At 63.5% G+C, this 55,001-nt stretch carries 53 protein-coding genes, 1 tRNA gene, 2 pseudogenes and 1 riboswitch (2 of these 57 running past the window's edge); of the genes and pseudogenes, 30 read left to right on the top strand and 26 right to left on the bottom strand.

Features of this window, described 5'->3' with window-relative positions; genetic code table 11:
- Positions 1 to 628, bottom strand: the start of a protein-coding gene (locus AAFN84_RS14190) for an aldehyde dehydrogenase family protein (protein ID WP_347515257.1). 1,751 nt of this gene lie to the left of the window's left edge; only the first 628 of its 2,379 coding nucleotides appear in the window; it begins with the start codon at positions 626 to 628; its stop codon lies off the left edge, out of view.
- Between the two features lie 17 nt (positions 629 to 645).
- A complete protein-coding gene (gene deoC, locus AAFN84_RS14185) occupies positions 646 to 1,578 on the bottom strand; it encodes a deoxyribose-phosphate aldolase (protein WP_347515708.1) in 933 nt (310 codons plus the stop codon).
- A 253-nt stretch (positions 1,579 to 1,831) separates the two neighbouring features.
- Positions 1,832 to 2,034: riboswitch (cobalamin riboswitch) on the top strand.
- Positions 2,035 to 2,159: 125 nt separating this feature from the next.
- Here deoC and AAFN84_RS14180 point away from each other — a divergent pair.
- The 4 genes from AAFN84_RS14180 (at position 2,160) to AAFN84_RS14165 (ending at position 5,664) form a co-directional block, all read left to right on the top strand.
- Entirely contained in the window at positions 2,160 to 3,407 is a 1,248-nt protein-coding gene (locus AAFN84_RS14180) for an aromatic ring-hydroxylating dioxygenase subunit alpha (RefSeq protein WP_347515256.1), read from the top strand.
- Between the two features lie 12 nt (positions 3,408 to 3,419).
- Positions 3,420 to 4,517: a hybrid-cluster NAD(P)-dependent oxidoreductase gene (locus AAFN84_RS14175; RefSeq protein ID WP_347515255.1), complete on the top strand. Its 1,098-nt coding sequence runs from the start codon at positions 3,420 to 3,422 to the stop codon at positions 4,515 to 4,517.
- Positions 4,514 to 4,774: a hypothetical protein gene (locus tag AAFN84_RS14170; RefSeq protein ID WP_347515254.1), complete on the top strand. Its 261-nt coding sequence runs from the start codon at positions 4,514 to 4,516 to the stop codon at positions 4,772 to 4,774. The genes AAFN84_RS14175 and AAFN84_RS14170 overlap by 4 nt, the downstream gene beginning before the upstream one ends.
- A 110-nt stretch (positions 4,775 to 4,884) precedes the next feature.
- The gene (locus AAFN84_RS14165; protein WP_347515253.1) at positions 4,885 to 5,664 is read left to right on the top strand and encodes an SDR family oxidoreductase; all 780 of its coding nucleotides are present in this window, start codon (positions 4,885 to 4,887) and stop codon (positions 5,662 to 5,664) included.
- A gap of 49 nt (positions 5,665 to 5,713) precedes the next feature.
- Here AAFN84_RS14165 and AAFN84_RS14160 read toward each other — a convergent pair whose 3' ends face one another.
- Entirely contained in the window at positions 5,714 to 5,953 is a 240-nt protein-coding gene (locus AAFN84_RS14160) for a DUF982 domain-containing protein (RefSeq protein WP_347515252.1), read from the bottom strand.
- 166 nt (positions 5,954 to 6,119) lie between these two features.
- On the opposite strand from AAFN84_RS14160, the pseudogene aztD reads away from it, so the two are divergent.
- The 4 genes and pseudogenes from aztD to AAFN84_RS14140 form a co-directional block, all read left to right on the top strand.
- Positions 6,120 to 7,412, top strand: a pseudogene (aztD, locus tag AAFN84_RS14155) (zinc metallochaperone AztD); the annotation flags it as partial.
- Positions 7,413 to 7,448: 36 nt separating this feature from the next.
- Positions 7,449 to 7,985: pseudogene (locus AAFN84_RS14150) on the top strand (metal-binding protein ZinT); the annotation flags it as partial.
- A 195-nt stretch (positions 7,986 to 8,180) separates the two neighbouring features.
- On the top strand, positions 8,181 to 9,200 hold the full coding sequence (gene dusA / locus AAFN84_RS14145) for a tRNA dihydrouridine(20/20a) synthase DusA (protein ID WP_347515707.1): 1,020 nt from the start codon (positions 8,181 to 8,183) through the stop codon (positions 9,198 to 9,200).
- Between the two features lie 61 nt (positions 9,201 to 9,261).
- Positions 9,262 to 10,092 carry a sulfite exporter TauE/SafE family protein gene (locus tag AAFN84_RS14140; RefSeq protein ID WP_347515251.1) on the top strand — a complete coding sequence of 277 codons (831 nt, stop codon included), beginning with the start codon at positions 9,262 to 9,264 and terminating at the stop codon, positions 10,090 to 10,092.
- A 130-nt stretch (positions 10,093 to 10,222) separates the two neighbouring features.
- Here the strand turns inward: AAFN84_RS14140 and AAFN84_RS14135 are convergent, their stop codons facing one another.
- Together AAFN84_RS14135 and AAFN84_RS14130 are read right to left on the bottom strand one after the other, a co-directional pair.
- Complete coding sequence (locus AAFN84_RS14135) at positions 10,223 to 10,933, bottom strand: TIGR02281 family clan AA aspartic protease (RefSeq protein ID WP_347515250.1); 711 nt, start codon at positions 10,931 to 10,933, stop codon at positions 10,223 to 10,225.
- Complete coding sequence (locus AAFN84_RS14130; RefSeq protein ID WP_347515249.1) at positions 10,930 to 11,166, bottom strand: DUF1289 domain-containing protein; 237 nt, start codon at positions 11,164 to 11,166, stop codon at positions 10,930 to 10,932. The genes AAFN84_RS14135 and AAFN84_RS14130 overlap by 4 nt, the downstream gene beginning before the upstream one ends.
- A gap of 138 nt (positions 11,167 to 11,304) precedes the next feature.
- Between AAFN84_RS14130 and AAFN84_RS14125 the strand changes: the two genes are divergently transcribed.
- Positions 11,305 to 12,249, top strand: coding sequence for a nicotinate-nucleotide--dimethylbenzimidazole phosphoribosyltransferase (locus AAFN84_RS14125; RefSeq protein WP_347515248.1), 945 nt, complete (start codon positions 11,305 to 11,307; stop codon positions 12,247 to 12,249).
- Positions 12,250 to 12,254: 5 nt separating this feature from the next.
- On the opposite strand, the gene AAFN84_RS14120 is transcribed toward AAFN84_RS14125, so the two are convergent.
- The gene (locus AAFN84_RS14120; RefSeq protein WP_347515247.1) at positions 12,255 to 13,793 is read right to left on the bottom strand and encodes a HAMP domain-containing sensor histidine kinase; all 1,539 of its coding nucleotides are present in this window, start codon (positions 13,791 to 13,793) and stop codon (positions 12,255 to 12,257) included.
- Positions 13,794 to 13,938: 145 nt separating this feature from the next.
- Between AAFN84_RS14120 and AAFN84_RS14115 the strand changes: the two genes are divergently transcribed.
- The 4 genes from AAFN84_RS14115 (at position 13,939) to AAFN84_RS14100 (ending at position 16,317) form a co-directional block, all read left to right on the top strand.
- Positions 13,939 to 14,478, top strand: a complete 540-nt coding sequence (locus AAFN84_RS14115; protein ID WP_347515246.1) for a thermonuclease family protein — start codon at positions 13,939 to 13,941, stop codon at positions 14,476 to 14,478.
- Between the two features lie 12 nt (positions 14,479 to 14,490).
- Positions 14,491 to 15,102, top strand: coding sequence for a glutathione S-transferase (locus AAFN84_RS14110; protein ID WP_347515245.1), 612 nt, complete (start codon positions 14,491 to 14,493; stop codon positions 15,100 to 15,102).
- A complete protein-coding gene (locus AAFN84_RS14105; RefSeq protein WP_347515244.1) occupies positions 15,102 to 15,728 on the top strand; it encodes a uracil-DNA glycosylase family protein in 627 nt (208 codons plus the stop codon). Before AAFN84_RS14110 ends, AAFN84_RS14105 begins: the two co-directional genes overlap by 1 nt.
- 97 nt (positions 15,729 to 15,825) lie before the next feature.
- Positions 15,826 to 16,317, top strand: coding sequence for an Lrp/AsnC family transcriptional regulator (locus tag AAFN84_RS14100; protein ID WP_347515243.1), 492 nt, complete (start codon positions 15,826 to 15,828; stop codon positions 16,315 to 16,317).
- 12 nt (positions 16,318 to 16,329) lie between these two features.
- On the opposite strand, the gene AAFN84_RS14095 is transcribed toward AAFN84_RS14100, so the two are convergent.
- The 8 genes from AAFN84_RS14095 to moaA form a co-directional block, all read right to left on the bottom strand.
- Positions 16,330 to 17,043, bottom strand: coding sequence for a DNA alkylation repair protein (locus AAFN84_RS14095; RefSeq protein ID WP_347515242.1), 714 nt, complete (start codon positions 17,041 to 17,043; stop codon positions 16,330 to 16,332).
- 1 nt (position 17,044) lies between these two features.
- On the bottom strand, positions 17,045 to 17,914 hold the full coding sequence (locus tag AAFN84_RS14090; protein WP_347515241.1) for an NAD(P)-dependent oxidoreductase: 870 nt from the start codon (positions 17,912 to 17,914) through the stop codon (positions 17,045 to 17,047).
- Positions 17,915 to 17,957: 43 nt separating this feature from the next.
- Complete coding sequence (locus tag AAFN84_RS14085) at positions 17,958 to 18,791, bottom strand: ABC transporter permease (RefSeq protein ID WP_347515240.1); 834 nt, start codon at positions 18,789 to 18,791, stop codon at positions 17,958 to 17,960.
- Positions 18,788 to 19,501 carry an ABC transporter permease gene (locus tag AAFN84_RS14080; protein WP_347515239.1) on the bottom strand — a complete coding sequence of 238 codons (714 nt, stop codon included), beginning with the start codon at positions 19,499 to 19,501 and terminating at the stop codon, positions 18,788 to 18,790. Before AAFN84_RS14080 ends, AAFN84_RS14085 begins: the two co-directional genes overlap by 4 nt.
- Positions 19,502 to 19,592: 91 nt before the next feature.
- A complete protein-coding gene (locus tag AAFN84_RS14075) occupies positions 19,593 to 20,372 on the bottom strand; it encodes an ABC transporter substrate-binding protein (RefSeq protein ID WP_347515238.1) in 780 nt (259 codons plus the stop codon).
- Between the two features lie 161 nt (positions 20,373 to 20,533).
- Entirely contained in the window at positions 20,534 to 21,742 is a 1,209-nt protein-coding gene (locus tag AAFN84_RS14070; RefSeq protein ID WP_347515237.1) for a multidrug effflux MFS transporter, read from the bottom strand.
- A gap of 85 nt (positions 21,743 to 21,827) precedes the next feature.
- Complete coding sequence (locus AAFN84_RS14065) at positions 21,828 to 22,748, bottom strand: DMT family transporter (protein WP_347515236.1); 921 nt, start codon at positions 22,746 to 22,748, stop codon at positions 21,828 to 21,830.
- 110 nt (positions 22,749 to 22,858) lie between these two features.
- On the bottom strand, positions 22,859 to 23,869 hold the full coding sequence (gene moaA / locus AAFN84_RS14060; RefSeq protein ID WP_347515235.1) for a GTP 3',8-cyclase MoaA: 1,011 nt from the start codon (positions 23,867 to 23,869) through the stop codon (positions 22,859 to 22,861).
- Between the two features lie 177 nt (positions 23,870 to 24,046).
- Between moaA and AAFN84_RS14055 the strand changes: the two genes are divergently transcribed.
- Together AAFN84_RS14055 and AAFN84_RS14050 are read left to right on the top strand one after the other, a co-directional pair.
- Entirely contained in the window at positions 24,047 to 24,400 is a 354-nt protein-coding gene (locus AAFN84_RS14055) for a DUF971 domain-containing protein (protein ID WP_347515234.1), read from the top strand.
- Between the two features lies 1 nt (position 24,401).
- On the top strand, positions 24,402 to 25,013 hold the full coding sequence (locus AAFN84_RS14050) for a pyridoxamine 5'-phosphate oxidase family protein (protein WP_347515233.1): 612 nt from the start codon (positions 24,402 to 24,404) through the stop codon (positions 25,011 to 25,013).
- A gap of 9 nt (positions 25,014 to 25,022) precedes the next feature.
- Here the strand turns inward: AAFN84_RS14050 and AAFN84_RS14045 are convergent, their stop codons facing one another.
- A complete protein-coding gene (locus tag AAFN84_RS14045) occupies positions 25,023 to 25,478 on the bottom strand; it encodes a MarR family transcriptional regulator (RefSeq protein WP_347515232.1) in 456 nt (151 codons plus the stop codon).
- 268 nt (positions 25,479 to 25,746) lie between these two features.
- Here AAFN84_RS14045 and AAFN84_RS14040 point away from each other — a divergent pair, with 268 nt between their 5' ends.
- A complete protein-coding gene (locus AAFN84_RS14040; RefSeq protein ID WP_347515231.1) occupies positions 25,747 to 26,442 on the top strand; it encodes an alpha/beta fold hydrolase in 696 nt (231 codons plus the stop codon).
- 1 nt (position 26,443) lies between these two features.
- Here the strand turns inward: AAFN84_RS14040 and AAFN84_RS14035 are convergent, their stop codons facing one another.
- A complete protein-coding gene (locus tag AAFN84_RS14035; RefSeq protein ID WP_347515230.1) occupies positions 26,444 to 26,845 on the bottom strand; it encodes a rhodanese-like domain-containing protein in 402 nt (133 codons plus the stop codon).
- Between the two features lie 13 nt (positions 26,846 to 26,858).
- Positions 26,859 to 28,478 (bottom strand): fumarate hydratase, encoded by a 1,620-nt coding sequence (locus AAFN84_RS14030; RefSeq protein WP_347515229.1) that lies wholly within the window; start codon positions 28,476 to 28,478, stop codon positions 26,859 to 26,861.
- A gap of 253 nt (positions 28,479 to 28,731) precedes the next feature.
- Between AAFN84_RS14030 and AAFN84_RS14025 the strand changes: the two genes are divergently transcribed.
- The gene (locus AAFN84_RS14025) at positions 28,732 to 30,792 is read left to right on the top strand and encodes a L,D-transpeptidase family protein (protein WP_347515228.1); all 2,061 of its coding nucleotides are present in this window, start codon (positions 28,732 to 28,734) and stop codon (positions 30,790 to 30,792) included.
- An 18-nt stretch (positions 30,793 to 30,810) separates the two neighbouring features.
- On the opposite strand, the gene AAFN84_RS14020 is transcribed toward AAFN84_RS14025, so the two are convergent.
- The 3 genes from AAFN84_RS14020 to AAFN84_RS14010 all read right to left on the bottom strand — a co-directional run bounded on the left by AAFN84_RS14020 (position 30,811) and on the right by AAFN84_RS14010 (position 32,113).
- On the bottom strand, positions 30,811 to 31,215 hold the full coding sequence (locus tag AAFN84_RS14020; RefSeq protein ID WP_347515227.1) for a DUF982 domain-containing protein: 405 nt from the start codon (positions 31,213 to 31,215) through the stop codon (positions 30,811 to 30,813).
- A 66-nt stretch (positions 31,216 to 31,281) separates the two neighbouring features.
- Positions 31,282 to 31,356: transfer RNA gene (locus tag AAFN84_RS14015), tRNA-Val, on the bottom strand.
- Positions 31,357 to 31,429: 73 nt separating this feature from the next.
- Positions 31,430 to 32,113 carry a phosphoglycolate phosphatase gene (locus AAFN84_RS14010; RefSeq protein WP_347515226.1) on the bottom strand — a complete coding sequence of 228 codons (684 nt, stop codon included), beginning with the start codon at positions 32,111 to 32,113 and terminating at the stop codon, positions 31,430 to 31,432.
- 144 nt (positions 32,114 to 32,257) lie between these two features.
- Between AAFN84_RS14010 and rpiA the strand changes: the two genes are divergently transcribed.
- From rpiA to AAFN84_RS13980, 6 genes are all read left to right on the top strand, one after another.
- Positions 32,258 to 32,953 carry a ribose-5-phosphate isomerase RpiA gene (gene rpiA / locus AAFN84_RS14005; RefSeq protein WP_347515225.1) on the top strand — a complete coding sequence of 232 codons (696 nt, stop codon included), beginning with the start codon at positions 32,258 to 32,260 and terminating at the stop codon, positions 32,951 to 32,953.
- Between the two features lie 27 nt (positions 32,954 to 32,980).
- The gene (locus AAFN84_RS14000) at positions 32,981 to 33,520 is read left to right on the top strand and encodes a DUF2059 domain-containing protein (RefSeq protein WP_347515224.1); all 540 of its coding nucleotides are present in this window, start codon (positions 32,981 to 32,983) and stop codon (positions 33,518 to 33,520) included.
- 103 nt (positions 33,521 to 33,623) lie between these two features.
- Positions 33,624 to 35,015: a glutathione-disulfide reductase gene (gene gor / locus AAFN84_RS13995; protein ID WP_347515223.1), complete on the top strand. Its 1,392-nt coding sequence runs from the start codon at positions 33,624 to 33,626 to the stop codon at positions 35,013 to 35,015.
- 156 nt (positions 35,016 to 35,171) lie between these two features.
- A complete protein-coding gene (locus AAFN84_RS13990; RefSeq protein ID WP_347515222.1) occupies positions 35,172 to 36,773 on the top strand; it encodes a Na/Pi symporter in 1,602 nt (533 codons plus the stop codon).
- A 116-nt stretch (positions 36,774 to 36,889) separates the two neighbouring features.
- Positions 36,890 to 38,269, top strand: coding sequence for a 3-deoxy-7-phosphoheptulonate synthase class II (locus tag AAFN84_RS13985; protein WP_347515221.1), 1,380 nt, complete (start codon positions 36,890 to 36,892; stop codon positions 38,267 to 38,269).
- A 167-nt stretch (positions 38,270 to 38,436) separates the two neighbouring features.
- The gene (locus AAFN84_RS13980) at positions 38,437 to 38,835 is read left to right on the top strand and encodes a GFA family protein (RefSeq protein ID WP_347515706.1); all 399 of its coding nucleotides are present in this window, start codon (positions 38,437 to 38,439) and stop codon (positions 38,833 to 38,835) included.
- Between the two features lie 6 nt (positions 38,836 to 38,841).
- Here AAFN84_RS13980 and AAFN84_RS13975 read toward each other — a convergent pair whose 3' ends face one another.
- Positions 38,842 to 39,714 (bottom strand): lipid kinase, encoded by an 873-nt coding sequence (locus AAFN84_RS13975; protein ID WP_347515220.1) that lies wholly within the window; start codon positions 39,712 to 39,714, stop codon positions 38,842 to 38,844.
- 255 nt (positions 39,715 to 39,969) lie between these two features.
- On the opposite strand from AAFN84_RS13975, the gene AAFN84_RS13970 reads away from it, so the two are divergent.
- The 5 genes from AAFN84_RS13970 (at position 39,970) to gltX (ending at position 45,952) form a co-directional block, all read left to right on the top strand.
- Entirely contained in the window at positions 39,970 to 40,767 is a 798-nt protein-coding gene (locus AAFN84_RS13970) for a class III extradiol ring-cleavage dioxygenase (RefSeq protein ID WP_347515219.1), read from the top strand.
- Between the two features lie 70 nt (positions 40,768 to 40,837).
- Positions 40,838 to 41,551 carry a DNA-3-methyladenine glycosylase I gene (locus AAFN84_RS13965; RefSeq protein WP_347515218.1) on the top strand — a complete coding sequence of 238 codons (714 nt, stop codon included), beginning with the start codon at positions 40,838 to 40,840 and terminating at the stop codon, positions 41,549 to 41,551.
- A 54-nt stretch (positions 41,552 to 41,605) separates the two neighbouring features.
- Entirely contained in the window at positions 41,606 to 43,285 is a 1,680-nt protein-coding gene (locus tag AAFN84_RS13960; protein ID WP_347515217.1) for an NAD+ synthase, read from the top strand.
- Between the two features lie 34 nt (positions 43,286 to 43,319).
- The gene (locus tag AAFN84_RS13955) at positions 43,320 to 44,582 is read left to right on the top strand and encodes an MFS transporter (protein WP_347515216.1); all 1,263 of its coding nucleotides are present in this window, start codon (positions 43,320 to 43,322) and stop codon (positions 44,580 to 44,582) included.
- A complete protein-coding gene (gene gltX, locus AAFN84_RS13950; protein ID WP_347515215.1) occupies positions 44,579 to 45,952 on the top strand; it encodes a glutamate--tRNA ligase in 1,374 nt (457 codons plus the stop codon). The genes AAFN84_RS13955 and gltX overlap by 4 nt, the downstream gene beginning before the upstream one ends.
- Here the strand turns inward: gltX and AAFN84_RS13945 are convergent.
- Positions 45,870 to 47,018: a DUF2865 domain-containing protein gene (locus AAFN84_RS13945; RefSeq protein WP_347515214.1), complete on the bottom strand. Its 1,149-nt coding sequence runs from the start codon at positions 47,016 to 47,018 to the stop codon at positions 45,870 to 45,872. The genes gltX and AAFN84_RS13945 overlap by 83 nt on opposite strands.
- 137 nt (positions 47,019 to 47,155) lie before the next feature.
- On the opposite strand from AAFN84_RS13945, the gene prfB reads away from it, so the two are divergent.
- Positions 47,156 to 48,287, top strand: a protein-coding gene (gene prfB / locus AAFN84_RS13940; protein WP_347515213.1) for a peptide chain release factor 2 whose coding sequence is annotated in 2 segments (ribosomal slippage) — positions 47,156 to 47,221 and positions 47,223 to 48,287 — 1,131 coding nt in all. Because the reading frame shifts where the segments join, the coding sequence is not laid out codon by codon here.
- Positions 48,288 to 48,322: 35 nt separating this feature from the next.
- Here the strand turns inward: prfB and AAFN84_RS13935 are convergent.
- A complete protein-coding gene (locus AAFN84_RS13935; protein WP_347515212.1) occupies positions 48,323 to 49,618 on the bottom strand; it encodes a peptidoglycan DD-metalloendopeptidase family protein in 1,296 nt (431 codons plus the stop codon).
- 232 nt (positions 49,619 to 49,850) lie between these two features.
- Positions 49,851 to 50,321, bottom strand: a complete 471-nt coding sequence (locus AAFN84_RS13930; protein ID WP_347515211.1) for a peroxiredoxin — start codon at positions 50,319 to 50,321, stop codon at positions 49,851 to 49,853.
- Positions 50,322 to 50,414: 93 nt separating this feature from the next.
- Between AAFN84_RS13930 and AAFN84_RS13925 the strand changes: the two genes are divergently transcribed.
- Positions 50,415 to 53,777, top strand: a complete 3,363-nt coding sequence (locus AAFN84_RS13925; RefSeq protein WP_347515210.1) for a DUF3971 domain-containing protein — start codon at positions 50,415 to 50,417, stop codon at positions 53,775 to 53,777.
- A gap of 5 nt (positions 53,778 to 53,782) precedes the next feature.
- Here AAFN84_RS13925 and AAFN84_RS13920 read toward each other — a convergent pair whose 3' ends face one another.
- Positions 53,783 to 54,217 carry a BLUF domain-containing protein gene (locus AAFN84_RS13920; RefSeq protein ID WP_347515209.1) on the bottom strand — a complete coding sequence of 145 codons (435 nt, stop codon included), beginning with the start codon at positions 54,215 to 54,217 and terminating at the stop codon, positions 53,783 to 53,785.
- Positions 54,218 to 54,312: 95 nt separating this feature from the next.
- On the bottom strand, positions 54,313 to 55,001 hold the 3' portion of the coding sequence (gene tyrS / locus AAFN84_RS13915) for a tyrosine--tRNA ligase (protein WP_347515208.1). 565 nt of this gene lie beyond the right edge of the window; the window shows 689 of its 1,254 coding nt (coding positions 566–1,254); the start codon falls outside the window, past its right edge; its stop codon occupies positions 54,313 to 54,315.

Below are 55,001 nucleotides of genomic sequence, written 5' to 3'. Positions count from 1 at the left end.
GCTCGCAGATTTCGGCGAAAAGAATGGCGGAGAGCGGCGTGAATTCAGCCGGCTTCAGCACCACCGTGCAGCCGGCAGCAAGCGCCGGCGCGATCTTCCAGGCGAGCATCAGCAGCGGAAAATTCCAAGGAATGATCTGGCCGGCGACACCGACGCCGGAATGGCCTGGAAACTCCTTCGCGAGCGATTGTGCCCAACCGGCATGGTGGATGAAGTGCCGCACGGCCAGCGGCACGTCGATGTCGCGGCTCTCGCGGATCGGCTTGCCGTTGTCGATTGATTCCAGCACGGCGAACAGGCGCGCATGGCGCTGCATCGCCCGCCCGATGGCATAGAGCACGCGCGCGCGCTCGTATCCGGTCGCTGCCTGCCATTTCGGCAGCGCCTTGCAGGCCGCTGCCACCGCAGCGTCGATGTCCGCTTCGCCGGCATCCGAGACGCGTGCAAGGGTCTTGCCTGTCGAAGGCTCTGTCACGACGAAGGTCTTGCCGCCTGCCGCCTTCCTCCATTCGCCGCCGATATACAGCGACGCCGAGAAGTCGCGGGCCTTGAGCCACGCATCGGCTTCGCTGCGGGATTCGGGGGCGGGTCCGTATTCCATGGCGTGATAGCGGTCGATAATGTTCACGAGAGGCTCCCCGACATTCACGCCATTGCGTGGCGGTGGGCGGCCGAATAGCGGCCTGTGAGGTGATGCTCGAGCTGGCGCTCGATGTCGGTGAGCAGGCTCGACGCGCCGAAGCGGAAGAGGTCGGGCTCGAGCCATCGCCGGCCGAGTTCCTCTTTCATCATCACCAGCCAGTCGAGCGATGCCTTTGCGGCAGATATGCCTCCGGCGGGCTTGAAGCCGATCTTGAATCCCGTCCGCTCCTCGTAGGCACGGATGGCGCGCGTCATGACCAGCCCGACAGGCAGCGTCGCATTGACGCTTTCCTTGCCGGTCGAGGTCTTGATGAAGTCGGCACCCGCCATCATCGATACCATCGAGGCCAGCATGACATTGCGCAGCGTCGAAAGCTCGCCGGTGCCCAGAATGACCTTGAGATGCGCCTCGCCACATGCCTCGCGGAACTTCCGCACCTCGTCGTAGAGCTCGGCCCATCTTGCGCCAAGAACCAGTCCGCGCGGGATCACGACGTCGATCTCGTCAGCGCCGTCGCCGACGGATGCCTTGATTTCCGCGATGCGGGTTTCGAGTGGTGTCAGGCCATGCGGGAACGCTGTCGAGACGGCCGCAACGTGAATGCCGGTGCCGCTCAATGCCTTCACGGCGGTCGCCACGAAAGGGTGATAGACGCAGACGGCGGCCGGCCGGATGATGGTGTCGCCGAGACCCAGTCCATCGACTAGGTCGGAGCGCAGCGGATTGCGCGCCTTGGCGCAAAGCCGGCGTACACGCTCGTCGGTGTCGTTGCTGTTGAGCGTCGTCAGGTCCATCAGCGAGATGGAACGCAGCAGCCAAGCCGCCTGGTTGTCAGCCTTGATCGAGCGCCGCTTTGTCAGTGTCGTGGCTCGGCGCTCCAGCGCGCTGCGGTTGACGGCGCGCATCTCCTCCAGCCAGCCAAGGTCGAGCTTCATGCCCGGATTGCGTGGCAGATCGCCATGGACCGGCGCGATTGCCGTCGGCAGCGCATGGACGTTTGCCGCGGTGGCAGGCTGTCTCGTCTGGGTGCTCGTCATGGCACGCTTCTTTTGTCCCATTGGTCAAAGTTTGAGCACCTATCGCATGAATCCGGCCGAAACGGAACGGTGGAAGACGGCCGTGGGAGCCTTGTCGTCTTTGCGTCTGTGCAATGTCGCTTTCGCGTGTTTCCACGCGGCCGCTGCGTGGTTAGATGAGCCAGCCTGAGGTGCCGTTCTTTCAAGGAGCGGAGAATTGGGAAGCCGGTCTAAATCCGGCGCTGCCCCCGCAACGGTAGCGAAGCTGAAAGCCCGACGGGAGACCACTGGACGACAACGTCCGGGAAGGTGTCGGGACGGTCCCGCAAGGACGGCTTCGGAGCCCGGAAACCAGCCACAGGCCTGACAAAACCGACTGATCGCGGTGGGCGGTCAAGAGGCGGAAGCGCTCCGGAGGACCCTTGCGGGTTTGCTTGCCGGCGCCATTCCTCCCTCCATCACCACCAGTTCAGTCCTTGTGAACGGATGCGAGGACGGACATGGATGCGCGCAACGAGATGCTGAGGCTGATACGCAGCCGCAAGGAGGGCTATTCCCTCGAGCAGCCCTTTTACACCGATCCCGATTTCTTCAAGCTCGACATGGAGCTGATCTGGTATCGCGACTGGCTGTTCGTCGGCCATGACTGCGAACTGCCGAAGCCGGGCAGCTTCATGACGGTGCAGGTGGGCAGCTACCCGGTCGTGCTGGTGCGCGATCGCGTCGGAAACATCCGCGCCTTCCACAATTCCTGCCGGCATCGCGGCAGCCGCGTGTGCAACTCACACAAGGGCACCTCGGCGCGGCTCGTCTGCCCCTATCACCAGTGGACCTATGATCTCGACGGCAAGCTGCTCTTCGCACGCCAGATGGCAGACGACTTCGACCCGTCGCAGTTCTCGCTCAAGCCCGTCGCCTGCGAGAGCGTGGCGGGCTACGTCTTCATCTGCCTCGCCGACGAACCGATGGACTTCGCGCCGTTCCGGACGCTGATGGAGCCCTATTTCGCGCCGCACAGGCTGACCGAGGCGAAAGTGGCCTTCGAATCGACGATCATCGAGAAAGGCAACTGGAAGCTGGTCTGGGAAAACAACCGCGAGTGCTACCACTGCGCCGGCAATCATCCCGAGCTGTGCAAGACCTTTCCGGAGGCACCCAACGTCACCGGCGTCAATGGCGCCGAAAGCGACCCCGAAATGCTGGAGCACTGGGCGAAATGCGAGGCGGCGGGCCTGCCGTCCAGGTTCCGCATCGACGAGGGCGGCCAGTATCGTTCGACCCGCGCGCCGCTGCTGCGCGATGCCGTGAGCTACACCATGACGGGCAAGCGCGCGGTCAAGCGCGATCTCTCCGACACGGTTTCAACGGACCGGATCGGGGCGTTGCTGCTTTATCATTATCCCACCACCTGGAACCATGTGCTGGGCGACCATGCCGTCACCTTCCGGGTATTGCCGATCAGCGCGACGGAAACGGCGGTCACCACCAAGTGGTTGGTCCACAAGAATGCGGTCGGAGGTGTCGACTACGACCTTTCGGAACTCACCCATGTCTGGACCGAGACCAACGACCAGGACCGCAGAATTGTCGAGGAAAATGCCTTCGGCATCCAGTCGCCCGCCTACGAGCCGGGACCGTACTCCGAACTGCACGAAGGCGGCGTGATCCAGTTCGTCGAATGGTATGCCAATTTCATCGAGCCGCGTCTGGCGCAGGGCGAGCGCCCTTCGCTGCGCAGCGTCGCGTAAGAGGCGGCCGCGATGAATGCCGTGACCGACCTGGGCCTCTATCGCCATCTTGACGAGATGGTGCCATGGGACGACCGCCTGCAGGTGCTGGAGGTGATCGGCGTGACCGAGGAAGCGCCGGAGGTGAAGACCTTCACCTTCCGCTCCGACGCCCAGACATGGTTCCGCTACAAGCCTGGCCAGTTCGTGACGCTGGAACTGCCTATTGGCAACGAGCCGCTGATGCGCACCTATACGCTGTCGTCATCGCCGTCGCGCCCGTTCTCGATCGCGGTGACGGTCAAGGCCCAGGCAGGCAGCATCGGCACGCGCTGGATGTTCGACCACCTGAAGACCGGGATGCGTATCAAGGCGTACGGTCCAGCGGGCGACTTCTCGGTCCACGAGCATCCGGCCGGCAAGTATCTGTTCATTTCGGCAGGCTCCGGCGTCACGCCAATGATGTCGATGCTGCGCTGGCTGAACGATTGCGCGCCATGGACCGACGTCTCCTTCGTCAACTGCGCACGTCGGCCCGAAGAGATCATCTTCCGCAAGGAACTCGAACTCCTCGGTAGCCGCATGCCGGGCCTATCGCTCGGCTTCCTGATCGAGGAGCGGTCGAGCCGCGAGAGCTGGTCCGGACACATCGGCCGCATAGACGCCGTGCGCCTGCCATTGATGGCGCCCGATTTCCGCGAGCGGGAGGTGTTTTGTTGCGGTCCCGAGCCGTTCATGCGCGCCGTGCGGGAGATGCTGGCGGCTTCCGGTTTCGACATGGCGCAATATCACCAGGAGAGTTTCGGGGCGCCGCCGGCCGAGGCGGTGCCCGCACCGCTGGGCGAACTCGACATCGAGATACCCGCCGATGCGCTGCCGGTGTGCTTTTCCCTTTCCGACGTCGCGGGTGACTGTCTGCCCGGCCAAACAGTGCTGCAAACGGCGCGTGCCAGCGGCGTTCGCATTCCGGCGGCGTGCGAATTCGGCCTGTGCGGGACGTGCAAGGTTAAGAAGCTCTCCGGCAAGGTCGAGATGAGCCACAATGGCGGCATCCTCGACGACGAGATCGACGAAGGGTTTATCCTCGCCTGCTGCTCGAAGCCGCTGAGCCCGCTCGAGATCGAAGCATGAGCACGCAGACGGCGAGCACGGGCCAAAGCGCGGGACTGCGCGAACGGCGTTCGATCGCGGCGCTGAAGCCTGAAGACGTGTTCATGGCGTGGCTGATCAGCCTGCCGCGGGGAACGGATGTGGCGTGCGCCGCAAAAGCGGAGATCGCGAGGATCGATCGGGCGGCGTCCACGCATGCGGGCCTGTCGCGCCTTCGGGACCTGCTGGCGCAGGCTGCGGCATTGCAGCCCGGCCGCGCGGTGCTGGCCGCGCAGTAGAGATCGTCCGAGAGATTTCCGGCAACTGGAGCTTGACCCCGGCGCGACCTGCCTGCATGGCGGTGCGGCACATCATTGGCCGCACGGCACGGACACGGAGGTATTGCGACATGGATCTTGGTATCAGGGGCAGGACGGCGATCGTCTGCGGCGGCTCGAAGGGGCTGGGACGCGGTTCAGCGGAAAAGCTCGCGGAGGCGGGTGTCAACATCATCCTGAATGCGCGATCGGCAGAGCCGCTCCAGGTGGCTGCCGACGAGATCGCCCAGCGTTACGGTGTGAGCGTGACGCCAGTTGCCGGCGACGTGACCACGCCGGAAGGACGCGCCAAGCTGCTGGAAGCCGCGCCGGCGCCCGACATCCTGGTCAACAATGCCGGTGGCCCGCCGCCCGGCATGTGGCACGAATGGGGTGAGGAGGAATGGCAGGGCGCAATCCGTGCCAATATGCTGTCGCCGATCCATCTCATCACCGCTGTGCTGCCGGGTATGATCGAACGCCGCTGGGGCCGCATCGTCAACATCACGTCGGGCTCTGTGAAGTCGCCGATCCCCGCCCTTGGCCTGTCGGGAGCTGCGCGCAGCGGCCTGACCGGCTTCGTCGCGGGGACGTCACGCCAGGTGGCGCACCATGGCGTCACCATCAACAATCTGCTGCCCGGCCAACATGAAACCGCGCGCATCCAGTCCTTGCTGGAAAATGCCGCACGGAGCAAAAACATATCGGTAGAGGAGGCGAGGGCGGAGGCTTACAAGTCCAACCCGACCGGTCGGTTCGGAACCACCGAGGAGTTCGGTGCCACCTGCGCATTCCTGTGCAGCGCGCTCGCCGGCTACATTGTCGGGCAGAACATCATGCTCGATGGCGGCACGTTCAACTCGACGCTCTAGAAACGGCTCAGCGAGAGCCACTTCCATCCCAGAAATGAAGAGCAGGCGTCTAGCGTACGTCGATGCGTGCCTCGCTTGCCGCGTGAAGAAACATGCGGCGGGCGATGTGCGGCGATGATTCGCCGTTCGAGGCGCTGCGGCAGGCGCGCGCCGCCGCATGGTACCATTTGCCCCGCGACGGCGGCCATTTCTCGGTCAGAACCGCATAAGCCTCGCCTGCAGTGCTGATCTGGAGATCTCCCGCGTCGCCGACGACGTGTATGGGCTGGTGGAATTCCGTGCCGTTCATTGTTGTGTTCCCCGCATCTGGAATGCGGGAGAATGCACGACAGAGCGTTTTGTTCCGATTAACACCGCGTGATCGGCAGACGTTCGACGTTTTCCACATTCATCGCAGCTTCCCCAAAAATCACCGTCGACGCGGCACGTTCTCTTATGTAATAACATAACAATCGATGCGCCCAGCATCGCCCTGTGTAGGGTGCCGATGCGCGATCGGGGGAGCTGATACCAAAGAGGCGGCAGCCGTCTGTTCGGGCGTGTTATGTAATATCATATGGAGAGCGAAAATGAGACGAGTCTTGCATTACGGGTCGGCGCTGGCGATCGCGGCCATGCTGGGAGCGGGGCCGGCATATGCGCAGGAAGGGACGGCAACGGCATGGCGGCTGTTCGTTTCGGATCACGCGGAACCTGTGGTCAGTGTGGTCGATGCGGAACGTGGCGCGCTCATCGACGCGTTGACGATCGACGGCCCGGCAACCCTGCATCGCACATCGAGCGGGAAGACGGTTTTTGCGGTACAGGGCAGCGCGGGAACGGTGAGCGCCATCGCGACGGGTGTTGCTTTCCACGACCATGGCGACCACGGCGATATCGAGATTACCGAGCCGAGGCTCCTCGATACGCAGTTTCGCGCCGAGAAGCCCGCGCATTTCGTTGAAGTGCAAGGCAACGTCGCGCAGTGGTTCGACGGCGAGAGGGACGTCCGTGTCTTCACCGAGGTCTCGGTGTTGAGCGAGAGGCCGGAGGTGCGCACGGCGGATGTCGTGGCGCCACATCACGGCGTCGCGGTGCCTTACGAGAACCACGTCGTCGTCACTGTCCCCAACCCGCAAGATCCATCGCAGCGGCCGATCGGTGCACGCGTGGTCGACTTCGAGGGCAACACGGTGGGAGAAGACATAGCCTGCCCTGGGCTGCACGGTTCCGCAGGGTCGGGAGACCTCTACGCACTGGCGTGCGACACCGGCCTGCTCCTGATCTCGCAGCGAGGGACGGTTCCCGAAGTCACGCATCTTCCCTATGCCAGTTCACTGCCCGAAGGCAGTTCTTCCACGCTCATCGGTGGCAAGGGCATGCAGTATTTCATCGGCAATTACGGCGCGGACCGGGTCGTCATCATCGACCCGGCTGACGGTGAGAACGGCTTCCAACTCGTCCAGTTACCGACGCGCCGGGTCCACTTCGCCGCCGATCCGATACGTCCGCGATTCTCGTATGTCATCACGGAGGATGGCCAGCTTCACAAGCTCGACGTGGTGAGCGCGACGATTGCCGCGTCATTGAAGCTGACCCAACCCTACTCGATGGATGGCCATTGGAGCGATCCGCGCCCGCGCATCGCGGTCGCCGGCGACAACATCGTCGTCACCGATCCGTTGAATGCGAAGCTGCATCTGGTGAACGCGGCGACCTTTGCCAAGGCCGGCGAGATCGAGGTCCAGGGCAAGCCCTTCAACATCGTGGCTGTCGGCGGAAGCGGAGCGGTCCATGACCATGGAGACGACCAGGTCTACAACGGCTACTTCGAAGACGACCAGGTCGAGGGTCGCAGCCTCTCGGACTGGGAAGGAGATTGGCAGTCGGTCTATTCTCATCTCCAGGAGGGAACGCTCGATCCGGTCATGGCGCATAAGGCGCAGAATGGCGACAAGACCGCCGAAGAATACAAGGCCTATTACGAAGTCGGCTACCGCACGAATGTCGAGCGGATCGTCATTGATGGCGATGCCGTAACATTCTTCGAAGACGGCAAGCAGCTTGCAGCGCGTTATTCCGGCGACGGCCACGAAATCCTGACCTATGAGAAGGGCAATCGCGGCGTTCGCTTCATCTTCGAGAAAATCGAGGGCGACGAAGCCGCTCCGAAATATATCCAGTTCAGCGATCACAAGATCGCGCCGCAGGCGGCCGACCACTATCACCTGTACTGGGGCAATGATCGCGCCGCCTTGCTCGAGGAGGTGACCAACTGGCCGACCTACTATCCATCGTCCCTGAGTGCCTCAGAGATCGTTGACGAGATGATCGCCCACTGAGCGGGGCAAGCAGGGCATAACAACCGTGCCCGGCCGCAAAGGCCGGGCGCTTCGTCGCACCGACAAGCGCGGCCCGCCCTTGGACCTTCCGGCGTTACATAGTATAGGGTCGACCGCGCTCGAAGCTTGTCCGCCACCGAAAACGTTGCCGGCGCTCCTGTAGCTGCTGCGGTCGGGCGAGATCGAACCGTGCGTATGTTTTCAAGGCTCACAACTACGTTGACGTATCCACCTCACAAAATAGCCGTTGCACCGATGATGGACTGGACCGACCGGCATTGTCGGTTCTTCCATCGCCAACTGACGCGCAGTGCTCTGCTTTATACCGAGATGGTGGTGGCCGACGCGGTGATCCATGGGGACCGTGAGCGGCTGCTCGGTTTCGATCAGGTCGAGCACCCAGTCGCTCTGCAACTGGGCGGATCGGACCCTGAAAAGCTTGCCGAGGCCGCGCGGATCGGCGCTGACTATGGCTATGACGAGATCAACCTGAATGTCGGATGTCCGTCGGACCGTGTCCAGTCGGGCACTTTCGGCGCCTGCCTCATGCGCACGCCGGAGCTTGTGGCGCGTTGCGTGGCGGCGATGAAGGCGGTGGTCGACGTGCCGGTTACCGTGAAGTGCCGCATCGGCGTCGATGAACAGGATGTCGAGCAGGCGCTTGACGCGCTCTCCGACCAGGTGATCGCAGCCGGCGCCGACGCGCTGTGGGTACACGCGCGCAAGGCCTGGCTGGAGGGGCTGTCTCCGAAGGAGAACCGCGACATACCACCGCTCGACTATCCCCGCGTCTATCGGCTCAAGCAGCGGCTCGGGACGGATTTCGTCGGCATCAATGGCGGCGTGAAATCGCTCGATGAAGCCAAGGCGCACCTGGACGCCGGCGTCGATGGCGTCATGCTGGGACGGCTGGCCTATCAGGAGCCAGGTCATCTCGCGCAGGTCGACCAGCGAATCTATGGCGAAAAGCGCTCTTCGGTCCAATGGAACGACGTGATCGAAGCGATGGCCGTGCATGCGACGCGGCATATCGAGGCGGGGGGCAGGCTGGCGCATGTCACGCGTCACATGACCGGTCTCTTCCACGGCCTGCCAGGCGCCCGCCGCTGGCGCCAGATACTGTCAACGGACGCTACCAAGCCGGGCGCCGACGCGCGCGTCCTGTTCGAGGCCTTCTCACAGGTGCGGCTGGACGAACCGTCTGTCGCCGCCTGACCCGATTTACATTCGCCGGCCCTGAGTATAGCCAGCATCCTGACGTCAAAAGGGGAATTTCATGGCCGGACTCGATCTGCCTGTCGGCGAACTCATCACGTTCGCCATCGCCATCGCCGCTGCCGGTGTCGTGTCGGGCCTGCTGGCCGGCATCTTTGGCATAGGCGGTGGGGCCGTGCTGGTTCCTGTCTTCTATCAGGTGTTCCAGTTGCTGGGCGTCGACGAGAGCGTGATCATGCACCTGGCCGTCGGCTCGTCGCTGGGCATCATCATCCCTACTTCGATCCGCTCGTTCACCGGCCACAAGGCCAAGGGCGCGGTCGACATGGACGTGCTGAAGAAATTCCTGATTCCCGTGCCGATCGGGGTGATCCTCGCCTCCGTCACCGCGGCCTATATTTCGAGCGAGGGTCTACGGACCGTCTTTGCAGTGATCATGATCTTGGTCGCGATCCGTATGCTGTTCAACCGCGACTCGTGGCGTTTGGGTACGGAACTGCCGGGCAACCCCGCGCTTTCCATCGTCGGCATCGTGATCGGCTACCTGTCGACGCTCATGGGCATCGGCGGCGGGGTGCTCAACAACACCTTCATGACCCTGTTTGGCCGGCCGATCCACCAGGCCGTGGCGACGTCGTCCGGCGTTGGCGTGCTGATCGCGATTCCCGGCACCATCGGCTACATCTGGGCTGGTTGGGGCAACCCCTTGCTGCCGATCGCGTCGACCGGTTTCATCAACTGGATCGCCGTGGCGCTGATCATCCCGATCGCGATGATCGTCACGCCATACGGCGTCGGCATCGCGCACGCGCTATCCAAGCGGAAGCTGGAAGTGGGCTTCGGGCTCTTCTGCCTGTTTGTCGCCGTGCGCTTCTTCCTGAGCCTGCTGTAAGGCGACCGCCCGCGTCCTAGATAGCGATGAATTCAGATCGAATCGACCTGAATTCATGAACGCGATCGATTCCAAGGAGATAGAGAGGGATGCGGGCGGAAAACCGCTTCACACTTTTCCTCATCCCGCTCTAGTCGCGCAGGATCAGCCGTTGGCCACGCATGTCGAAGCCCGACAGCGTGCCGATGAAATTCATCCCGAGCAGGCTTCGGTCGAGAAGGCCCTGTTCGACGACGAGGACGGGGACGTTGCTGCGCACAATCTCGCCGACGCGGATCTCGTCGGCCACGACGCGCGCGGCGCGGGCCTGCCCGTTGGCCGTGGTGATGGCGATCGAATAGGATAGCGAGGCAGGGTCGAAGCCGGCACGGGCCGCATCGTTGGCCGAAAGCACCGTCGAGGTCGCTCCGGTATCGATCATCACGGCAACCGGCGTGCCGTTGACCTCGGCATTGACCTCGAAATGCCCGCTCGCCATCCGCTCCAGCATGACGGAGACGCGTCCGTCGTCGTCGGTCTGCGACAGCGGGCTGCCAGGCACGAGCCCAGCCGTAAGCCGGCTCGCGACGTCCTGCAGCTCGTAACGGTATTGGTAGCCCACCATGAGGGCGAGGATGATCAGAAGCCAGATCGCCGCGCTGCGCAGGGCGAATCCGAAGCGAAGGCCGGAGCCGACGATGCCCGCCGCGACGACGGCGCCCAGCACACCGAGATACAAGGTGCGCGCAAAGGTCTCGTCCTCGATGCCGAAGACGGTGCCGGTGTCGCCACTGGCGAGAAGAAGGACCAGCCCCAGCGCGATAGCGCCGAGCACGAGCCAGAGCAGGCCGCTGCCTCTCATGACGATGTTCCGTCGCGTTCGCGCGCCATGCGGGTGCGGCGGGTCTCGCGGCGCGGCCGCCGCTCGACGGTCGCAAGACGCGCCGGCAGTTCCGCCATCACGGCACGACGACCCTCGGGCGTCATCGTCAGCCATGAGCCGATTTCCGCGCGCGTGCGGCCACAACCGAAGCAGTAGCCGGTCTTGTCGTCCATCGCACAGACGAGGATGCAGGGAGATTCGATCGCGCTCATGCTTGCCGCCAGGCCGCCCAATGGGTTCAGCCTACCCACATGGGACAGCGGGATGCCCAATGCAACCCCGCCGCCATTGTGCTTGGCCGCTCGACCCGTTATGCCGGCCGGCAACACCACCAGACACCCGGACCACCCATGACGACCGGCCTGCCTTTCGACGACATCCGACAGCTTCTTCACACGCTTCCGGGCCCCGATGAAGGGGCGCGGGCGCGCGCAGCAGAGCGTAGCGAGAAACTGTCATCACAGGGACCTTCGCTCGGCCGCATTGGCGCCATCGCCGCGTGGCTTGCCGCCTGGACGGGCAGGGACCCGCAGGTGCTTCGCCCGATGGTGGCGTTGTTTGCCGGCACGCACGGCCTTGCGCCATATGGCGGCGCTGAGACGCAGGCGATGATCCAACATGCAGCTGCGGGAGGGGCGATGGTCAACCAGATCTGCGCCGCCAACGAGCTCGGCCTGAAGGTCTTCGATCTCGCGCTGCATCTTCCCGTTGGCGACATCGCGTCCGAGCCTGCGCTCGACGAGCGCGGCTGTGCCGCGACGATGGCGTTCGGCATGGAGGCGGTGGCGGGCGGCATCGACCTGATATGTGTCGGCGCCGTCGGTGTCGGAGGCACGACGTCCGCTGCCGCCATCATGGCGGCACTGTTCGGTGGCCAGGGTGGCGACTGGGTTGGTCCCGGCGCCAACGCCGCGACGGCCGACGCCGCACTCGCGCTCCATGGGGGGCATCTGAAGGACCCGCTCGAAGCCTTGCGCCGTCTGGGCGGCCGCGAGTGCGCCGCCATGGTCGGAGCGATCCTGGCGGCAAGGGTCGAAAAGATACCCGTGATACTCGACGGCTATGTCAGCCTTGCCGCCGCCGCGCTGCTGCAGGCCACCGAGCCGTCAGCCATCGATCACTGCCTTCTCGGGCATGTCTCGACCGAGCCCGGCATGGCAAAGGCTGCCGCGCACATGGGGCTGGAGCCGCTGCTGGACCTGTCGCTCGGGGATGGCGAAGGGGCGGGGGCCGCACTCGCGGCGTGCCTCGTCAAGAACGCCGCGCTGGTCCATTCAGGCATGGCATTGCGGTAGCCGATCTATCGGCGCCTGCCGCCGGCCACCGCTGCCTTGTCGTGGTGCGGGACGGCCGGCAATTCTTCCATGACGCGGTGGGCCGGGAAGATTGCGATGGCTTCCGTGCCTTCGCGCAGCTTGGAGTGGAGCTGGAATTCGCCGCCATGCAGGGCGACAAGCCCCTGGACGATGGGCAGGCCCAGCCCCGTTCCCTGCTCGGCGCTCTTGATCGCGATCGACCCCTGGCCGAACGCCGACAGGACAACGGGAATCTCGTCATCCGGAATCCCCGGTCCGTTATCCTTGACCGAGACATATTGTCCGCCGCCCGCCGTCCATCCGACGCGCACCCGAACTTCGCTGCCGCTTGGCGCGAACTTGATCGCGTTCGAAAGCAGGTTGAGGGCGACCTGCCGCAACGACCGTTCGTCGGCAAACAGCCGCGGCAGATGCGGCTCGAACTGCTGAATGATGCGGATGTCCTTGTTGCGGGCCTTGAGCTCCATGAGATGGCAGCATTCCTCGGCCACGCTTTCGAGCGTCACCGGCTCCTCGCTCAACTGGTAGCGGCCCGCCTCAATGCGGGACAGGTCAAGGATCTCGTTGATCAGATGCAGAAGGTGCCTGCCAGAGCCGTTGATGTCGTTGGCATAGTCGCGATAGGTCTGGTTTTCGAGCGGCCCGAGCACTTCGTTGGCCATCACCTCCGAAAAGCCCAGGATCGCGTTGAGCGGCGTGCGCAGCTCGTGGCTCATCGTCGCAAGAAAGCGCGATTTTGCGAGGTTTGCTTCCTCCGCCCGGCGGCGCGCCTCATCCGACATCGCCTTGGCGGTCTCCAGTTCGCCGATCAGGCCATCCTTTTCGGCGCGGAAGGACAGCAGCATCACCGTCGAGGCATGCAGGTTCCTGGCGACATAGGTGAAGAAGGGTAGCGAGATGATCAGCAGCGCGGCCATGATGGTCTCGACCGGCAGCCATTCGGGCGACATCGCGATCGACAGTGCGAAGACGCCGACCGGAAGTGCGAAGGTCACCGCCAGCGCGCCGCTGAGCGCCGACGAAATGATGGCTGTCGCCGCGATGACGAGCAGCAGCAGCACGGCCTTGAGCACCGGGAACTGCTCGACCTGGCATTCGGCACAGCCGAGCCACGCGAAATAGGCCCAGCCGAGCCCACTGACGAAATGCCCGAGCAGGAACCCGCGCCGAACCTTGTCGCTTTCCAGATCGGATTGCTCAGTGCGGTCGACCTTTCGCGCGATCAGCGCCAGCCCGCCATAGCAGGTGATGGTGACGAGCGCCCACACCGCCATGTTCATGCCGACGCCGACCAGCAGCCCGGCGACGGACACGACCATGACCAGTAGCGGGATGGCGAGCGCGGTATTGACCATCGCGCGCGCGTGAAGCTTGAGGAGTTCGCGGTCGAAAACCGGGTTTCCAGCCTGCTGCGAGAGCCGGTCGCGCGTGCGGCGCACGGCGCGCGCGACATCGGGGTTGCGATGCGCCCGGGTGCGATCCACAATATTCTTGTCGGTCATCGTCGAGCGTGGCAACGCCATGAAGACTACAGTTCGCGCGTACTGGTTACTATCGAGGGGCAAACTATCGTCGAATGATTAAGAGACCCTTCCGGCCGTGAGGAGGTGGTCGCGCAGGCCGCGTCCGCGAAAGGCGTTTGGCCGACTGCTCGACCTGGCTCTGGCGATGGCGATCATCGCGGCAATGGCACTGCTCGCCGCACGCGCGCCGTGGGAACGCGAGGAGACAGTGCAGGGCGCCGCAAGCGTGGTGGACGGCGACACGATCCTGCTGCTTGGCACGCGGGTGCGTCTCTCGGAGATCGACGCGCCGGAGATTGCCCAGACCTGCATGGACCCATCCGGCCTGGCCTATGCCTGTGGCGAACGCGCGCGCTCAGCACTGATCGAGTTGATCGGCGGCCGCCAAGTGACCTGCGCGGGAAGGGGGCTCGATCGCTACGGCCGCCTGCTCGGCCGTTGCAGCGCCGGGGCCACCGATCTCAACCGGGCCATGGTGGAGGCGGGCTGGGCGGTCGCCTATGGGGACTTCAACGATGCCCAGGCGGTCGCGCGGCAGGAGAGCCGGGGCCTTTGGGCCGGCATTTTCGACCAACCGCAGGAGTGGCGGCGCCTTCACGGCGCAATCGACGACGGGGATGATCGCGGATTCTTCGCGCGGCTCTTCAATTTCTGGCATATGTCGCGTTATCCGAGCGATGATTGACAGGAGGAAACGATGAAGCTGTTTGATGGAGGCAAGGCGCCAAATCCGCGCCGCGTGCGGGTATTTCTGGCCGAGAAGGGTATCGAGGTGCCTTTGGTGCCGGTCGACATGGGCGCGATGGGCCACCGGGACGCCCAGATCGCGGAGCGGAACCCGCTGCGCCGTCTTCCGGTGCTGGAACTCGACGATGGCACGGTGCTGACCGAATCCGTCGCGATCTGCCGCTATTTCGAGGAGCTTCATCCGCAACCGGCGCTGTTTGGAACGGGTGCCCTGGGGCGTGCGCGCGTTGAGGAGTGGCAGCGGCGCATGGAGCTGTATTTCCTCTCGTCGGTCGCCAGCGCATTCCGGCATCTGCATCCGGCGATGAAGGAATGGGAGGTGCCGCAGGTGCCAGAATGGGGCGAGGCGAACAAGCCGAAGGCGCTCGACTTCCTGAAGATCCTCGACGCCGAACTGCAGAACCATGAATTCATTGCCGGCGATGACTACTCGATTGCCGACATCACCGGCATGATCGCGGTCGATTTCATGAAGCCGGCGCGGATTGCGGTACCGGATGAACTGACCAACGTAAGGCGCTGGCACGATTCCGTTTCGGCGCGCCCGAGCGCGAAGGCCTGATGCCGGATGGCCTCGACGCGCTGGTCGCGCATATCCGCGCCTGCCGGATATGTCGCGATCGACCGTCGGGGTCACCGCTGCCGCACGAACCGCGCCCGGTGGTCGTCGCGTCCTCGTGCGCCCCGATCCTGATCGCAGGGCAGGCGCCCGGCACGAAGGTCCATGCCACCGGGTTGCCCTTCAACGATCGCTCCGGCGATCGGCTGCGGGACTGGATGGGGGTGACGCGGGAGGCGTTCTACGACGCGGGCAAATTCGCGATCGCACCGATGGGCTTCTGCTTTCCCGGCCAGGACGCGCGCGGCGGGGACCTGCCGCCGCGCCGTGAGTGCGCGCCTGCGTGGCGTGCGGCCCTCGTCGCAGCCATGCCGCAGGTGGAACTGGTGCTGGCGATCGGCGCTCATGCACAGGCTTGGCATCTCGGCAACGCTAGGGCGCGCAACCTGACCGAGACCGTCGCCAACTGGCGGTCGATCCTGATGCGAAACACGGCGCCGCGCGTGCTGCCGCTGCCGCACCCGTCCTGGCGCAACACCGGATGGCTCAGGAAAAACCCGTGGTTCGAGGACGATCTGCTGCCGGTCCTGCGCCGCGAAATATCCATGCGCATCGGCGACAAAAGATAGGCGAAAGCTGCGTCTTCTCGGCAGGTTGAGAGAAGGATTTTCTTGTCGAGAGATAAATCTGCCGACATTATGGCATGGAATTCTACTGGAGCCTGCCATGGACCGTCTCGACAAGAAAATTCTCCGCCTCTTGCAGGAGGATTCGACGCTTGCCGTGGCCGATGTCGCCAAGAAGGTCGGCCTGTCGACGACCCCTTGCTGGCGCCGCATCCAGAAGCTGGAGGAGGAGGGCGTTATCCGCCGCCGCGTCGCGATCCTCGATCCGGGGAAGGTGAACACGCGCGTCAACGTCTTCGTCTCCATCCGTACCAACACCCACAGCATGGAATGGCTGAAGCGGTTTGCGGAGGTCGTGCAGGAATTTCCCGAAGTCGTCGAGTTCTATCGGATGAGCGGCGACGTCGACTACCTGCTTCGCGTCGTGGTGCCGGACATTGCCGCCTACGATGCCTTCTACAAGCGGCTGATCGCCAAGATAGAGATACGCGACGTGTCTTCGTCCTTCGCGATGGAGCAGATTAAGTACACCACGCAACTGCCACTCGACTATCTCGTTCTCGACAAGGAAAGCGGCGAGCGGGCGGCGTAACCCGGTCGCGAGCTATCCGGCGGCCTTCTTTTCCAGACGTCTTGTCGTCTTCTCCGAGGTCAGATCGCGGACGGCTTCCCTGCCGATCCAGCGCTCGTTCCTGTCCGGCGACGCGGCAAGTTCGCGGGCAAGGTCAAGCGCGGCGGCATTGAGCCGTGGCGACCGCTTGCCGACCGAGCGAAGCCCCCAGCTCACCGCCTTCCTGACGAAGTTGCGGTCGTCGTGCGCATGGCGCCGGATCGTCGGCAGGAAGCCGAGAAATGTCTCCTCCGGCTCCTTCTTGCGGTGCACGACCGACCACGCCATCATCGCGAAGGCTGCACGGCGGATGAACTCGCGCTCGTCTTCGGCGAATTCGTAGATCAGCTCCCGCCAATCATCGATATCGACAAAGAGGTTGGTGACGCCGTCGACCAAATCCCATGAGTCGAAATCCGCCGCCCAATGATGCGCGTCCGCCTTGGTGAAGCGCTTCGGGTCGGCGGTGATCGAGGCAATGAACTGGGCTTCGGTGATGCCGGTCCGCCATAGCGCGAAGGCGCGTTCGTGATCGCGACCGATCGCCTTGCCGATAGCGCGCTGCTCGCCATGCGAGATGCCGAGCGCGCGGTCTATTCGGATGCCGTAGCGCAGCATGCCCTGCCGGTTTTCCTCCGAGCCGATCGAACGCAGCCAAGCGACGACCTCGTCGGCGCTCGCGTTTTTCGACAGCGGCAGGGCGGGCATGTCAACGTTCGAGGCGCGCCAGCAGTGACGACGTATCCCAGCGCCGACCACCCATCGCCTGGACGTCCTTGTAGAACTGGTCGACGAGGGCGGTGACGGGGAGTTTTGCGCCGTTTCGATCCGCTTCCGCCAGGCAGATGCCGAGATCCTTGCGCATCCAGTCGACGGCGAAGCCGAATTCGTACTGGCCGGAATCCATGGTCTTGTGGCGGTTTTCCATCTGCCAAGAACCGGCCGCCCCCTTCGAGATCACCTCGATGACCTTTTCGATATCGAGGCCTGCCTTCTTGCCGAAATGAATGCCTTCCGAAAGGCCCTGCACGAGCCCGGCGATGCAGATCTGGTTGATCATCTTGGTCAGTTGCCCGGCGCCCGCCGGACCCATCAGCCCGACCATGCGCGCAAAGGCGTCGATCACCGGCCGCGCCTTGTCGAAGGTTGCCTGATCGCCGCCGCACATGACGGTCAGGACGCCGTTTTCCGCGCCGGCCTGGCCGCCGGAGACCGGGGCATCGATGAAGCCGAAGCCGCGTTTGCCTGCCTCTTCGTCCAGTTCGCGCGCGATGTCGGCTGAAGCGGTGGTGTGGTCGATGAAGATCGCGCCGGCCTTCATCGCCTCGAAAGCTCCATCGGGGCCGAGCGTGACGGCGCGAAGGTCGTCGTCATTTCCGACGCAGGCGAAGACGAAATCCTGGTCACGTGCTGCCTGCGCAGGGGTGGAGGCGTAGGTGCCGCCAAACTGCTTGACCCATTTTTCGGCCTTCGCGGTGGTGCGGTTATAGACCGTGACGTCGTGGCCGCCCTTGTCCTTCAGGTGACCTGCCATCGGGTAGCCCATGACCCCTAATCCGAGAAATGCAACCTTGGCCATGACGGCGCTCTCCTTGTCTGAAATGTGATGCTGGGATGCCGCGTCAGCGCTTGAGATGCTTGGTGATGCGGCGTTCGATCCAGTCGATAATGTTGCGCAGCGTTTCCACGATCGCAAGATAGATGATCGCCGCCCAGATGTAGGTCTGGAAGTCGAAGCTGCGTGAATAGGCCCGCCGCGTTTCACCCATCAGGTCGTAGACGGTGATGATGGCGACGATGGCTGAACCCTTGATCATCAGGATGATTTCGTTGCCATAGGGGCGCAGGGCGACGATCAGCGCCTGCGGCAAGATGATCTTGCGGAAGATGACGAGGCGATGGAGGCCGAGCGATTCTGCGCCTTCCCATTGCCCTTTCGGCACCGACTGCACCGCGCCGCGAAGAATTTCCGCCTGATAGGCGGCGGTGTTGAGCGTGAAGGCGAGAATGCCGCAATACCACGCCTCGCGGAAGAAGGTCCAAAGGCCGATTGCCTCCAGTTGCGGCCGGAAGGAGCCCAGTCCGTAGTAGATCAGAAAGGTCTGGGCCAGCAGTGGTGTGCCGCGGAAGAAATAGACATAGGCATAGGCCGGCCAGCCAAGCCATTTGCTGCGCGAGGCGCGCGCATAGGCAACGGGCAGCGACAGGAGCGCGCCCAGCACAAGCGAGATGCCGACAAGCTGGATCGTTATCAGAAGGCCGGATGCATAGTTGCCGGCATACCGGTCGAAAAGGTCCGGGTTCCACGCTCGCACGAGGAACACGACGAGCCCCAGGCCGGCGGCCGCCCAGAATGCCATCAGCACATGCCCGGCAATCCGCTGACCGGTCCACACCCGCGCAGGCGGCGGTGGTCGCTCGATCGCTTGGATGATGGTGGCGGCCGTCTCGCTCATCGTGACGCCACCGTCCGGCCGGTCCAGCGCTCGATATAGCCGAACACGATCGAGGACAGGATCGCAAGCACGAGGTAGAGGAGGCATGCGACGGAGAAGAACAGGAAAGCCTCCTTCGTCACCCTGGCGGCGATGCCGGCCTGGCGGATGATGTCGGAAAGGCCGATGACGGAGACCAGCGCCGTGTCCTTCAGGAGAATCAGCCAGAGATTGGACAGTCCGGGCAGGGCGATCCGGATGAGCTGGGGCAGCACGATAAGGCGCATCGTCTGCCATTTTGAAAGTCCGATCGCCCAACCGCCTTCATACTGACCGCGCGGAATAGCGCGGAATGCCGACAGGAAGACCTCGCTGGCATAGGACGAGAAGACCACGCCCAGCGCCACCATGCCGGCAGCGAAGGCGTTGATCTCGACATAGGCGTCCGGATTGAACAGCGCGGCGATGCGCTGCACGCCAAGCTGAACGCCATAGAAAACCAGAAACAGCGTCAGCAGTTCCGGCAGGCCGCGAAAGATCGTTGTGTAGATGTTGGCCGCAAGCCGCAGCGAGCGTTCTTCCGACTGCTTGGCCAGCGCGATGAGAAAGCCCGTGGCAAGACCCAGCGGCAGAGTGGCCAAAGCCAGCGACACGGTAACGAGCACGCCCGCGGCGATTTCGTCGCCCCAGCCTTCACCTCCGAAGCTGAGCAGTGTCAGCATTCCATCCATGGGCGCCGATTATTCCGTCTTGCGGGTCGATCGGGTCGAGACGAAGGGCGGCGGTCTGAACCGCCGCCCGGAGGCATCGCCGCCTCAGGCCTTATCCGCCATAGGCGTCGAAGGAGAAGTACTTGTCGTTGATTTCCTTGTACTTGCCATTCTCGCGGATCGCATCGATGGCGGCGTTGAACTTCTCGGCCAGCTCGGTTTCGCCCTTGCGAATGGCGATGCCCGCACCCTTGCCGTGGATCTCGTCGACAGGGGTGATCGTGCCGACGATCTTGCAGCAGGCGCCTTCTTCGGTCGCCAGCCACTCTTCAAGCACCGTGATGTCGTCATTGACGGCGTCGATGCGGCCATTGATGATGTCGAGCTTGTATTCATCCGCAGTCGGGTAGGAACGGACGTCGCTGTCGGTATAGGTGGCTTCCGAGTAATTCGAGTGTGTGGTCGAACCCTGGACGCCGATGGCCTTGCCGGCGAGATCTTCCTTGGTCACGCCCGCGATGTCGGTGTCCTTCGGCGCAGCGATGGCCGGCGGGGTGTTGTAGTATTTGTTGGTGAAGTCGACCTGCTCCATGCGCTCATCGGTGATCGACATCGACGCGATGATGGCGTCGAAGCGGTTGGCCTGCAGCGCGGGAATGATGCCGTCCCAGTCCTGGGTGACGAATTCGCACTCGACCTTCATTTCCTCGCAAAGCGCGTTGGCGATGTCGATGTCGAAGCCGACGAGCTGCCCGTCGGCGGTGAGGTTGTTGAAGGGAGGATAGGCGCCCTCCGTTCCGATGCGGAGCTTCTCCTGAGCCTGGGCCGCGCCCATCGTCAGCGCAATGGCGGCAGCCGATACGGCCAGCGAAACTCTTGAAATGATACGCATTGTGTTCCTCTCGATTAACCCGATAAAGCCGCGCTTATGTCGCAGCGGCAACTCAAGCGCCATTCTGTCTTTGCGCTTTGGGCGGATATTCCCACTGTTTTCCGCAAGATTGCAACGCTGAAATGCAGCCGCGCAACGATCGAAGGATGCCCGGCCGGAGCTTAGATGTCGCCTGCCTGACGCGCCACGCGGATGACGTAGAGGCCGGCGAGGACGGCGAGGGCGGACGAGACCACCATCACCTCAAGCAGGGGCCACGGCCCCGTATCCTGGCCCAGCATCGCGCCAGCGATCATCGACATGGTGGCGCCGCAGCCCACCTGCAAAGCGCCCCCGAGCCCCGCGGCACTGCCTGCCAGCTTCGGTCGCACGCTGACAATGCCGGCATTGGCGTTGGGCAAAGTCAGCCCGTTGCCAAGCCCGATGAGGAACATCGGGCTGAAGAAGCCTGGCGGCGACATGTGTCCGCTCGAAAGCACCACGTAGCAAATGCAGACCGCGGAAAGGGACACAAAGGCGCCCGCCGACATCATGCGATTGATGCCCAGACGGCCGGTAAAGCGCGCTGTCAGGAAGTTGCCGAGGATATAGCCGAGCGTGATCAGGCCGAAATACAAGCCGTATTCGGACGGTCTCATGCCAAGCATCTCGCTGGCGATGAACGGAGCCCCTCCCAAGAAAGCGAAAAAGGTTCCCGAGGTGAATCCTGCGGTCAGTGTGTAGCCCCAGAAGCGCCGGGAGCGAAAAAGCTCCGGATAGCGGTTGAACTGCTCGGTGAGGCTGGAGGAGCGGGCGTTGTTGGTTTCACCCAGGTCCAGAAATACGAAGGTGATGGCGATGCAGCCGAAGCCGAGCGTCAACAGGAAGGCGGCCTGCCAGCCATAGAGTTCGTCGAGAATGCCGCCGATGGCAGGCCCGATCATCGGCACCACGGCCATGCCCATGGTGATGTAGCCCATGCGGCTGGCGGCGTTGGCGGCACTGACCGTATCGCGAACGATCGCGCGCGAGAGCACCACGCCGGCCGCCGAGAAGGCCTGCATGACGCGGGCGACGAGCATCATTTCGATCGTCGGCGCATAAAGCGTGGCGACGGATCCGACCAGGAAAAACGAGAAGCATGTCAGCATCACCGGCCGGCGCCCGAAGCGGTCGGAGGCAGGCCCGATGAACAATTGCAGCACGGCGGTTGCGCCGAGATAGAGCGACACCGCCAACTGCACCACCGAGTAATCGGCCTGGAAGTGGCGCGCGATCGCCGGCAGCGATGGCAGGAAGACGTTCATCGCCAGCGCATTTGTGGCGGTAGCCAGAACGAGCGTCAGGATGTGAGGCGGCGTCGTGCGGTCGAGGAAGGTCGATGACATCACTCACCATTAGTTTGTTTAACGCGCGAAGCAATCCGTCTTCGGATCGACTTCGCCGAACGCCGTGCCTGGGCGCGGAACGTAGCTCTCAGACTCCGTCAGGAGCCATGCCGGGACCAGTGCTTTCGGCTGCCGGCCTGTGAGCGCCGACCTTTCGCTCGCGGTAGAGCGTATAGAGGCCTGAACCGACCACGGTGATCGCACCGACGATCATGGCGGTGTCAGGGATGTCGCCGAAGAGCACGAAGCCGAGTACGATCGCCCACAGGAGAGCGGTGTAGCGAAACGGTGCGATGAAAGAGATGTCGCCCACGCGCATCGACATGATGATGAACTGGTAGCCGACGATAAGCAGGACCGACGCGAGGGCCAGAAGACCGATATTGCCGTTGGTCATCGGGGTCCAGCCGCCCTGGAATGGTATCAGCACACCACCCGCGATGGTAATTGAGGCGGCGGTGACCAGCGATACGAGGAAGGAAGGGACCTCGGCCGGAACACGCTTCGTAGCGAGGTCTCGAACGGCGCAGAAACAGACGCTCAATAGCGCGAGAAGCGAATAGGCATTGAAGCCCTCGAAGCCGGGGCGAACGATGATCACGACGCCAAGAAAACCCACGCCGATCGCGATCCAGCGCCGCCAGCCGACCATTTCGCCAAGGAAGAGCGCGGCACCCATCGTCACCGCGAGTGGCAGCGCCTGCAATACGGCGGAGATATTCGCCAGCGGCATGTGTGCCAGCGCGGTGAGGAAACTGATCGTGGCGCCGAGTTCGCACACCGTACGAAGAGCAACCATTGGATGCATGGAGTGTGCCGGCACGCGCAGTGCGCCTTGTTGCCATGCAAGAAAGCCGATCATCGTCGTGGCGAAGACGCCGCGGACGAGCATGACCTGGCCCTGACTGATCGTCTCTACGACGCTCTTGGTGATCGCGTCGTTCACGATGAAGCCGGCCATGGACACGACCATGAACAGCGCACCGCGCAGGTTGGGGGATAGGACCAAGGACGTTTCCAGACGGGTTGTCGATTTTTCCCGACCTGTAGGCGCGCGCGTCAACGAGCGCAACGGTCAGCGCCCGGATTCCATGGGTCCATGAAGGCCTTCGAGGCCCGTCAGCCGCCGGTTACGCTCATGTGACGGGAGACGGCTGGACGCCGCGTGCGGCGGTCGATGACGAAGTCGTGCCCTTTCGGCTTGCGTCCGATCGCCTCGTCGATCGCCTGTGAGAGCAACTCGTTGCCTTCCGAAGCACGCAACGGCGCGCGCAGGTCGGCGGCGTCCTCCTGGCCGAGGCACATGTAGAGCGTGCCAGTGCAGGTGAGGCGCACCCGGTTGCAGCTCTCGCAGAAATTGTGGGTCAGCGGCGTGATGAAGCCAAGCCGGCCGCCGGTCTCGGCGACGTCGACATAGCGTGCGGGTCCGCCTGTCTTGTAGGGGATGTCCGTCAAGGTGAAGCGGCGCTCCAGATCGGCCCGCAATTTGGACAGCGGCAGGTACTGGTCGGTCCTGTCGGCGTCGATCTCGCCCATCGGCATGGTCTCTATCACCGTCAGGTCCATGCCGCGCCCGTTCGCCCATTCGAGCATCGCGGGCAGTTCCTGATCGTTGAAGCCCTTGAGCGCGACGGCGTTGATCTTGATCCTGAGCCCTGCCTTCTGGGCTGCGTCGATGCCGGCCATGACCTTCGACAACTCGCCCCACCGCGTGATCGCGCGGAATTTTTCGGGATCGAGCGTGTCGAGGGAGACGTTGATCCGCGTGACCCCGCACTCCGCCAGTTCGTCCGCAAAACGGACGAGCTGCGAGCCGTTGGTCGTCAACGTCAATTCTTCGAGAGCGCCGCTGTCCAGATGCCGTGAGAGCGCCCGCACGAGCGACATGATGTTCTTGCGGACCAGCGGTTCACCACCGGTCAGTCTGAGCTTGCGCACGCCTTTCTCGATGAAGACGCTGCACATGCGGTCGAGTTCCTCAAGGCTGAGAAGGTCGCGCTTGGGGAGAAACGTCATGTCTTCCGCCATGCAGTAGGTGCAGCGGAAGTCGCAGCGATCGGTCACCGAGACGCGCAGATAGGAGATGCTGCGCCCGAACGGGTCGATCATGTCGGCTTGGGAAAATGCCATGTTTCCGCTTATCCTCCGGCGCATGCGCCTTTCTGCGTCGGGTACGCATGCGCGCCCTTCGTAGCCTCAATGTCGGCCAAGCGCACGCTCAATTCAAGGGCGCAGCGTCTTCGCTTCATATGGCCACCGACAAACGGTCTCTGTAATGTCGCTGCAATCATCAATTTGGGGAATCACATGACCGCACCGACGGAGCTGCGCGTTTCCAAGGACAGGAAGCAGTTGAGCGTGACCTTTCCGGGGCATGCGCCGTTCACGTTTTCGGCAGAGATGCTGCGTGTGCTGTCGCCCTCGGCCGAGGTGCAGGGCCATTCGCCCGAGCAGCGGGTCACTGTTCCGGGCAAGATGCATGTCGCGATCTCGAAACTGGAGCCGGTCGGCAACTACGCGGTGCGCATCACCTTCGACGATTTCCACGACACGGGCATTTTCACCTGGGACTATTTCCACACGCTGGGTCACGAAAAGGAAACACGCTGGCAGTCCTATCTCGACGAATTGGCTGAAAAAGGCCTGTCGAGGGAAAAATGACATGGCAAAGATAAGCACGATTGCCGAACTCGAGGCGCTGTACGGCCAGCCTGGCGAAACGTCGCTGGTCAAGGAGCTTGACCGCCTCATTCCCGAATATGCGGCGTTCATTGAGGCGTCTCCATTCGTTGCGCTGGCGACCGCCGGGCCGGAGGGGCTCGATTGTTCGCCGCGCGGAGACCTGGCCGGCTTCGTTCGCGTCCAGGACGAAAAGACGCTGCTGATGCCGGACCGTCGCGGCAATAATCGCGCCGATTCGCTGAAGAACATCGTTCGCGATGGGCGGGTTGGGCTGCTGTTCCTCGTGCCGGGCTCGGGCACGACTCTGCGCGTCAATGGCAGTGCGGTGGTGACGGGCGATGAGGCGCTCTGCCAATCCTTCGCCGTCGACGGCCATGCGCCGCGTACGGTTACGGTCATCACGATCGATGCGGTCTATTTCCAGTGTGCCCGCGCCATCGTGCGTTCCGGTCTGTGGGACCCGGAGAGGCATGTCGATCCCAAGCGGCTCCCGACGCCGGGCCAGATACTTGCGTCGACCAGCCAAGCCCGTATCGACGGCGAGGCCTATGACGCCGAATGGCCGGGGCGCGCGGCCAAGACGATGTGGTGAGCCGGCAAATCAGTCGTCGCTTTTGAGCGCTTCCTCGATACGTCGCATCTGCTCGCCCATGGCGTCGCATTGCTCCGGGGTCGACTGCGCCATCACTTTGTCGACGATGCCGGTATAGACCTTTAGTGCGTCCCTGAGGCGTGCCTCGCCGGCTTCTGTCAGGAAAAGCCGGATCACCCGCTTGTCCTTCGTGTCGCCCTCGCGCCGGATCAATCCCTGCTTTTCGAGCTGGGGTACCAGCATGGTGATGTTGGATCGTCCCACCAGGAGCCTGTTGGCCACATCCTGTTGTGACATGCCCGGATGGCGGTAGACATTCATCATCACGTCGAGTTGGCCAAGCTTTAGGTCGAGCGGCGCCAGCGCGCGCGTCAACTCGCGCGCCACCGCCTTCTCGGCCCGCAGCAGCGCGATCCAGTTGCGAAAGCGCGGATTGTCCCAGGGCAGGGATTGCTTATTGTTCATCGTTGAACTAATCTGTTCATGATTGAACTATCTCGAAAGGTCATAGCCGTGGCCACTGTTGGTTACCTGCTGTTTCGTAGCGCATTCACCCTCGCCGAACAAATCGCGCCGCGCACGACGGGGCGTCTCGCCTTCGAACTTTTCTGCCGTACGCCGAACCCCGGGCGCGTGTCGAGACGCGAAGCGGAGCGGCTTCGCGATGCCGCGCCATTCATGGCCCGAGCAAGGCACGTCCATCTGAGCACGCCGCACGGGTGCGTGGTGGCACATGATTTTCGCAGCGAGGCGGGGGCGCGAAGCTCCGACGGTACTTGTTCTCCACGGCTGGCGCTCGCGCACCGAGCACATGCGCGCAATCATCGAGAGGCTTGTCGCGGAGGGGTTCAGGGTGGTGGCGCTCGATCTTCCCGGACATGGCGCGTCCGCCGGCCGGCGCCTGAACCTGGCGCTGGCCGTTGCCGCGGTGCGCACGACGGCCGACTGGTTCGGGCCGTTTGCCGCCATCGTCGGTCATTCGTTCGGAGGCGCGGTGGCGGTGAACGCGGTCGCGGGGTCTATCGGCGATATCGCGCCGGTGGAAGCCAAGCGCCTCATTCTCGTTGCATCACCCAGCTCCATGCCGGCGATCTTCGAGGATTTCGGCAGCTTCCTTGGACTGGGAGCGCACACGCAACTGGCCTTGGCCGGCGAGGTCCAGCGTGTCGCCGGGCACCCGCTGGAAACATATGTGGCGGCCGATCAGCTTCGTGGCCTTGCGGTACCGACGCTCGCCATTCACGCGCCCGACGACAAGGAAGTCGCGTTCGAGGAGGCGCGCCGCTTCGAGGCGGCCGGCCCGCATGTCCGCCTCCTGCGAGCCCCGGGCATGGGGCACCGCCGCATCCTGGCCAACCAGAGCGTCACCGATGCCATTGCCGACTTCACGCTGGCGGTGCCCGGGTGGCGCGGCATCGAGGCGGGCTAGATCAGTCCGGCTTGTCGCGTTTTTCGATCGGCAGCCCGGCCTCCCGCCACGCACCGAAGCCGCCTTCAATGTGCTTGACGGGCGACAACCCCATGTCCTGGGCCGTCTTAGTGGCCAGCGCGGAGCGCAGGCCGCCGGCGCAGAAAAAGACGAAGGTCTTGCCGCTGGCGAAGAGCGGCTTGTGATAGGGGCTTTCCGGGTCGATCCAGAATTCGAGCATGCCGCGTGTGGCGTGGAACGCACCGGGAATGCGGCCGTCGCGGTCGAGTTCGCGCGGATCGCGGATGTCTACGAGCACGACGTCGTCCGACTTCGCCATCTCGTGCGCTTCCGTCGGTGACACAGCCTCGATCTCGGCATTGGCTTCGTCGAGGAGGGCCTTGTAGCCCTTCTTCATTGGCATGATGATTTCTCCGCTAGCCGAGATTGAGTTCCTTGAAGAAGTCGTTGCCCTTGTCGTCGATGACGATGAAGGCCGGGAAATTCTCGACCTCGATCCGCCAGATCGCTTCCATTCCGAGCTCCGGATATTCGACCACTTCGACTCGTCTGATGCAATCCTGCGCAAGCCGCGCCGCCGGACCGCCGATAGAGCCGAGGTAGAAGCCGCCATGGCGACCACACGCTTCGCGGACTTGCCGCGATCGGTTGCCCTTGGCCAGCATCACCATCGAACCGCCGAAGGACTGGAACTGGTCGACATAGGAATCCATGCGGCCGGCCGTGGTCGGCCCGAACGAGCCGGACGCATAGCCCACAGGCGTCTTGGCCGGGCCGGCATAGTAGATCGGGTGGTTCTTGAAATAGTCCGGCATAGGCTCGCCGTTCTCGAGTCGATCTCGGATCTTCGCATGGGCGATATCGCGCGCAACGATGATGGAACCGGAAAGAGAAAGGCGCGTCTTTACAGGGTGTTGTGACAGTTCCTTGAGAATGTCCGGCATCGGCTGGTTGAGGTTGATGCGGACCACATGCGAAGTCAGCTTGTCTTCGTCGATGTCGGGCATGTAGCGGGCGGGATTGGTCTCAAGTTCCTCGATGAAGACGCCGTCCTTCGTGATCTTGCCCTTGGCCTGGCGGTCGGCGGAACATGAGACGCCGAGCCCGATCGGCAGCGATGCGCCGTGGCGTGGCAGGCGGATCACGCGCACGTCGTGACAGAAATACTTGCCGCCGAATTGCGCGCCGACGCCCATCTGCTGCGTAAGCTTGTGAACTTCAGCCTCCATCTCGATGTCGCGGAAGGCGTGGCCGTCCTCGCCGCCGGACGTAGGCAGCCCGTCGAGATAGCGCGTGGAAGCGAGCTTGACGGTCTTCAGGTTCATCTCCGCAGACGTGCCGCCGATCACGATGGCCAGATGATAGGGCGGGCAGGCAGCCGTACCGAGCGTCAGGATCTTCTCCTTGAGAAAGTCGATCATCCGGTCATGGCTGAGAAGCGACGGGGTGCCCTGATAAAGAAACGTCTTGTTGGCCGAGCCACCGCCCTTGGCGACGAACAGGAACTTGTAGGCGTCCTCGCCTTCCTCGTAGATGTCGATCTGTGCCGGGAGATTGTTCTTTGTGTTCTTCTCCTCGAACATGGAGATCGGCGCGAGCTGCGAATAGCGCAGGTTCTTGCGGTTGTAGGCGTCGAGAACGCCTTGTCCCAAGAGCGCGTCGTCGCCGCCTTCGGTCCATACGCGGCGGCCCTTCTTGCCCATGATGATCGCGGTGCCGGTGTCCTGGCACATCGGCAGGATGCCGCCGGCGGCGATATTGGCATTCTTCAGCAGGTCATAGGCGACGAAGCGGTCATTGTCGGTCGCTTCGGGGTCATCGAGGATCGAGGCGAGCTGCTTGAGGTGACCGGGCCGCAGAAGATGGTTGATGTCGGAGAAAGCGGTCTCGGAGAGCAGGCGCAGCGCCTCCGGCTCGATCGCGAGGATTTCCTGGCCCCTGAACATGTCGGTCGACACGTGGCCGGAGGTCAGCTTGCGGTAAGGGGTGTCGTCTCCGGTGACGGGAAAGAGGCTGGCTGTTGCCTGATCGGCCATGGCGTGCATCCCATTGATATGGCGTGAAGCTGGTGTCTCTTTAGCGGCGTCGACATGGGAATCCAATTGCTCTATCGATGTTGTGCGGCCTGCGTCGGTGGCCGCGAGCGAGCCGGTGCGCCTGTGGCATGGGAGCCGCAGTCAGCGAACTTCGCGCAGCCGAGACGCGCGTTGCGCTTAACGGCACGGAACGAAATCACTATAGTCGCGCCATTCGATTTGGCCGGTGACTGGCCCATGAGAGGGGAACAGCATGACGTTGAAGCGCAGGAATGTCCTGGCAATTTCGGCAACCACCGCCATCGCGATATTGGCTGCAAACGTTCCCCAGGCTTCGGCACAGACGCTCATGGACCTGCTTCGTGGCAATACGCGGCGTCCGGAACCCGTGCAGGTCGCGCCGCCGCCGCCGCCCCAACCCGTCGCGCCGCCCCGCGTCAAGGGCCCGAGCTATTACACATACAAGACCGACTCGCTGGTTCGCGTCGACTTTTCCGCGATCCAGCCCGTGCGCGACCCCGCCCACGCCGCGCTGGAACAGGAGAACGTCGATCTCCAGCCTGTCGGCTCCACGCAGGCCGTGGCGCGCGAGGATGAGGAACTGATCGAGGCGGTCGAAGCGGTTCTCGAAGAAGACGACGAAGCGCCCAATGAGGCGACCACGGCTTCGCCCGATGCTGCCACCCAGGATACGGCGGCTGATGACGAGGAGGCGCCGACGGCGACCGCGACGGGAGACGTGCCGGCCGACCCGGCGGCACCGGTCGAGGAAGTGCAATCGGCCGAGCCTCTCACCGACGCGCAGATCGCCGCGCTGCAGGATTTCGAGCTGGTGGCCGAGAAGGAGGCCGCGGAAGCGATCGTCGCGTATTACTCGCAGCACCCCGATTTCGTCTGGGTCGACAACGGTGCCCCGAATGACGCCGCGCGCGCGGCGATCCGGACCCTCGCGGACGCGGCAACGCATGGGCTGAACCCGGCCGACTATTCCGTCGCGCTGCCTTCCGAGGACGATGACCGCGCGCTGGCGGCGTTCGAGATGGAGCTGTCGGCGCGGATATTGCGCTATGCCCGCGATGCACGGTCCGGCCGTGTCGATCCCAACCGGATCTCGGGCTATCACGACTTCGAGCCCAAGGCACTCGACCGTGTCGCACTGCTTGGCGAGGCGGCCGCCAGCGAAGACATCGCGTCGCTCCTGGAAGGCCAGCATCCCGGCAACCCCCGCTACAAGGCGCTGCGCGCCGAACTGGCGGAACTGCGCCGTTCGGCCGAAAACGACATCGTCGTCGAGCCGAACACCGTTATTCGCCCCGGCGAGACGAATGCCGAGCTGCCCAAGCTGCTGACCCTGATCGAACGGCAGGCGGGCGATGCTTTCCGCGCCGAGCATGGCGAATTGCTGACGCGCTCCCTCGGCACGGAGCTCTATTCGCAGGAACTCGTTCCGTTGATCAAGGCGGCACAATCGGCGGCGGGTGTCGGTGACGACGGCATCGTCGGCCCGCGCACGATCCAGGCGATCGCAGGCGATTCGAAGGCCGCGCGCATCGAAAAGGTCGAGATCGCAATGGAGCGGCTTCGCTGGTTGCCGTCCGACCTGACGGATCGCTACGTCTTCATCAACACGCCGGCGTTCGAGGCCACCTACATCGAAGACGGCGCGGAGAAGCTGTCGATGCGCACGGTGGTCGGCGGGCAGGGCACGCAGACCTACTTTTTCCAGGATGAGATCGAATATGTCGAGTTCCATCCCTATTGGGGTGTTCCACGCTCGATCCTGGTCAACAAATATCTGCCGAAACTCTACTCTGACCCGTCCTATCTCGACCGCAACGGCTTCGAGGTCGTGAATTCACGCGGACAGACGGTGTCCTCGTCTTCGGTGAACTGGGGGCAGTATGGCGCCAACATCCCGTTTGACGTCCGCCAGAAGCCTGGCGGTGGCAACGCGCTTGGTGAAATGAAGATCATGTTCCCCAACCGGCATGCGATCTACATGCATGACACACCCGACAAGCATCTCTTCGATCGCGAGAATCGGGCGCTATCCAACGGTTGCGTGCGGCTGGCAGATCCGCGTGCCATGGCGGCCGCCGTGCTTGGCTGGGACAGAAGCGACATCGTGGCGCGTCTCGAGCAGCCGCATTCGCGCGAAAACCTTTCAAAGAAGATGCCGGTCTACGTGTCCTATTTCACCGCCTGGCCAACACAGGCCGGCGAAGTGGAATATTACAACGACACTTATGGCCGCGACGCGAAGATGCGAGCGGCAATCGACAAGGTGGACGCGGTGCGGGTGTCGGGCGTCTAGCGGCGCGGCGTAATCACGTTACGCCAGCCGGGTGCTCGTCTGCGATGCTTCGATGTCGTATCCCGGAACGGCGTCGAAGGTCGGCTCGAGCACGTTCATGATCCGGGCGAAGGCGACGAAAGCGGCGCGCGCGTCTTCAACGGTCGCTTCTCCGGCGTAGACCGCCAGACACAGGCGCCGAACCTCCTCACGAATCGGCCCGCGCCGTGCCGCGGGCCACTCATCAAGGAACATCAGCAGATCTTCGACCGTCGAAAGATCGCGAAAACCGCTCAGACCGACAGTGACGGTGACCGGCAAATGCAGCTTGTACATGGGTGTCCCTTTCCGCGCCGCCCGATGACGTAGCAGCACCGAGGAAAACGCCCATAAGGGTTCTTGGTTGCGCCGAAAAGCGCCATGCGGTCGGATTTTCTTCGTCAAGCCGCACAGAAAATGTACGGTTTCCGTGCAGGATGTCAGTCCATGATCCGCAAGCTCTTGAAATCATGGTGGGCGCGACAGGGATTGAACCTGTGACCCCACCCGTGTGAAGGGTGTGCTCTCCCGCTGAGCTACGCGCCCGTCGCTGGCCCGGCGTGCCGAACCGCGAAAGTGCGGCGATATAAGGGGGAGCACCCCGGCAAGTCAAGGCGGATCAGCGTGCCGATGCGCGGATGAGCGTGTCGGCCAGTTCGACGGTCAATTCGTCGAAATGAGAGATGATGTGCGAAGGCTCGAACTCGCGAACATGGCGGTCGGTGTAGCCGAAATCGACAGCGACGACCGGGATGCCGGCCGCCTTGGCCGTGTGGATGTCGGTCTGTGAATCGCCGACCATTATGGCGTGGTCGCGATTGCCGCCCGCCTTCAGGATTGTCTCGGTAAGGTGGCGCGGGTCGGGCTTGCGGAAGGCAAACGTGTCCTGCCCGCAGATGGCGGCAAAGCGTGGCGCGAGGCCGAGGCCCTGGATCAGGGCCGTCGACAGGTTCTCGTACTTGTTCGTGCAGACTGCGGCGGTGTAGCCGGCCGCCTCGAAGCGGTCCAGCGCCTCGATCACGCCGGGGTAGGGCTTCGATTCGCCGGGTATCGCGCCGCCGTAATGATCGAGGAAGGTGAGCAGCAGCTCGTCGAGCTTTGCCTGGTCGAGCGGCCGGTTCTGGGCGGCGAAGGCACGCTCGATCATGATGCGCCCGCCCATGCCGACGAAGCGGCGCAACTCGGCCGGCTCCGCCTTTTGAAGCCCGGCGACGCCAAGGCAGTGATTGAGGCTCGACAACAGGTCGGGCGCAGTGTCGACCAGGGTGCCGTCGAGATCGAAGACGATGATCGGCCGTGTCATTTCCCGCTCCATGCGTTTTGCGAAGCACTGCCGATAGCGCGCCGCGACCCCGGCGACAAGCGCGGGCAGGGTTTAGCGACCGCTGAAAATTCTTGCCCGGCGGCGCAAAGCTGGTAGGACCGGCCAAAAAGCAGGAGACGGTCGATGGACGCAAGGCAGCAGAAGATCGAGGCGGCACGCGAGGCGCTGACGCACGTGCGCGACGGCATGAAGCTCGGCATCGGCACCGGCTCGACCGCCGAGGAATTCGTCAGGCTGCTTGCCGTGCGCGTGGGCGAGGGGCTTTCGGTCATCGGCGTGCCGACCTCCGAGCGAACCGAAACACTGTGCCGAGATCTTGGCGTGCCACTGTCCACGCTCGACGACACGCCGCGCCTGGACCTGACTGTAGATGGCGCCGACGAAATCGACCCCGCGCTTTCGCTCATCAAGGGCGGCGGCGGCGCGCTCCTGCGCGAGAAGATCGTTGCCGCCGCCTCGCAACGGATGATCGTCATCGCCGATTCTTCGAAGCTGGTGGAGACCCTTGGCCGGTTTCCGCTGCCGATCGAGGTCAACCCCTTTGGTCTCAAGGCGACGCGGCTCGCGATCAGCGATGCTGCGAGCGCTATCGGCGTGGAGGGACCGATCGAATTGAGGATGACGAACGAGGCGCCGTTTGTTACAGACGGCGGGCACTTCATCCTCGACGCATCTTTTGGCCGCATTCCGGATACAAGAGCGCTTTCGGATGCCCTTCACGCCATACCGGGCGTCGTGGAGCATGGACTTTTTCTCGGATTGGCGGACGCGGCGATCATCGCGGACGCCGGCGGCGCCCGAACCGTTCGCGCCGCCTGAAGCCAACAAGACAGGGAGTTTCCCACGATGAATCTGGTCAACCGTTCCCGCAGCCTCGCGCTGGCCGCCGCGGCGACGCTTCTGGTCGCAGCGGCCTCGCCATCCATGGCGCAGGATATCTCGGACACCCATCTGGCTGCCGCGCGCACCGCCGTCAGCGCGATGGGCGCGACGACCGACTTCGACAACATCCTTCCGCGCGTGGCGCAGGCGCTCAAGACCGAACTGATCCAGAAGAACCCCGACATGCAGGGCATGATCGTCGAGGTTGTCGATTCAACGGCGATTTCGCTGGCGGCCAGGCGCGGGGATCTGGAGCGCGAGGCCGCGATTGCGCATGCGCGCGTCTTCACCGAGCCGCAGTTGACGCAGATCGCGGAGTTCTACAACTCCGAGACAGGCAAGAAGCTTCTGGCCGACGGCCCGATCGTCGCGCGCGAAGTCATACAGGCAGCCGAAATCTGGCAGCGCGGCATCGCCCGTGACCTTGCGCAGCAGGTTGCCCAGGAACTCACCGCACGCACGGACGGCGCCGCCGACACCGAAGGCACGGCGCCCGAAAACTGATCGCTGCTTCAGGCCATGAAAACGAAGCCCGGCCCGAGCCGGGCTTTTCTTTTGGCGGCGACGCGCTTACGTGAGGCCAGTCTCATGCCAACGGAGTGCCTCCATGCCGCAATTCGATTATGATCTCTTTGTCATCGGCGGCGGTTCCGGCGGCGTGCGCGCGGGGCGCGTCGCAGCCTCGATGGGCAAGCGAGTTGCGATCGCGGAAGAATTCCGCTTCGGCGGCACCTGCGTCATCCGTGGCTGCGTTCCCAAGAAGCTTCTGGTCTATGCGTCCCAGTTTCCCGAGCATTTCGAGGATGCGGCCGGATACGGCTGGAGCCTTGGCGATGCCGGCTTCGACTGGAAGACGCTGATCGCCAACAAGGACAGGGAGATCGCCCGCCTGGAAGGCATCTACCGTGGCGGATTGGAGCGCGCCGGTGCGCAGATGATCGATGACCGGGCGGTGCTGGTGGACCAGAACACGGTGCGCATCGTCGGGCAGGACCGGACCGTGACGGCCCGACACATCCTGGTCGCCACCGGTGGCAGGCCGAGCAATCACCCCGCGCTGCCCGGCAGCGAGCACGCCATCACCTCCAACGAGGCGTTTCATCTGGAGGAACTGCCGAAGTCGATCGCCATTGCCGGCGGCGGCTACATCGCGGTGGAGTTCGCCAACATCTTCCATGGACTTGGCGTGGAGACGACGTTGATCTATCGCGGCAAGGAAATCCTTGGCCGGTTCGACATGGACATGCGCCGCGGGCTGCACAAGGCGATGGAGGACAAGGGCATCAAGATACTGCTTCACACGATCGCGCATTCGGTGGACAAGCGTCAGGACGGGCGCCTCGACATCGCACTTTCGGACGACAGGACGCTGACCGTCGACAAGCTGATGCTGGCGGTGGGACGCACGCCGAACACCGAGGGACTGGGCCTAGAGGCTGCCGGCGTGGAGACCGGGCCTGTAGGAGAGATCATCGTCGACGAATATTCGCGCACCAGCGTCGACAATATCTACGCGATTGGCGACGTTACCAATCGTGTCCAGCTCACGCCGGTGGCGATCCACGAGGCGATGTGTTTCATCGATACGGTCTATCGCGACAAGCCGACGACGCCGGACTTCGATGCGATCGCGACTGCCGTGTTCTCTCAGCCGGAGATCGGCACTGTCGGACTGTCGGAGGATGATGCATCCGACCGGTTCGAGGAACTGGAAATCTACCGCGCCGAGTTCCGCCCGATGCGCCACACCCTGTCGGGGCGGCAGGAAAAGATGATCATGAAGCTGGTCGTCGATGCAGCCAGTCGCAGGGTTCTCGGCGCGCACATCCTCGGTGTCGATGCCGGCGAGATGGCGCAGCTCCTGGGAATTGCCGTCAAGGCGCGGCTGACAAAGGACGATTTCGACAAGACGATGGCGGTGCATCCGACGGCGTCGGAAGAACTCGTGACGATGTACCAGCCGAGCTACCGGGTGAAGAACGGCGAGCGCGTCGGCTAGCAGCCATCCAGACAAGGCCGATGATCGTCAGGCAAATCGGAGCGACGATCGTGTCGTTGACGTAAACGTCAAAGTCGACATGATTGATGGGCAGCAGCCGCTGGTTTTGCACCGCCTGGTCATAAAACTGTAACGTGTGCCCGGTTAGCGACGCCGATGGATATTTTCGCGGCAATTTTTGCCGGGCTCGGCCTCTTCTTCGTTGGCGTCAAGCTCATCGGTAGCAACATCAAACAGCTCGGCGGCCGCCGGTTTCGCAAGGTGCTGGCCCGTGCGACGGCCAATCCGTTTTCGGCCGCTTCGCTCGGAATGGCGGCAGGGGCGCTGACGCAGAGCACGAACGCGGTCACGTTCATCTCCATCAACGCGGTGGCGGCAGGGCTGGTGCCGCTGCGGCGCATCCTGCCGGTCATCGTGTGGGCCAATGTCGGCACCAGCCTGCTGGTGCTGCTTGCCGCGCTGAACATCCACCTGCTGGTGCTGATGCTGCTCGGCTTCATCGGTCTTCTCTACTATTTCGAGGTTGACCGGTCGGACCGCTTTCGTCATGTCGTTGCCGCCCTTCTCGGTGTCGGGCTCCTGTTCCTCGGTCTCGATCTGATCCGCACCGGCGCGGGCTCGATGAGGGAAGTGGAGGAAATCCGCGCCGCGATCGGTTATGCGAGCGGCTCCTTCGTGCTCGCCTTTCTCGCTGGCCTTGTCGTCACGCTCGCCGCGCAATCCTCTGCCACGGTAACCATGGTGGCCGTTGCCATGGCGGAAGCCGGCCTGTTCGAGTTCGACATGACGATGATGATCGTCTACGGCGCGGGCGTAGGGTCGGGCCTCTCGGTTTGGCTGATGGCAATGAACCTGGCGGGCGCATCGAAGCAGATCGCCGTGCTGCAGACGATCACCAAATGTACTGGCGCGCTCGTGCTCGTGCCGTTGTTCGCAGTCGGTCAGGCGACGGACTGGCCAGCGATCCGGATGCTGCTGGATATGATCACGCCGGTCGCGCACGAGAAGATCGCCTGGCTCTACCTGATCTATCAGCTCGTCTCCGCGCTCATCATGTCTCTGGCGCTGGGGCCGGTCTTCAGGATCGTGGAGCGGCTCTATCCCGAGACGCTCGAGGAGAGCTTGGCCAAGCCGCGATTCATTCATTCCGGCGGCGAGGTCGAGGTCGAGACGGGCCTGTTGCTGGTCGAAAGGGAACAGCAGCGCCTTGCCGGCTATCTGTGCGACGCCGTCGACTGGCTGCGGGAGGACACCGCGGCGCAGCGCGCGGGCATGAACCCGCCGCGACTGCTGCTGCAGGCGGTGCCGGCGATCGGCGAGGAAATCTCGCGCTTCCTGAGCGACCTGATCGACACCGCGCCGCCGCGAGAAGCCATGGAGCGTCTGACGGCAATGAGGACCGGTCAGGACACGCTGAACGAGATGGCGGTAGAGATCGCAAAGCTGGTCGATGCGTTCGATGGCACCGCCTCGGCCGACGCGCTTGAGCCCGCTTACGCAAGCATGGTGGAGAGCCTGCATCTGGTGCTGATGATCATGCGCGAGGAACTCGAGACGCGCGACGCGTTCCAGCGGGAGAGTCTGCTCCTGATGACCGCCGATCGGTCGGACATGATGGACAGCATGCGCCGTCAACTTATGCGCGGGGACCAGAGTCTTTCGAAGGGGGAGCAGGAACGGCTTTTTGCTGTTACGATCGCATTCGAACATTCGATCTGGCTGATACGGCGCTACGTGACGCTCGTGGGGGCCGGGTAGGCCGCTCAACGCCGTTGAAGCTGGCGTGATGACCTGTCTTGGTGTAAGGAGCCGCGGTCCCGAAAGTCCGGGTCTTTGCGGGTCTTGAAACCCGCCTTTGACGTATGGGTGCGAATATGACGACGAAATGGTCCCCGAACTCCTGGAGAAGCAAGCCGATCCAGCAGGTTCCGGCCTATCCGGACGCTGCTGCACTGGCAGAGGCCGAAAAGCAGCTCGCAACCTATCCTCCACTGGTTTTTGCAGGTGAAGCACGCAAGCTGAAGCGTCAGCTCGCCGGCGTCGCCAACGGCGAGTCCTTCCTGCTCCAGGGTGGGGATTGTGCCGAGAGTTTTGCGGAACATGGCGCGGACAACATCCGCGACTTTTTCCGCGTCTTCCTGCAGATGGCCGTCGTGCTGACCTATGCCGGGGCGCAGCCCGTGGTAAAGGTGGGACGCATTGCAGGCCAGTTCGCCAAGCCGCGTTCTTCCGACAACGAGACCAAGGGTGACGTGACGCTGCCGAGCTACCGCGGCGACATCATCAATGGCATCGATTTCGACGAGAAGTCGCGCATTCCGGACCCGGCTCGCCAGGAGATGGCGTATCGCCAGTCGGCCGCCACGCTGAACCTGCTGCGCGCCTTCGCGCAGGGCGGCTACGCCAATCTCGAGAACGTGCACAAGTGGATGCTCGGCTTCGTTGCCGACAGCCCGCAAGCCGAGCGCTACGAGGCCCTTGCAGCGCGCATCTCCGAGACGATCGACTTCATGCGCGCCGTCGGCATCACCCCCGACAGCCATCCGGCGCTGCGCGAAACCGATTTCTATACCAGCCACGAGGCGCTGCTGCTCGGGTACGAGGAGGCGCTGACCCGCGTCGACTCGACCTCGGGTGACTGGTACGCGACGTCGGGCCACATGATCTGGATCGGTGACCGCACCCGCCAGCCCGACCATGCGCATATCGAGTATTGCCGTGGCATCAAGAACCCGCTTGGATTGAAATGCGGTCCGTCGCTGACGCCGGACGGCCTGCTGCAGCTGATCGACCTGTTGAACCCGGAGAACGAGCCCGGCCGCCTGACGCTCATCGCCCGATTCGGTGCGGAGAAGGTCGGCGACCACCTGCCGAAGCTGGTGCGCGCCGTGCAGAAGGAAGGCCGCAAGGTCGTCTGGTCCTGCGATCCGATGCACGGCAACACGATCACGGCGGCGGGCTACAAGACGCGTCCGTTCGACTACATCCTCAAGGAAGTGCAGTCCTTCTTCGAGGTGCATCGTGCAGAAGGTTCGCACCCCGGCGGCATCCATGTCGAGATGACCGGCAAGAACGTCACGGAGTGCACCGGCGGCGCGCGCGCGATCCGCGACGAGGAACTGCAGGATCGCTACCACACCCATTGCGATCCGCGCCTCAATGCCGACCAGGCCGTGGAACTCGCTTTCCTGGTGTCCGACCTGCTGAAGAAGGTCAAGGTCGCGGAAGCGCCGAAGAAGGTCGCCAACGGCTGACACCGTTCGGTTCGGGATTGTTCAGGGGCGCGATTCCGGTCGCGCCCCTTTCTGCATTCGCCTTCCGGGAGTGCGATGAAGCGTGTTGAACCATCGGTTCAGCGTTTGGCGATGGCTCGCGCGGCATTTGGCTGCGACAAGGTGACGATGTCGGGAGGCGAGGAATGATGAAAGAGCGCCACACCGGAGGCTGTCTTTGCGGAGGCGTCCGATTCTCCGCCCATGGGGCGCTGCGCGGGGTATTGTATTGCCATTGCTCGCAATGCCGGCGCCAGACCGGGCATTTTTATGCCGCGACCAATCTCGCCAAGGACGACCTGCAGATCGAAGGCGCCGACAACGTCACCTGGTTTGCGGCGTCGCCTGAAGCGCTTCGCGGCTTTTGCGCCACCTGCGGATCGGCATTGTTCTGGAAGGGAAACGGCGCCGAACATGTCTCGATCATGGCAGGGGCTTTCGATCAACCTTCCGCGCTGAGGGGCGAGGCGCATATCTTCGTTGCCGACAAGGGCGGCTATTACGAGATCACGGATGGCCTGCCACAGTTCTCCGCGTCGAACGGCTAACTGCGGCTAGGCCGGAGCAAACACCGAAATCGCCTTTGGATGGACGCGGAAATGGGCCGGCGTCATGGTGACGATCTCGCCATCCGTGTTGATCGGCATCGGCCGCTTGGTCTCGATGTCGAACTCGACCGCCTTGGCCGTACGGACCTCCTTCCAGGCGCCGTGGCGGCCGGACCGGAAGGAGCCCAGCATCAGCGCCAGCTTCCAGATGGTATCCATCTCGAGGCTGTAGAGATCGAGGTGACCGTCGTCGATCTGGGCGTCGGCCTCCACGACATTGCCGCCGCCATAGTGCCGGCCGTTGCCGACGGCGATCTGGTAGCTGAGGACCTCGGTGGACTGGCCATCGTCGATGATGGTGGCGGTGAAGCGCCGTGCCGCCGTCAGCACCTTCATTGCAGCCATCGCGTATCCGAGGCGGCCGTAGCGGCGCTTCAGGTCGGGATCGAGCCCTTTGGCAAGATCGGTGCTGAGCCCGATGCTGGCAACGTTGAAGAACGCATGACCATTGACGGTCCCGACGTCGATCGGGCGCGCGTCGCCTTTGACGATGACATCTGCCGCGCGCAGCAGATCCATCGGGATTTCCAGCGTGCGGGCGAGGTCGTTCGCCGTCCCCATCGGCATGATGCCGAGCGGCAGGCCGCTTTCCATCACCGCCATCGCCGATGACGACACTGATCCGTCACCGCCGCAGACGATCACCAGATCGGCGAGATGACGCAGCCTCACGATGTCGCGCGCGATCTCCGGTAGCGCCTCGAACGGTTCGACGGTGACGTCGATTCCGCCTGCCCGCAGGCGAGCGAGTACCGGGTCTATCGCTTCGCGACCACGTCTGGCCTTACTATTAAGGAGAAGGAGGGCGCGGCGTTGCATCGGCGGGCTCGACTTTGAGGTCAGGGCAGGGAGGCCCCTCCAAATAGGGATTGCAGAGGGCAAATGCGATGGCGCTGCGCATCAATCCCCGCTCAGGTCGATTAATTCTTGGTAATGTTCCACTGAGGTGCAGTGGCCCAATGAAGTGAACGTGATTCGCGTGGACGTTCACTTATTGTGGACGAAGCGTCGCCGCACCGCCATCTGCCTTCCCGGCTGCTCAGTCGCTATCTTTCCCGGCGAAGGAGACTCTCGATGGCCCCCATGCCCACAATCTTCATTTCCCACGGCGGACCGAACATCGTCACCGATGAAAGCGACGCCAGAACCTTTCTCGAAACGCTGCCCGGTCGAATGCCGAAGCCGAAGGCGATAGTGATCATGTCGGCTCATTTCGAGACCGACGGCGTGGCGGTGGTGACCGACGACAATCCGGAAATGATCCACGATTTCGGCGGGTTTGCCCGCGAGCTCTATGAAATGGTCTATCCTGCTCCGGGCGAGCCGAAACTGGCCGAAAGGGTTGCAGGCTTGCTTGAAGCGGCGGGCCTCGAACCGTCGAGGGTAGAGCAGCGCGGCTACGATCACGGCACATGGACGCCGCTGAAGCTCGCGTTTCCTGAGGCAGACATACCGGTGGTGCAGGTGTCCATCGATCCCAGGCGCGATGCGCAATGGCACCATCAAGTTGGCAAGGCGCTGGCCCCGTTGCGCGACGAGGGTGTTCTTCTGGTAGGTTCCGGCCACATCACGCACAATCTGAAGGTGATTTTCCCGCTGATGCGCGGCGGAGCAACGGTCGACCCTGTGACGGCAGAGAAAGTCGACGCGTTTACGCAATGGTTCGCCGAGACGCTGGAGGGTACGGAGCGCGAGGCGGTTCTCGATTGGAAGCGGCTTGCGCCGTACTCAGAAGAGAACCATCCGACCGACGAGCACCTGATGCCACTGTTCTTTGCCTTCGGAGCGGCCGGTGAGGGTGCATCGGCGGAACGTGTCCACGCTTCGAAGCAGTTTGGCTGCTTCGCATTCGATTCCTACATGTTTGGATAAGGTGGGTTCGCGGGCGTATTGGCGGGAGCGCGGACCCGGGCTAGGTTGCCCCGCTGAGGTGAGGGCTTCGATGAAATCGTTCAACAAGATCCGCGCACGTGCCGCCGAACGCAAGGGTGGCGACGAGATCCTCGAATCGTTGCTCGGCCCCGTGCCCGACAACGCCGCGCTGGCGGCGGTTCCCGATGATCGCATTCTCTCAACCATGGCCAACCGTGTGTTCTCGGCAGGCTTCGTGTGGAGCGTGATCGAGCAGAAATGGCCAGGCTTCGAGGAGGCGTTCCTGGGTTTCGAGCCCAAGCGGCTGCTCTTCCAGCCGGATGATTTCTGGCATGATCTCACCTCTGACAAGCGAATCGTGCGCAATCCGCAGAAGATCAGGTCGGTTCGTGACAACGCCGCATTCGTCGAGCGGGTCTCGGACGAGCATGGCGGTTTCGGCAGGTTTCTGGCGCAATGGCCAGCCGACGATCAGCTTGGGCTGACGAGCCATCTTGCCAAGCACGGCAGCCGGCTGGGTGGCAACACCGGGCAGTATCTTTTGCGCTGGCTTGGCTGGGACACCTATATCGTCTCGCCCGACATGGCCGCCGCGCTGCGCGACGCCGGGCTGGAGATCGCCGAAAACCCATCGTCGAAGAAGGACCACGCGGCGATCCAGGCGCAGATAAACGCGTGGGCCAGCAAGACCGGCCTGCCGCGTGTCCACATCTCGCGCATCCTTTCGATGTCGATCGGCCCCAACCGTTCGGCCGAGGAACTGCGCGAATATATGGGCGACTGATACGCCGTCCGAACGCCATTGCCGCATTCGCGGCGTCGCGCTACACGCTTTGTCATGACAGTTTCCGCACCCGACATCCTCCGCATTGCGGTCGCGCAATTGAACCCGGTCGTCGGCGACATCGCCGGCAATCTCGCCAAGGCCCGTGAAGCGCGCGCCGAGGCCGCCAGGCATGGCGCGGACCTCGTCCTGTTCACGGAACTGTTCATCGCGGGCTATCCGCCGGAGGATCTGGTTCTGAAGCCGGCCTTCGTGGCCGCCTGCGAACGCGCAATCGAGGAATTCGCCGCCGATACGGCCGATGGCGGGCCGGGTGTCGTCGTGGGAACACCGCTGAGGCGCAAGAGCGGATTGCACAACTCCATCATGGTCCTGGACGGCGGCAAGGTTGTCGCCGAACGCTACAAGCTCGACCTGCCGAACTACGGCGAATTCGACGAAAAGCGCGTCTTCCAAGCCGGTCCTGACATGCCAGGGCCGGTGAGTTTTCGAGGTGTTCGGCTCGGGATTCCGATCTGCGAGGACATCTGGGGCGACCTCGGCATTTGCGAAACGCTCGGCGAAAGCGGCGCCGAGATGCTGCTGGTGCCGAACGGTTCGCCCTACTATCGCGGCAAGGTCGACGTGCGCCAGCAGGTCGTCATCCGGCAGGTGATCGAGAGCGGACTGCCGATGCTCTACGCCAACCAGCTCGGTGGCCAGGACGAACTGATCTTCGACGGTGCGTCCTTCGCCATCAATGCCGACAGGTCGCTCGCCTTCCAGATGAGCCAGTTCGAGGCCGCGTGCGTGGTCACGACCTGGAAGCGGGAAGACGATGGCTGGCGCTGCACCGATGGTCCGATGTCGAAGATCCCGGATGCGGAGGAAGCGGATTACCGCGCCTGCATGCTCGGCCTGCGCGACTATGTCGACAAGAACGGCTTCAAGAACGTGGTGCTCGGCCTTTCGGGCGGCATCGATTCGGCGATCTGTGCGGCACTCGCCGTCGACGCGCTCGGCGAAGAACGGGTGCGGTGCGTGATGATGCCCTATCGCTACACCTCGAAGGATTCGCTCAAGGACGCCGAGGATTGTGCCCGGGCGCTGGGCACGCGCTACGACATCGTGCCGATCTTCGAGCCGGTCGAGGGCTTTTCCAACGCGCTTGCGCAGATGTTCGAGGGGACGAAGGAAGGCATCACCGAGGAGAACCTGCAAAGCCGTGCGCGCGGGACCATCCTGATGGCGATCTCCAACAAATTCGGCTCGATGGTGGTGACCACCGGCAACAAGTCCGAGATGTCAGTCGGCTACGCGACGCTCTACGGCGACATGAATGGTGGCTTCAATCCGATCAAGGACCTCTACAAGATGCAGGTCTACGGGCTGTCGCGCTGGCGCAACGACAACGTTCCGCCGGGAGCGCTGGGCCCGTCCGGTGAAGTGATCCCGAAGAACATCATCGACAAGGCGCCGTCAGCCGAACTGCGGCCCGACCAGACCGATCAGGATTCGCTGCCCCCCTATCCGGTGCTCGACGATATACTGGAGTGCCTGGTGGAAGGTGAGATGGCGGTCGATGCGATCGTCGCGCGCGGCCACGACCGCGATACGGTGCATCGCATCGAGCACCTGCTCTACATCGCCGAATACAAGCGCCGGCAGGCCGCACCCGGGGTGAAGATCACCAAAAAGAACTTCGGCCGCGACCGCCGCTATCCGATCACCAACAGGTTCCGCGACCGGAGCTGACCGGTCGCCGCGTGCCGCATCCGCAGGCAGTGCGATGTCCTTCCTGGCATTCATCCGAGACAATCTTCGCTGGCTCGCCGGCGGCTTTCTGCTGACCTACTTTTCTTCCTTCGGCCAGACCTTCTTCATCTCGCTGTCGGCAGGCGACATTCGCGCCGAATACGGCCTGTCGCATGGCCAGTTCGGCACGCTCTACATGGTCGCGACGCTGGCCAGTGCGGCATCCCTGCCATTCGTGGGCAGGATCGTGGACTGGAAGACGCCGCGCCAGGTGACGTTCATCATCGTGCCGATCCTGGCGGTCGCCTGCATCTCGATGGCGTTTGCAAACCATGTCGCGCTGCTTCTGCTGGCGATCTACCTGCTGCGCCTGTTCGGGCAAGGCATGATGAGCCAGAATGCGTTCACGGCCGTCGGCCGCTGGTTTGTCGGACAGCGCGGCAAGGCGACGTCGCTGACGGCGATCGGGGTCAACGCCGGCGAGGCGACGTTTCCCATTCTGTTCGTCCTCATCGCCGGCGCGCTGGGATGGCGCAACGCCTGGCTGGTGGCAGCGGTCATGCTGGTGCTGGTGGCGATGCCTGCGATTTCGGCGCTCGTGGCCGCGGATCGAAAGCCGCAGGCTTCTGACACCACCGGTCCCAGCCGCGCGGCACGCGACTGGACCCGCGGCGAGGTGATGCGCGATCCGTTGTTCTATCTCGCGATGAGCGGCGTGCTGGCGCCGGGCTTCATCGGCACCACCATCTTCTTCCACCAGATCTATCTCGTCGAGCTGCGCGGCTGGTCGCTGGAACTCTTCGCCGCGTCTTTCACCGTGATGGCGGCGACGGTGGTGACATTTTCCATCATCGCCGGCTTCCTCGTCGATCGGTTCTCGGCGAAGGCGGTGCTGCCGACATTCCTGATCCCGCTCGGGCTGGCCTGCATCGTGCTGGCGCTGGTGGAGGCACAATGGGCGTCGTTCGCCTTCATGATCCTGCTTGGGGTGAGCTACGGTTTTACCAACACTGTCTTTGGCGCCCTGTGGCCGGAAATCTACGGGGTGAAGCATCTGGGCGCGATACGCGCCATGACGGTCGCCTTCGGCGTTCTGGCGACCGCGATCGGGCCCGGCCTGACCGGCTACCTGATCGATATCGGCGTCAGCTATCCGGCGCAAATCCTGACGATGGGAATCTATTGTCTGGCGATATGTCTGGTGCTGGTTGGCGTATCGCAGCGTCTGATCGCGCGCGAAGCAGCAGAGGCCGGGCCGTTGCCAATGGCCGGGGCATGGGGTACGCGGAAGCCATGACCGTCACCGTTCGTTTCGCGCCGTCTCCAACCGGCCATATCCACATAGGCAATGCGCGCACCGCGCTGTTCAACTGGCTGTATGCAAAGATCCATGACGGCCGTTTCATCCTGCGCTTCGATGATACCGACACGGCGCGCTCGAAGCAGGAATATGCTGACCAGATCCAGAAGGACCTGCACTGGCTGGGTGTGATGCCGGACGTCACCGTGCACCAATCGGCGCGGTTCGACACCTATGACGCCGCCGTTGCCAGGCTGAAGGACGCCGGGCTGCTCTATCCGTGCTGGGAGACGCCGGAAGAACTGGATCGCCGCCGCAAGATCCGGCTTTCGCGGAAGCTGCCGCCGGTCTACGGGCGCGAGGCGCTCAAGCTCTCGGAAGCCGACAGGCAGGCATTGGAGGCGGAAGGCCGCACGCCGCACTGGCGCTTCCTGCTGCCGAATTTCGCCAGCGATCCATTCGACACGCAACGCACAGAAATCCAGTGGGACGATGTCGTGCGCGGCCCACAGACCGTCGATCTGGCCTCGATGTCCGATCCGGTGCTGGTGCGGGAGGATGGCAGCTACCTCTATACGCTGCCATCGGTGGTCGACGACATCGAGCTGGGCGTGACGCATGTGATCCGTGGCGACGACCATGTCACCAATACGGGAGCCCAGATTGCGCTGTTTCGTGCCCTGGCCGCAGAGCCGCCGGCATTCGGCCATCACAACCTGCTGACGACGGCCTCGGGGGAGGGGTTGTCGAAACGCAGCGGTGCGCTTTCGATCAAGAGCCTCGCCGACGACGGGATCGAACCGATGGCGGTGGCCTCGCTCGCAGTCCTCATCGGCACGGCGGAAAGCGTCGCGGCGGTGCGGTCGATGGACGAGCTTGCGGCGCGCTTCGATCCGGCTGCGACGTCGAAATCGGCGGCCAAGTTCGATCCGGCCGAACTGCTGACGCTCAACCGGGCGCTCATCCATGTCATGACCTTCGAGGATGCCAAGGACCGGCTTGAAGAACTGGGCATCGGCGGTGACAGGGCGGAGGCGTTCTGGCTCGCGGTGCGCGGCAATCTCGAGCGGCTGGGAGAGGCGGTCGAATGGTGGAAGGTCGTCCACGAAGGGCCGGAGCCACGCGCGGAAATATCGATCGAGGATCGCGAATTTCTCGCCGTCGCATTCGACAACCTGCCTGCCGAACCCTGGGACAGGATGACCTGGAAGGTCTGGACCGATCGCCTCAAGGACCTGACGGGGCGCAAGGGCAAGGCTTTGTTCATGCCGCTGCGCCTTGCCCTCACTGGGCGCGAGCAGGGTCCTGAGCTCGCAGATCTATTGCCTCTTCTGGGCCGGGAAGGAACTGAGGCCCGACGACCCTGACAGGCCTGTCGGCGTCGCCCATCGCAGGGTCCGGCGGGCCGCTGCGGGTGGGTGTGGCAAGCCGCTTGATGGTGTCCGCGTCGAGGCCGCCTTCGCGGCTGGCAAGGGTTTCAGGATCTTCCGCTGGATCCGGCCGGCCAGAAGGCTGCGGGATGGGCGGCGGTTCGTCCTGATCCTGCGCCGGATCGTCGTCGACGATGCCACTGCCATAATCGCCACCAATGACCTCGAAGCCGCGTGGTGCTGCCGATGCGCCGCAGCCGCAACCCGCCGGGCTGGAGGCATTCTGCTTGCGGTAAAGGAAGGCGTTTTCCATCTCACGGTAGGGCAGGCCGGTGACGGCCGACACCATGTCTTCCGATTCCTCGCCCTGCAGGCGATGGTAGTGCAGCTCCACCCTCGTGCCGGGACACATCGACTCGCAGGCCTGCTGGTCGCGGGCGAAGCCGGACTGCGGCACCGAATTGGAAATCGGAAAATAATATCCATCGCAACTGCGCACGCACATGGTGCGATATCGGCCGGTGAGCTGGCCGATCTGCGTGCCGGTGCGCCCGTCTATGACGATCTGGCCGCGATTTTCGCGCTGGCGTACGATCTCCTGGCGCGGCGCGGCCTCCACGGCAGGCGGCAGGCGTCGTTCAGGCGCGCGGCAGCCGTTGACGTCGATCGCCGCCAGGATGCGTGAGCGTTCGCGCGTACCGCCTCCACCCATCTGGGTACGCTTGCGCTTGAGGTCGGCGAGGTTGCCCTGCATGCGCTCCATCGTGGCATTGAGGTTGGCGCAAAACGCCACGGCCGAACCGGACATCGAGCGGCCGCAGCCGGCCTTGCGGCCTTCGTCGCGCGCCTTCTGAAGCTGCTCCTGCTGGCGTACGATCGCGGCATCGTAGCGTTTGGCCTGGGCGCTGGAACCGCCACCCGACGGCACGGAGGCAAGTTGCGCTTCGAGCTGGCGGCAAAGCCGCGTGTTTGCATGGGCGAACGTCACGGGCAGGAAGACCGCCAGCAGGGCAGCTAGCAGCCCCACGCGTGTCGCATTGAAGAGGAGTCCGCCCTGTCTCATGGCCTCATTCTAGCGTCGCCCCAGTTAAGCGTCGGTTCATGCCGTGGGGCCTGCCGTTGCCCTTTACACGCTGGTGAGTGGTCCCTATGGTCCGCGCCGATTCAAAGCCATCATAATCAGCAGGAAGCCTTGCCGCCATGCGCGCAGAAATCGAAAATCTGGTCGACGAAATCAAGCAGGGCATAACCCTGCTGAGGAGGCATCTTTGACTGGGATCAGGCCGTAAAGCGACTTGATTACCTTAACATGCGCGCCGAGGACGGCGAGCTGTGGAACGACCCCCAGGAAGCGCAGAAGCTGATGCGCGAGCGTCAGGGCCTCGAAGACGGCATCAAGGCGGTCAAGGAACTCACGCAGGCGCTCGACGATAATGTCGAGCTCATCGCGCTGGGCGAGGAGGAGGGCGACCAGACCGTGATCGGCGACGCGGAGGCGGCCATTCGCGCCCTGCGTGCCGAGCTTCAGGCACGCCAGATCGAGACGCTGCTGTCCGGCGAGGCCGACGCGAACGATAGCTATCTCGAAGTGCATGCCGGTGCCGGCGGCACGGAGAGCCAGGACTGGGCGAACATGCTGCTGCGCATGTATACCCGCTGGGCCGAGCGGCGCGGCTTCAAGGTCGAGGCGCTGGAAGTGCATGACGGTGAAGAAGCGGGCATCAAGTCTGCGACGATCCTCGTAAAGGGCCATAACGCCTATGGCTGGCTGAAGACCGAGTCAGGCGTACACAGGCTGGTCCGCATCTCGCCATACGATTCGAATGCGCGTCGGCACACCTCGTTCGCCAGCATCTGGGTCTATCCCGTCGTCGACGATTCGATCGAAATCGATGTCTCGGAATCAGACGTTCGCATTGATACTTATCGCGCCTCGGGCGCCGGTGGCCAGCACATCAACACGACCGATTCTGCGGTGCGCATCACGCATCTGGCCACCGGCATCGTGGTCGCGTGCCAGGCGGAGCGCTCGCAGCACAAGAACCGGGCCAAGGCCTGGGAGATGCTGCGCTCACGGCTCTACGAAGACGAGCTCAAGAAGCGCGAAGCTATCGCCAACGCAACGGAAGCATCCAAGACGGAGATCGGCTGGGGCCACCAGATCCGCTCTTACGTGCTCCAGCCATACCAGATGGTGAAGGATCTGCGTACGGGCGTCGAGAGCAGCAGCCCTTCAGACGTGCTCGACGGCGATCTCGATGAATTCATGGAAGCCGCATTGTCGCAGCGGATCGAGGGCGCCAGCGGTCAGGCGGTCGAGGACATCGACTGAGGATGTGAAGCGGCCGAGCGACACGGCCGCGTCCGCTACAGCAGCTTGCCGACTTCCTTGCCGGCCTTGAGGAAGCCCAGCGGATCAATGGGCTTTCCGTCGCGGCGTACTTCATAGTGCAGGTGGGGACCGGTCGAGCGGCCGCTGGTGCCGACTTCACCGAGAATGGTGCTGGTGTCGACGTCCTGGCCCTTCTTGACGCTGATGCGGCTCATATGGGCATAGCGGGTCGTGAAGCCGTGGCCATGGTCAACCTCGACCATGCGGCCATAGCCGCCGTTCCATCCCGCCTTGATGACGGTACCGGCGCCAGCGCTTCTGATAGGCGTGCCTGCCGTCGCGCGAAAGTCGATGCCCGCATGCATGGCCGGCTTGCGCAGGAAGGGATCGCGCCTGACGCCAAAGCTGCTGGTGACGGACTTGCCCGGCGCAGGATTGTGGATCGGCATCAGCCGCGCGATCGCCTTGACGGATTCGAGCTTCTCAAGCGCCTCGTCGAGTTCGCGCACACCCGCTTCGAAGCGAAGGCCGCCTTGCACCGGGAGCAGGGGGCCACCAACGGCCTCGTCGGCCGTATCGAGGTCGACGGGAAGACCCGCGGCCTCCAGCGAGGTGGCGATCTCGTCCGCGGTGCGGAACGCGTTTTCCGCCAACGTCTCGATGCCGTCGATCTGCTCGGCCTCGATGGCGCGCAGTGACTGGTTTATGGCCACGAACAGCCTGTCGGCGCGATCCGCCGCGCTGGAAGCGCCTGGCCGGATTTCCTCCTTCGGCCAGAAGGCGTTGGCGACATCCTCGACGCGGATCGGCATGCCGTCTGCCCTCGCGCGCAGTTCCGGGCGCGATTCAGGCAACGGTGCCGAGACAGGCAGGGTATCGCCCGTTCCCTTGACACGCTCCAGCATCGGTCCGATGCGACCATGGCGCTTGCTGAGTTGAGATTGGCGCGCCAGCAACTCGGAAACCTTGCTCTCGACCAGTTGCTGGTCGAGCAATTGCCGGCTGGTGATCCTGTCCACCTGGGCGCGCAGCATCGAAATGCGATCTTCATACGCCTGCTGCATTCGCGCCTGCCGCGCCGCTGTGGCACCGATCAGATCGTCGCGCAGCACGAGATAGGACGTTGCGAGCAGGTAGCCGATCGCCATGGCGGCCAGAACAGACCCCAGCAGTGCCGCGAGCCACGGCCTGACGGTGAAGTGACGGATGTCATTTCCACGCGCGATGATGACCGTATGCGGCTCCTTGCGTCTTCCGAACACCGAAGCCTGCCGATTCTCTGTCACGGACACACACCCAAACCGTTGAAGGATCGAGTGGGGATTACACATCGTTAGGGTTAACAAAGCTTTTCGGATCGGGGTCGGATCAACGAAAAAGCCCCGGCGCGGGGCCGGGGCTCGTTCATCGGCTTTTGCTTGCTCAGATCAGAAGATCAGAAACAGCAGGATAATGATCGGGATCGGAATGCCGATCATCCACAAAAGAAGTCCCTTGAGCATTGTACCCTCCGTATATGATCGTTGGAGAGAGAACGCCGCCTCCGCGCTTTGGTTCCGGCGCTCAGGCCAGCGCCCTCGCGGCCTCCAGGACTTCCTCGGCGTGGCCGGGAACCTTCACCTTTTCCCAGACGCGGGCGATCTTGCCGGTCTTGTCGATCAGTAGCGTGGTCCGCTCCACCCCCATGTATTTGCGTCCATACATGCTCTTCTCCACCCAGACGCCGTAGGCTTCCAGGGTCGATTTTTCCTCGTCCGATGCCAGCGTGACGGTGAGGCCGTGCTTGTCCTTGAACTTGTCGTGCTTCTTGACGCTGTCAGGCGACATGCCGATGAGCACCGCGCCGATGGACTCGAACTCGCCCTTGAGACGGGTGAAGTCCACGGCTTCGGCCGTACAGCCGCTCGTGTCGTCCTTGGGGTAGAAGAACAAGACCACAATGCTGCCGCGATGCGCCGATAGCGAGATGCGGCTGCCGCCGTCGCCTGGAAGGTCGAAATCGGGCGCTTCGTCGCCGGCCCTGATGTGTTCCATATCATCACCCTTCTTTGTGGTTACGCTGCTGCGGACCGCAGATATAGTGCCATATGCAGATTCGTCCATTCCAAGGAAACAGGCTCGCCAGGCGTGCACAGTGAGGTCCCGCCCCACGAGAAAATCCGGTTTCGCCGTGGCGAGATAACCGCGCTCGACCAGTTTCCGTCGGCGCTGGGCACGGGACCGGCCGTGCGGCCCCGGCGGCGTCCGGGAAGACTGGTGATGAGGGTTGCGGGAGCCGTCGTGGCCCTGGTGCTGGTCGCGGTTCTATGCGTAGGCGCACTTGTCGCCGGGATCGGTGACGAAAGACTGCGTGTCGAGGCGCAGGCAGCAGTCGCGACGCTGGCCGGAAAGGCCTTTCAAGCCCGTATCGGCGGCACCAACCTGTCGCTGGCAGGTGTTCGCATGCTCGCCATGGAAGTCAGCGACGTCACCCTCCAGTCTTCGCAGACCCAATCCCAGGCTGTCTCGATCGGCTCGGCGCACTTCGGCCTACGCTTCATACCCCTTCTCTATGGAGACATGCAGCTTGGCCGCATCGTGCTGGAGGACGTGGACATTGCGCTTGCATCGCTGCCGCCGCGTCCGAACGGGGAAAGACTTGCGATCTTCGACGAGAACGGCCTCGTCAATCCAGACGCCGTCCTGTCTGTCACCATGGCAGGGGCGGGCGCGCTGGTCGCAACGCTCGGCGAGCGCACCATCGATCGGATCGATCTCCGCAACATCGAGATCCATCTAACCAAGAACGCGGATGGGCCATCGCTGGTGGTCACCGAGGCACGCTTGCGCCGCGATTCGAATGAACGCATTTTGCTCCAGGCGGAAGTCGAACTGGCCGGCCGCACCAGCATCGTCGAAGGCGAAGTCGCGACAGAGGCTGCTTCAGCAACTGTAAGGACGCTGACTCTCGAAATCGATACGCCGGCGCTTGAGAACGTGGACATCACCCAGGAAGGCCACCGATTTGGTTCCGCGTCGCTTCGTCTCGTCGCCTCGGGGGCGGCCGGCAGCCGCCGCGTCGACCTGTCCGCACACATCGACGACGTCGACATCGACATGCGCAAGGGCGGCCGCATCGTCAGCGATGCAGAATTGCGGGCCTCCGTCACCGAAGGCTCCAACAAGATCGAGTTCGATAGGCTCGCCATCACGAGCGGACGCTCGGACTGGAGTTTTCACGGAGCCTTCGGGCCGGCGCCCGATGCGGCTGACGGCTACCGCTTCGAGATGGTCAGCGACGGCTCGACGATCGCACCCGCCGGTTCGCCGGAGGCACCGCTGACGGCGGTGGCGCGGATTGCCGGCCACCTCGACGCATCCGGTCGGCGTCTCCAGGCCGAGGAGATCGGCTTGCGCGCGGCCAATGGTGAACTGACGGGCACCATGACGATGCGGTTCGAGCCGGGGAAGGTGCCGGGCATTGAGATGCGGCTTGAGACCGGCAGCATGTCGGTGGGCCAGGCAAAGCAGCTCTGGCCCTGGTTTGCGGCGCGCGGTGCGCGCAACTGGGTCGTCGCCAACGTCTATGGCGGCCGTGTCGAGGAAGGCGTGCTGGAGTTCGACATCCCGCCAGGTCGCATTGGCGACGGGGTGCCCCTCGACGAGGAAGAGATGACGGGCCGGTTTTCGATCCGCGGCACCCGCTTCGACATTGCCGGGCACATCCCGCCGGTCCGGGATGGCGACGGCTCCGTTCGGCTGAACGGGCAGCAGATCGACATCGCGCTGGAAAGCGGCACGGTGTTCATGCCCGGCGGACGCATCGTCAATGCGAGCAATGGCACGCTGAAGATCGAGGATGCGCGTCGCCGCCCGGTTATCGGCAAGCTCAAGATCGACGTCGCCGGGGAAGCGGACGATGTCCTTCAGCTTGCCAGCTACGATCCGATCGACGTCGGCCGTTTCATCGACCTCGATCCCGACGATCTTTCCGGCGACGTGGAAGGAACCGTCGTCGCCGACATCCCGCTGCAGCGCGGCATCCCGATCGAAAGCCTCGACTGGCGCGTCGACCTTTCCTATCGCGACCTGGCCATCGCTCGCCCATTTGAAGGGCAGATGGTATCGGCGGCCACCGGTACCATCGCGCTTGATCCGAAGAAGGCGGTGATCGACGCCGATGCAAGGCTCAATGGTGCACCGTCCACCCTGAATCTTGTCGAGCCGCTGGGCCGCAGCGACGTTGCGCGGCAGAGGGAAATCGCGATCCAGATGGACGACAAGGCGCGTGGCGAAATCGCGCCCGGGCTCGATGCGCTGCTTTCAGGCCCGATCACCGTGGAATTGCAGGAGACCGAAGGCGAGGCGCGCAATGTGGAGGCAAGCCTGGAGCGTGCGCTCCTTACGATCCCGTGGGTCGGCTGGAGCAAGGGCTCCGGCGTGCCCGCGACGGTCGCATTCGACATGCAGACGCAAGGCGGCCGCACCGATCTGAGCGAATTCCGCCTGAGCGGCGACACCTTCGGTGCAACGGGCGCGCTTGCACTTGTTGATGGCGCTGTCAGCACAATCAGCTTTCCTTCCGCGCGGCTCAACCGCGGCGATGATTTTTCCTTCGACATGGCCACGAGTGGCGGCGGCTACGCGATCACGATCCGTGGAAAGAGCGTCGATGCCCGTTCCGTGGTGAAGCTCTACGCGGGCAACGCCGAAGGCGGTACGGATGAGGGCGGCGCGAGGAGGGTCACCGTCGATCTGGCCGTCGACACGATGCGCGGGTTCCACGACGAGGTCCTCAACAACGTCAAGCTGACCTATTCGGGCACCGGTGCGCGAACCGATGCGCTGAATTTCTCCGCGACGACAAGCAGCGGCCAGTTGGTGACGTTCAGCGACAGCGGCGACGGCAATACGCGCACCGTTACCCTGCAATCCGCCGACTCGGGCGCGTTGCTGCGTTTCCTCGACATCTACGAGCACATGCAGGGCGGCAGCATTGCATTGACGCTGAGCGGCAGCAATGGCGGACCGCTATCGGGACAGGTGGCGGCGCGCGATTTCTGGATCGTCAACGAACCGCGATTGCGCTCGCTTGTGTCCAGCCCGTCTCCAGGCGACGGGCGGTCGTTGAACCAGGCGGTGCGCGGCGAGATCGACACGACGCGCGTGCATTTCGAAAACGCCTTCTCGCTGATCGAGAAAGGGGATGGCTATCTGGATCTCGCCCGGGGCGTGCTGCGCGGACCCGTCATCGGCTCGACCTTTCAGGGCAGGCTCTTCGACGGCGACGGAAACATGGACATGACCGGAACGTTCATGCCCGCTTACGGCCTGAACCGGCTCTTCGGCGAAATACCGCTCATCGGCGACATTCTCGGCAATGGCCGCGATCGCGGCCTCATCGGCATCACGTTCCGCCTGGCGGGCAAATCGAGCGAGCCGCAATTGCAGGTCAATCCGCTGTCGGTGATCGCGCCGGGAATATTCAGGTCGGTATTCGAGTACCGCTAGGCCGCTCAGGCGCTGGCGAGAAAGTCGCGGCCGGCAAAGGCAAGCACGGCGTCGAGCATGAAGCCGTCATCAGCGCTGCCGATTCGTCCCTCGAGCGCCTGCTTGGAGGCGCGGAAGACGGCGCTGTCTTCTTCGACGTCCGGGCTGAGCCGCTTGAAGCCCATCTGCCAGCCGTCGAATGCCCGTCCCGGTGCGTCCCGGGCGATCAGTTCCATGAAATTGCGGTGGCGCGGGTCGCGCTTGATGCGCTGCGCCAGCGCGCGCACGTCGCTCTCGTTGCCTTCCAGCACCTGGATGAACATGTTGTCCGCGTAGAGCAGCAGCCCGGTGATGCCGAGCGCAGCGTTATTGGCGCGGGACTTCTGCAGGATGTTTTCGATCTCCGCAGCGGTCACCGGATTGGTGGCGCCGCTGGCGTAAAGGAGCTGGTACACGGACATTGGACGATCCAGAGCGTTGGAGATGGATACCCCAACGCTAGGGATTCAACTTTTACAGAGGATTAATCGGCCGGCAGATTCTACCATACGTTGCTTCAGCCAGGCCGTACGAGGATGTGCTTCTTCTTTCCAAGCGACAGCTTGATGATCCCGTCTGCGGTGACGTCATCGGTACCGACGACGCGCTTGTCATCCGCAACGGCGGCATCATTGATCCGAACCGCGCCGCCCTGGACATGGCGTCTTGCCTCTCCGTTCGATCCCGCCAGGCCCGCTTTGACGAACAGCGCGAGCACGCCGATCCCGGCATCGAGCTCGGCGGAAGGCAGGTCGATGGTCGGCAGGCTCTCGGCCAATGCGCCTTCCTCAAATGTCTTGCGCGCGGTCTCGGCGGCTTGCGCGGCGGCATCGCGACCGTGCAGCATTGCGGTGACTTCGGTTGCCAGAACCTTCTTCGCCTCGTTGATCTCGACGCCGCCGAGCGCGGCAAGGCGGGCGATCTCATCCATCGGCAGTGTCGTGTAGAGCTTCAGGAAGCGCTCGACATCGGCGTCCTCGGTGTTGCGCCAGTACTGCCAGAAATCATAGGCGGGCAGCATGTCCGGGTTGAGCCAGATCGCACCGGACAGCGATTTGCCCATCTTGGCGCCAGAAGAGGTGGTCAGCAGCGGCGAGGTCAGCGCGTAAAGCTGCGGAGTGCCCATGCGGTGACCGAGTTCGATGCCGCTGACTATGTTGCCCCACTGGTCTGAGCCGCCCATCTGCATGCGCACGTCATGGCGCT

The sequence above is a fragment of the Mesorhizobium sp. CAU 1741 genome, assembly GCF_039839275.1.
In the GTDB taxonomy this organism is placed as follows: domain Bacteria; phylum Pseudomonadota; class Alphaproteobacteria; order Rhizobiales; family Rhizobiaceae; genus Aerobium.
Note: the sequence above shows the minus strand (reverse complement) of the source record. Positions and strands in the feature narration are given on the sequence as shown.

What these genes read in the sequence shown, in the direction of transcription:
- AAFN84_RS13985 (WP_347515221.1), top strand. Translation starts at nt 36,890, where the DNA reads ATGACGACGAAATGGTCCCCGAACTCCTGGAGAAGCAAGCCGATCCAG.
- AAFN84_RS14080 (WP_347515239.1), bottom strand. Translation starts at nt 19,501, where the DNA reads ATGGATGGAATGCTGACACTGCTCAGCTTCGGAGGTGAAGGCTGGGGC.
- AAFN84_RS14095 (WP_347515242.1), bottom strand. Translation starts at nt 17,043, where the DNA reads ATGCCCGCCCTGCCGCTGTCGAAAAACGCGAGCGCCGACGAGGTCGTC.
- AAFN84_RS14030 (WP_347515229.1), bottom strand. Translation starts at nt 28,478, where the DNA reads ATGGCCGATCAGGCAACAGCCAGCCTCTTTCCCGTCACCGGAGACGAC.
- AAFN84_RS13920 (WP_347515209.1), bottom strand. Translation starts at nt 54,217, where the DNA reads ATGTCCGTGTACCAGCTCCTTTACGCCAGCGGCGCCACCAATCCGGTG.
- AAFN84_RS13930 (WP_347515211.1), bottom strand. Translation starts at nt 50,321, where the DNA reads ATGGAACACATCAGGGCCGGCGACGAAGCGCCCGATTTCGACCTTCCA.
- AAFN84_RS14100 (WP_347515243.1), top strand. Translation starts at nt 15,826, where the DNA reads ATGGACCGTCTCGACAAGAAAATTCTCCGCCTCTTGCAGGAGGATTCG.
- AAFN84_RS14130 (WP_347515249.1), bottom strand. Translation starts at nt 11,166, where the DNA reads ATGAGCGCGATCGAATCTCCCTGCATCCTCGTCTGTGCGATGGACGAC.
- AAFN84_RS13980 (WP_347515706.1), top strand. Translation starts at nt 38,437, where the DNA reads ATGAAAGAGCGCCACACCGGAGGCTGTCTTTGCGGAGGCGTCCGATTC.
- AAFN84_RS14090 (WP_347515241.1), bottom strand. Translation starts at nt 17,914, where the DNA reads ATGGCCAAGGTTGCATTTCTCGGATTAGGGGTCATGGGCTACCCGATG.
- AAFN84_RS14025 (WP_347515228.1), top strand. Translation starts at nt 28,732, where the DNA reads ATGACGTTGAAGCGCAGGAATGTCCTGGCAATTTCGGCAACCACCGCC.
- deoC (WP_347515708.1), bottom strand. Translation starts at nt 1,578, where the DNA reads ATGAAGCTCGACCTTGGCTGGCTGGAGGAGATGCGCGCCGTCAACCGC.
- AAFN84_RS14000 (WP_347515224.1), top strand. Translation starts at nt 32,981, where the DNA reads ATGAATCTGGTCAACCGTTCCCGCAGCCTCGCGCTGGCCGCCGCGGCG.
- AAFN84_RS14140 (WP_347515251.1), top strand. Translation starts at nt 9,262, where the DNA reads ATGGCCGGACTCGATCTGCCTGTCGGCGAACTCATCACGTTCGCCATC.
- AAFN84_RS14165 (WP_347515253.1), top strand. Translation starts at nt 4,885, where the DNA reads ATGGATCTTGGTATCAGGGGCAGGACGGCGATCGTCTGCGGCGGCTCG.
- gor (WP_347515223.1), top strand. Translation starts at nt 33,624, where the DNA reads ATGCCGCAATTCGATTATGATCTCTTTGTCATCGGCGGCGGTTCCGGC.
- AAFN84_RS14035 (WP_347515230.1), bottom strand. Translation starts at nt 26,845, where the DNA reads ATGCCAATGAAGAAGGGCTACAAGGCCCTCCTCGACGAAGCCAATGCC.
- AAFN84_RS13955 (WP_347515216.1), top strand. Translation starts at nt 43,320, where the DNA reads ATGTCCTTCCTGGCATTCATCCGAGACAATCTTCGCTGGCTCGCCGGC.
- AAFN84_RS14120 (WP_347515247.1), bottom strand. Translation starts at nt 13,793, where the DNA reads ATGGCGTTGCCACGCTCGACGATGACCGACAAGAATATTGTGGATCGC.
- AAFN84_RS14010 (WP_347515226.1), bottom strand. Translation starts at nt 32,113, where the DNA reads ATGACACGGCCGATCATCGTCTTCGATCTCGACGGCACCCTGGTCGAC.
- AAFN84_RS14135 (WP_347515250.1), bottom strand. Translation starts at nt 10,933, where the DNA reads ATGAGAGGCAGCGGCCTGCTCTGGCTCGTGCTCGGCGCTATCGCGCTG.
- gltX (WP_347515215.1), top strand. Translation starts at nt 44,579, where the DNA reads ATGACCGTCACCGTTCGTTTCGCGCCGTCTCCAACCGGCCATATCCAC.
- AAFN84_RS13945 (WP_347515214.1), bottom strand. Translation starts at nt 47,018, where the DNA reads ATGAGACAGGGCGGACTCCTCTTCAATGCGACACGCGTGGGGCTGCTA.
- AAFN84_RS14160 (WP_347515252.1), bottom strand. Translation starts at nt 5,953, where the DNA reads ATGAACGGCACGGAATTCCACCAGCCCATACACGTCGTCGGCGACGCG.
- AAFN84_RS13990 (WP_347515222.1), top strand. Translation starts at nt 35,172, where the DNA reads ATGGATATTTTCGCGGCAATTTTTGCCGGGCTCGGCCTCTTCTTCGTT.
- AAFN84_RS13970 (WP_347515219.1), top strand. Translation starts at nt 39,970, where the DNA reads ATGGCCCCCATGCCCACAATCTTCATTTCCCACGGCGGACCGAACATC.
- AAFN84_RS13975 (WP_347515220.1), bottom strand. Translation starts at nt 39,714, where the DNA reads ATGCAACGCCGCGCCCTCCTTCTCCTTAATAGTAAGGCCAGACGTGGT.
- AAFN84_RS14115 (WP_347515246.1), top strand. Translation starts at nt 13,939, where the DNA reads ATGGCGATCATCGCGGCAATGGCACTGCTCGCCGCACGCGCGCCGTGG.
- AAFN84_RS14170 (WP_347515254.1), top strand. Translation starts at nt 4,514, where the DNA reads ATGAGCACGCAGACGGCGAGCACGGGCCAAAGCGCGGGACTGCGCGAA.
- AAFN84_RS14075 (WP_347515238.1), bottom strand. Translation starts at nt 20,372, where the DNA reads ATGCGTATCATTTCAAGAGTTTCGCTGGCCGTATCGGCTGCCGCCATT.
- AAFN84_RS14040 (WP_347515231.1), top strand. Translation starts at nt 25,747, where the DNA reads ATGATTTTCGCAGCGAGGCGGGGGCGCGAAGCTCCGACGGTACTTGTT.
- AAFN84_RS14050 (WP_347515233.1), top strand. Translation starts at nt 24,402, where the DNA reads ATGGCAAAGATAAGCACGATTGCCGAACTCGAGGCGCTGTACGGCCAG.
- AAFN84_RS13965 (WP_347515218.1), top strand. Translation starts at nt 40,838, where the DNA reads ATGAAATCGTTCAACAAGATCCGCGCACGTGCCGCCGAACGCAAGGGT.
- AAFN84_RS14055 (WP_347515234.1), top strand. Translation starts at nt 24,047, where the DNA reads ATGACCGCACCGACGGAGCTGCGCGTTTCCAAGGACAGGAAGCAGTTG.
- rpiA (WP_347515225.1), top strand. Translation starts at nt 32,258, where the DNA reads ATGGACGCAAGGCAGCAGAAGATCGAGGCGGCACGCGAGGCGCTGACG.
- AAFN84_RS13960 (WP_347515217.1), top strand. Translation starts at nt 41,606, where the DNA reads ATGACAGTTTCCGCACCCGACATCCTCCGCATTGCGGTCGCGCAATTG.
- AAFN84_RS14110 (WP_347515245.1), top strand. Translation starts at nt 14,491, where the DNA reads ATGAAGCTGTTTGATGGAGGCAAGGCGCCAAATCCGCGCCGCGTGCGG.
- moaA (WP_347515235.1), bottom strand. Translation starts at nt 23,869, where the DNA reads ATGGCATTTTCCCAAGCCGACATGATCGACCCGTTCGGGCGCAGCATC.
- AAFN84_RS14105 (WP_347515244.1), top strand. Translation starts at nt 15,102, where the DNA reads ATGCCGGATGGCCTCGACGCGCTGGTCGCGCATATCCGCGCCTGCCGG.
- AAFN84_RS13935 (WP_347515212.1), bottom strand. Translation starts at nt 49,618, where the DNA reads ATGTGTAATCCCCACTCGATCCTTCAACGGTTTGGGTGTGTGTCCGTG.
- AAFN84_RS14175 (WP_347515255.1), top strand. Translation starts at nt 3,420, where the DNA reads ATGAATGCCGTGACCGACCTGGGCCTCTATCGCCATCTTGACGAGATG.
- AAFN84_RS14085 (WP_347515240.1), bottom strand. Translation starts at nt 18,791, where the DNA reads ATGAGCGAGACGGCCGCCACCATCATCCAAGCGATCGAGCGACCACCG.
- AAFN84_RS14180 (WP_347515256.1), top strand. Translation starts at nt 2,160, where the DNA reads ATGGATGCGCGCAACGAGATGCTGAGGCTGATACGCAGCCGCAAGGAG.
- AAFN84_RS14125 (WP_347515248.1), top strand. Translation starts at nt 11,305, where the DNA reads ATGACGACCGGCCTGCCTTTCGACGACATCCGACAGCTTCTTCACACG.
- AAFN84_RS14045 (WP_347515232.1), bottom strand. Translation starts at nt 25,478, where the DNA reads ATGAACAATAAGCAATCCCTGCCCTGGGACAATCCGCGCTTTCGCAAC.
- dusA (WP_347515707.1), top strand. Translation starts at nt 8,181, where the DNA reads ATGTTTTCAAGGCTCACAACTACGTTGACGTATCCACCTCACAAAATA.